The 45327-nt window shown below is 63.1% G+C and carries 47 protein-coding genes and 1 pseudogene; 18 read left to right on the top strand and 30 right to left on the bottom strand.

The annotated features are described in order from the left end of the window. Positions 1-291 precede the first annotated feature (291 nt). Genes ACFE72_RS17995 through ACFE72_RS18005 form a run of 3 tightly spaced genes read left to right on the top strand, consistent with a single transcriptional unit; the run spans position 292 to position 4354 of the window. Positions 292-1650, top strand: a complete 1359-nt coding sequence (locus ACFE72_RS17995; protein ID WP_375414481.1) for a cytochrome c — start codon at positions 292-294, stop codon at positions 1648-1650. After that, complete coding sequence (locus tag ACFE72_RS18000) at positions 1647-2135, top strand: (2Fe-2S)-binding protein (RefSeq protein WP_375414482.1); 489 nt, start codon at positions 1647-1649, stop codon at positions 2133-2135. The genes ACFE72_RS17995 and ACFE72_RS18000 overlap by 4 nt, the downstream gene beginning before the upstream one ends. Further along, positions 2132-4354 (top strand): molybdopterin cofactor-binding domain-containing protein, encoded by a 2223-nt coding sequence (locus tag ACFE72_RS18005; RefSeq protein WP_375414483.1) that lies wholly within the window; start codon positions 2132-2134, stop codon positions 4352-4354. The genes ACFE72_RS18000 and ACFE72_RS18005 overlap by 4 nt, the downstream gene beginning before the upstream one ends. 136 nt (positions 4355-4490) lie before the next feature. On the opposite strand, the gene ACFE72_RS18010 is transcribed toward ACFE72_RS18005, so the two are convergent. Continuing rightward, entirely contained in the window at positions 4491-4916 is a 426-nt protein-coding gene (locus tag ACFE72_RS18010; RefSeq protein WP_375414484.1) for a universal stress protein, read from the bottom strand. Positions 4917-5063: 147 nt separating this feature from the next. Continuing rightward, a complete protein-coding gene (locus tag ACFE72_RS18015) occupies positions 5064-5606 on the bottom strand; it encodes a histidine phosphatase family protein (protein WP_375414485.1) in 543 nt (180 codons plus the stop codon). 94 nt (positions 5607-5700) lie between these two features. On the opposite strand from ACFE72_RS18015, the gene ACFE72_RS18020 reads away from it, so the two are divergent. From ACFE72_RS18020 to ACFE72_RS18045, 6 genes are all read left to right on the top strand, one after another. Further along, the gene (locus tag ACFE72_RS18020) at positions 5701-7158 is read left to right on the top strand and encodes an NAD(P)/FAD-dependent oxidoreductase (protein ID WP_375414486.1); all 1458 of its coding nucleotides are present in this window, start codon (positions 5701-5703) and stop codon (positions 7156-7158) included. A 222-nt stretch (positions 7159-7380) separates the two neighbouring features. Beyond that, positions 7381-7881: a peptide-methionine (R)-S-oxide reductase MsrB gene (gene msrB / locus ACFE72_RS18025; protein WP_375414487.1), complete on the top strand. Its 501-nt coding sequence runs from the start codon at positions 7381-7383 to the stop codon at positions 7879-7881. 405 nt (positions 7882-8286) lie between these two features. Further along, positions 8287-9450, top strand: a complete 1164-nt coding sequence (locus tag ACFE72_RS18030) for a mandelate racemase/muconate lactonizing enzyme family protein (RefSeq protein ID WP_375414488.1) — start codon at positions 8287-8289, stop codon at positions 9448-9450. 304 nt (positions 9451-9754) lie between these two features. After that, complete coding sequence (locus ACFE72_RS18035) at positions 9755-11152, top strand: flagellar hook protein FlgE (protein WP_375414489.1); 1398 nt, start codon at positions 9755-9757, stop codon at positions 11150-11152. Positions 11153-11338: 186 nt separating this feature from the next. Beyond that, positions 11339-13216, top strand: coding sequence for a flagellar hook-associated protein FlgK (gene flgK / locus ACFE72_RS18040; RefSeq protein ID WP_375414490.1), 1878 nt, complete (start codon positions 11339-11341; stop codon positions 13214-13216). 10 nt (positions 13217-13226) lie between these two features. After that, positions 13227-14714: a flagellar biosynthesis protein FlgL gene (locus tag ACFE72_RS18045; RefSeq protein ID WP_375414491.1), complete on the top strand. Its 1488-nt coding sequence runs from the start codon at positions 13227-13229 to the stop codon at positions 14712-14714. A gap of 114 nt (positions 14715-14828) precedes the next feature. Here ACFE72_RS18045 and flbT read toward each other — a convergent pair whose 3' ends face one another. Further along, complete coding sequence (flbT, locus tag ACFE72_RS18050) at positions 14829-15242, bottom strand: flagellar biosynthesis repressor FlbT (protein WP_375414492.1); 414 nt, start codon at positions 15240-15242, stop codon at positions 14829-14831. 317 nt (positions 15243-15559) lie between these two features. Between flbT and ACFE72_RS18055 the strand changes: the two genes are divergently transcribed. The 4 genes from ACFE72_RS18055 to ACFE72_RS18070 all read left to right on the top strand — a co-directional run bounded on the left by ACFE72_RS18055 (position 15560) and on the right by ACFE72_RS18070 (position 19780). Beyond that, positions 15560-16798 (top strand): flagellin, encoded by a 1239-nt coding sequence (locus ACFE72_RS18055; RefSeq protein ID WP_375414493.1) that lies wholly within the window; start codon positions 15560-15562, stop codon positions 16796-16798. Between the two features lie 379 nt (positions 16799-17177). Next, a complete protein-coding gene (locus ACFE72_RS18060) occupies positions 17178-18410 on the top strand; it encodes a flagellin (RefSeq protein WP_375414494.1) in 1233 nt (410 codons plus the stop codon). Between the two features lie 639 nt (positions 18411-19049). After that, positions 19050-19415, top strand: a complete 366-nt coding sequence (gene flaF, locus ACFE72_RS18065; RefSeq protein ID WP_375414495.1) for a flagellar biosynthesis regulator FlaF — start codon at positions 19050-19052, stop codon at positions 19413-19415. Then, positions 19415-19780, top strand: coding sequence for a hypothetical protein (locus ACFE72_RS18070; protein WP_375414496.1), 366 nt, complete (start codon positions 19415-19417; stop codon positions 19778-19780). Before flaF ends, ACFE72_RS18070 begins: the two co-directional genes overlap by 1 nt. A gap of 28 nt (positions 19781-19808) precedes the next feature. Here ACFE72_RS18070 and ACFE72_RS18075 read toward each other — a convergent pair whose 3' ends face one another. After that, the gene (locus tag ACFE72_RS18075; RefSeq protein ID WP_375414497.1) at positions 19809-21338 is read right to left on the bottom strand and encodes an ATP-binding protein; all 1530 of its coding nucleotides are present in this window, start codon (positions 21336-21338) and stop codon (positions 19809-19811) included. A 324-nt stretch (positions 21339-21662) separates the two neighbouring features. Continuing rightward, complete coding sequence (locus tag ACFE72_RS18080) at positions 21663-22016, bottom strand: hypothetical protein (protein ID WP_375414498.1); 354 nt, start codon at positions 22014-22016, stop codon at positions 21663-21665. A gap of 188 nt (positions 22017-22204) precedes the next feature. Between ACFE72_RS18080 and ACFE72_RS18085 the strand changes: the two genes are divergently transcribed. After that, the gene (locus ACFE72_RS18085; RefSeq protein ID WP_375414499.1) at positions 22205-22618 is read left to right on the top strand and encodes a DUF5413 family protein; all 414 of its coding nucleotides are present in this window, start codon (positions 22205-22207) and stop codon (positions 22616-22618) included. A gap of 142 nt (positions 22619-22760) precedes the next feature. Next, positions 22761-24086, top strand: a complete 1326-nt coding sequence (locus tag ACFE72_RS18090; protein WP_375414500.1) for an MFS transporter — start codon at positions 22761-22763, stop codon at positions 24084-24086. A 40-nt stretch (positions 24087-24126) separates the two neighbouring features. Here the strand turns inward: ACFE72_RS18090 and ACFE72_RS18095 are convergent, their stop codons facing one another. The 3 genes from ACFE72_RS18095 to ACFE72_RS18105 are packed head-to-tail and all read right to left on the bottom strand — an operon-like array spanning position 24127 to position 26118. After that, positions 24127-24618: a hypothetical protein gene (locus ACFE72_RS18095; protein ID WP_375414501.1), complete on the bottom strand. Its 492-nt coding sequence runs from the start codon at positions 24616-24618 to the stop codon at positions 24127-24129. Positions 24619-24634: 16 nt separating this feature from the next. After that, entirely contained in the window at positions 24635-24994 is a 360-nt protein-coding gene (gene flgJ, locus ACFE72_RS18100; protein ID WP_375414502.1) for a flagellar assembly peptidoglycan hydrolase FlgJ, read from the bottom strand. Beyond that, on the bottom strand, positions 24994-26118 hold the full coding sequence (locus ACFE72_RS18105; RefSeq protein ID WP_375414503.1) for a flagellar basal body P-ring protein FlgI: 1125 nt from the start codon (positions 26116-26118) through the stop codon (positions 24994-24996). The genes flgJ and ACFE72_RS18105 overlap by 1 nt, the downstream gene beginning before the upstream one ends. 261 nt (positions 26119-26379) lie before the next feature. On the opposite strand from ACFE72_RS18105, the gene ACFE72_RS18110 reads away from it, so the two are divergent. Beyond that, a complete protein-coding gene (locus tag ACFE72_RS18110; protein ID WP_375414504.1) occupies positions 26380-26790 on the top strand; it encodes a flagellar assembly protein FliX in 411 nt (136 codons plus the stop codon). Between the two features lie 211 nt (positions 26791-27001). Continuing rightward, positions 27002-27367 carry an RNA polymerase-binding protein DksA gene (dksA, locus tag ACFE72_RS18115; protein ID WP_375414505.1) on the top strand — a complete coding sequence of 122 codons (366 nt, stop codon included), beginning with the start codon at positions 27002-27004 and terminating at the stop codon, positions 27365-27367. 112 nt (positions 27368-27479) lie between these two features. Here the strand turns inward: dksA and ACFE72_RS18120 are convergent, their stop codons facing one another. Continuing rightward, entirely contained in the window at positions 27480-27785 is a 306-nt protein-coding gene (locus ACFE72_RS18120) for a type II toxin-antitoxin system RelE/ParE family toxin (RefSeq protein ID WP_375414506.1), read from the bottom strand. Continuing rightward, positions 27775-28050, bottom strand: coding sequence for a type II toxin-antitoxin system ParD family antitoxin (locus ACFE72_RS18125; RefSeq protein WP_375414507.1), 276 nt, complete (start codon positions 28048-28050; stop codon positions 27775-27777). Before ACFE72_RS18125 ends, ACFE72_RS18120 begins: the two co-directional genes overlap by 11 nt. An 81-nt stretch (positions 28051-28131) precedes the next feature. On the opposite strand from ACFE72_RS18125, the gene ACFE72_RS18130 reads away from it, so the two are divergent. Next, the gene (locus ACFE72_RS18130) at positions 28132-28917 is read left to right on the top strand and encodes a 2-keto-4-pentenoate hydratase (RefSeq protein WP_375414508.1); all 786 of its coding nucleotides are present in this window, start codon (positions 28132-28134) and stop codon (positions 28915-28917) included. A gap of 246 nt (positions 28918-29163) precedes the next feature. Here ACFE72_RS18130 and ACFE72_RS18135 read toward each other — a convergent pair whose 3' ends face one another. The 20 genes and pseudogenes from ACFE72_RS18135 to ACFE72_RS18230 all read right to left on the bottom strand — a co-directional run. Then, a complete protein-coding gene (locus ACFE72_RS18135; RefSeq protein ID WP_375414509.1) occupies positions 29164-29853 on the bottom strand; it encodes a response regulator in 690 nt (229 codons plus the stop codon). Next, on the bottom strand, positions 29850-32573 hold the full coding sequence (locus ACFE72_RS18140) for a DUF4118 domain-containing protein (protein ID WP_375414510.1): 2724 nt from the start codon (positions 32571-32573) through the stop codon (positions 29850-29852). The genes ACFE72_RS18135 and ACFE72_RS18140 overlap by 4 nt, the downstream gene beginning before the upstream one ends. An 85-nt stretch (positions 32574-32658) precedes the next feature. After that, complete coding sequence (locus ACFE72_RS18145; protein ID WP_375414511.1) at positions 32659-33261, bottom strand: K(+)-transporting ATPase subunit C; 603 nt, start codon at positions 33259-33261, stop codon at positions 32659-32661. A 182-nt stretch (positions 33262-33443) separates the two neighbouring features. Then, positions 33444-35564 carry a potassium-transporting ATPase subunit KdpB gene (kdpB, locus tag ACFE72_RS18150; protein ID WP_375414512.1) on the bottom strand — a complete coding sequence of 707 codons (2121 nt, stop codon included), beginning with the start codon at positions 35562-35564 and terminating at the stop codon, positions 33444-33446. Positions 35565-35589: 25 nt separating this feature from the next. Next, a complete protein-coding gene (gene kdpA, locus ACFE72_RS18155; protein WP_375414513.1) occupies positions 35590-37293 on the bottom strand; it encodes a potassium-transporting ATPase subunit KdpA in 1704 nt (567 codons plus the stop codon). Positions 37294-37335: 42 nt separating this feature from the next. Continuing rightward, positions 37336-37425 carry a K(+)-transporting ATPase subunit F gene (locus ACFE72_RS18160; RefSeq protein ID WP_375414514.1) on the bottom strand — a complete coding sequence of 30 codons (90 nt, stop codon included), beginning with the start codon at positions 37423-37425 and terminating at the stop codon, positions 37336-37338. Between the two features lie 604 nt (positions 37426-38029). After that, a complete protein-coding gene (locus ACFE72_RS18165) occupies positions 38030-39019 on the bottom strand; it encodes a tyrosine-type recombinase/integrase (protein ID WP_375414515.1) in 990 nt (329 codons plus the stop codon). 474 nt (positions 39020-39493) lie between these two features. Then, entirely contained in the window at positions 39494-39778 is a 285-nt protein-coding gene (locus ACFE72_RS18170; RefSeq protein WP_375414516.1) for a hypothetical protein, read from the bottom strand. Positions 39779-40005: 227 nt separating this feature from the next. Further along, on the bottom strand, positions 40006-40239 hold the full coding sequence (locus tag ACFE72_RS18175; RefSeq protein WP_375414517.1) for a hypothetical protein: 234 nt from the start codon (positions 40237-40239) through the stop codon (positions 40006-40008). After that, positions 40232-40549, bottom strand: a complete 318-nt coding sequence (locus ACFE72_RS18180; protein ID WP_375414518.1) for a hypothetical protein — start codon at positions 40547-40549, stop codon at positions 40232-40234. Before ACFE72_RS18180 ends, ACFE72_RS18175 begins: the two co-directional genes overlap by 8 nt. Continuing rightward, positions 40546-40764 (bottom strand): hypothetical protein, encoded by a 219-nt coding sequence (locus ACFE72_RS18185; RefSeq protein ID WP_375414519.1) that lies wholly within the window; start codon positions 40762-40764, stop codon positions 40546-40548. Before ACFE72_RS18185 ends, ACFE72_RS18180 begins: the two co-directional genes overlap by 4 nt. Then, positions 40761-41003, bottom strand: a complete 243-nt coding sequence (locus ACFE72_RS18190; RefSeq protein WP_375414520.1) for a hypothetical protein — start codon at positions 41001-41003, stop codon at positions 40761-40763. The genes ACFE72_RS18185 and ACFE72_RS18190 overlap by 4 nt, the downstream gene beginning before the upstream one ends. Before the next feature lie 12 nt (positions 41004-41015). Further along, positions 41016-41351 carry a hypothetical protein gene (locus tag ACFE72_RS18195; RefSeq protein ID WP_375414521.1) on the bottom strand — a complete coding sequence of 112 codons (336 nt, stop codon included), beginning with the start codon at positions 41349-41351 and terminating at the stop codon, positions 41016-41018. Further along, positions 41332-41673 carry a hypothetical protein gene (locus ACFE72_RS18200; protein ID WP_375414522.1) on the bottom strand — a complete coding sequence of 114 codons (342 nt, stop codon included), beginning with the start codon at positions 41671-41673 and terminating at the stop codon, positions 41332-41334. The genes ACFE72_RS18195 and ACFE72_RS18200 overlap by 20 nt, the downstream gene beginning before the upstream one ends. Beyond that, entirely contained in the window at positions 41670-41855 is a 186-nt protein-coding gene (locus ACFE72_RS18205; RefSeq protein WP_375414523.1) for a hypothetical protein, read from the bottom strand. Before ACFE72_RS18205 ends, ACFE72_RS18200 begins: the two co-directional genes overlap by 4 nt. 459 nt (positions 41856-42314) lie before the next feature. Beyond that, positions 42315-42974 carry a hypothetical protein gene (locus ACFE72_RS18210; RefSeq protein ID WP_375414524.1) on the bottom strand — a complete coding sequence of 220 codons (660 nt, stop codon included), beginning with the start codon at positions 42972-42974 and terminating at the stop codon, positions 42315-42317. A 330-nt stretch (positions 42975-43304) separates the two neighbouring features. Next, entirely contained in the window at positions 43305-43646 is a 342-nt protein-coding gene (locus ACFE72_RS18215) for a hypothetical protein (RefSeq protein ID WP_375414525.1), read from the bottom strand. 178 nt (positions 43647-43824) lie between these two features. Next, entirely contained in the window at positions 43825-44058 is a 234-nt protein-coding gene (locus tag ACFE72_RS18220) for a hypothetical protein (protein WP_375414526.1), read from the bottom strand. After that, on the bottom strand, positions 44055-44786 hold the full coding sequence (locus ACFE72_RS18225; RefSeq protein WP_375414527.1) for a hypothetical protein: 732 nt from the start codon (positions 44784-44786) through the stop codon (positions 44055-44057). Before ACFE72_RS18225 ends, ACFE72_RS18220 begins: the two co-directional genes overlap by 4 nt. Before the next feature lie 202 nt (positions 44787-44988). After that, a pseudogene (locus ACFE72_RS18230) lies at positions 44989-45327 on the bottom strand (hypothetical protein); the annotation flags it as partial.

Consider the following 45327-nt stretch of genomic DNA (forward strand, 5'->3'; position numbering starts at 1 on the left):
GGTTATGCGCATATCCTGTGATAACGCAGGCTGACCCGGCAATCCATCCTTCAAAAGAGTCTTGCGAAGTGATGGATACGCGCGTCAAGCGCGCGTATGACGGGATGTGTGCATACCCGGCGTCTGTGCGGGGATGCGGAGAGAGGTCGTGATTACGCAGGTTGTATTAAAAGCGCCGCCGCGGTGCGGCCGCGGGCAAACGCTCGATATCCATTTAGTGAAACGCCGGATACCGCCATTCATGCTAGTACAAGCCGGTTGAAGGCAACCCAGGGCGATTGACGGAAACGGATGGCGTCTGCGCGGATCATGTGGAGCATCGCAGCCGCGATCGTGGCCGCCGCCGCGGTTGCCGCATTCGCCGTTGCCTGGCGGCCGGCGATTGCGGCGATCGATCCGCCGGCGCCGGGCGCGTTCGATGCGGTGCTGGTCAAGCGCGGCCGTGAACTCGCGGCGATCGGCAATTGCGGCGATTGCCACACCGCGCGCGGAGCAAAGGATTTTGCCGGCGGGTTTCCGGTGCCGACGCCGTTCGGCACCATCTATTCCTCCAATATCACGCCGGATGCGCGGACCGGGATCGGGCGCTGGCCGGAAGCGGCGTTCCGCCGCGCCATGCGGTCGGGGGTCGGCCGCGACGGCCGGCATTTGTACCCGACCTTTCCCTACGATCACTTCATCAACGTGTCGGACGAGGACGACCGCGCGCTCTATGCCTTTCTGATGACGCGGCAGCCGGTGCATGCGCCGGCGCGCGCCAACGCGATAGCGTTTCCGCTCGATCAGCGCGTCCTGATCGCGGGCTGGAAACTGCTGTTCCTGCGCGGCGAAAACTGGCAGCCCGATCCCACGCAGAGCGCGGAATGGAATCGCGGCGCGTATCTGGTGGAGGGACTGGCGCATTGCGGCGCATGCCACACCCCGCGCAATGCGCTCGGCGCGGAGCGAAAACGCGCGCAATTCGCCGGCGGCGATGTCGATAACTGGCACGCCTACGCCATCAACGGCCAGTCGCCGTCGCCGGTGCCATGGGATGCCGACGCCTTGTTCGCCTATTTGCGCGACGGCTGGCATCCCGATCACGGCGTCGCGCGCGGCCCGATGGCGCAGGTGGTGAGCAATCTGTCGGCGGCGCCGCCAGGCGATCTCCGCGCCATCGCGTTCTATATGGCCGGCGTGTTCGGCGCGCCGACGCCGGATCGCAAGCGCCGCGGCGATGAAATTCTCGCCCAGGCGCGCGCGCCGTCGCCGCAGCCGCCGGACGCGACCGCCGGCGCCTCGATCTACGCGGCGGCTTGCGCCGGGTGTCATGACGGCAACCGGCCGCCGCCCTATGGCGGCATCAACCTGCGCCTATCCACCGGGATCAGCAGTCCCGATCCGCGCAACGTGGCCAACACCGTCCTGTCAGGCATAGGACCGGTGGAAGGCGAACGCAGTCCGATCATGCCGGGATTTGCGACCAGCATGGACGACCGGCAGATCGCCGCATTGCTGACTTATCTGCGCGCCCGCTTCAGCGATGGCCCGGCATGGACCGGCGTTGAAAACACCGTCGCCGACGCGCGGCAGGGGCAGGCCCACTTCCTCCAGACCTCGGCGGGGCCATACAACGCACCCGCCGATCCAAGCCAGCGAGACAGGCCATGACGACACTGAAGGTCAACGGTCACGAGCACCGGATCGACGCCGATCCGGATACGCCGCTGCTCTATGTGCTGCGCGAGGACCTTGAGCTCAACGCCGCGAAGTTCGGCTGCGGGCTCGGGCAATGCGGCTCGTGTACGGTGATCGTGGATGGCAAGGCGGTGCTGTCCTGCGTGACGCCGCTGCTGCTGCTGGAAGGCAGGCAGGTGACGACGCTGGAAGGGCTCGGCACCATCGAGGCGCCGGCGCCGATCCAGCGCGCCTTCATGGAAGAGCAGGCGGCGCAATGCGGCTACTGCATCGCCGGAATGATGATGCGGGCGCAGGCGCTGCTGCAGCGGAATTCCAAACCGACCGACCAACAGATCCGCGCCGAGCTCGCGCCGAACCTGTGCCGCTGCGGCAGCCATATGCGCATCCTGCGCGCGGTGCATCGCGCCGCGGCGCTGATGCAGAGCGCGGATGCATCGACCGGGAGCGCGCAATGAAAGGTCCGGTGATTCTCGACCGCCGCCGCGTGCTTGCGGGCGCTGGCGCGCTGGTCGTCAGCTTCCCGCTCGCCAAGGCGGTGGCGCAGGAGCAGAAGGCGCCGGAGCCTGCTCTTCCCGGCAGCCTGAAGCAATCGCCGCTGCTTCATTCCTGGATCCGGATCGACGCCGGCGGCGGGATCACGGTATTCACCGGCAAGGCCGAACTCGGTCAGGGTTTCAAGACGGCATTTCAGCAGATCGCCGCCGAGGAACTCGACGTTGCGTTCGAGTCGTTGAAGGTGGTCACCGCCGACACCAGGCTCACCGCCAACGAAGGCTATACTTCCGGCAGCAACTCGATGAAGGACAGCGGCGCCGCGATCCGCAACGCCGCTGCCCAGGCCCGCGACCTGCTGGTCGCGGAAGCGGCACGGCGTCTCGATCAGCCGATCGAAAATCTCCGCACCGGCAACGGCGAGGTGATTGCATCGGACGGCCGGCGGCTGCGCTACGGCGAGCTCGTCGCAGCCGAACTGCTGCATGTCCAGGCGCAGCCGACCTCGAAACTGAAGGATCCGGCAACATTCAAGATAATGGGCCAATCGGTGCGCCGCGTCGATATCCCGGCGAAAGTCACCGGAGGCGCGGCCTATGTGCAGGATATGCGGCTGCCCGGCATGGTGCACGCCCGCGTCGTGCGCCCGCCGAGCTACGGCGCGCAGTTGACGGCGTGCGACACCGCGGCCGTCGAGAACCTGCCGGGCGTGGTCAAGGTGGTGCGCGACGGCAATTTCCTCGCCGTCGTGGCCGGAAGGGAATTCCAGGCGATCAAGGCCATGAATGCGCTGTCGGCGGTGACGAAGTGGCAGGAAACCGCCGCTCTGCCGAGGCAGGATGATCTGCCCAGCGTCCTGACCGGCCTGCCGTCGCAGGACACCACCATTTTCCGCCAGGGCAACCCGTCGTTCGCCGCGGCGCGCACCATCGAAGCGACCTACACGCGGCCCTATCAGGCGCACGGATCGATCGGGCCGTCCTGTGCGGTGGCGCATTTCGTCGACGGCGCGATGACGGTGTGGACCCACACCCAGGGCGTCTATCCCGATCGCCAGGGCATCGCGGAGATGCTGCGGATGCCGCCGGCGAGCGTGCGCTGCATTCATGTGGAAGGCTCCGGCTGCTACGGCCATAACGGCGCGGACGATGCCGCCGCGGACGCCGCGCTGATCGCCCGCGCGCTGCCTGGAATACCGGTCCGGGTGCACTGGACGCGCGAGCAGGAGCACGGCTGGGAGCCGTTCGGGCCGGCGATGGTGACCAGGCTGAAGGCGTCGCTTGATAGCAGCGGCGCCATTTCCGACTGGAATTTCGAGGTCTGGAGCAACACCCATTCGATGCGGCCGGGCGGCGCGGGATCGATGCTGGCGGCGCAGCACATGGCGCAGCCCTTCGCGCCGCCGGCGCCCAAGCCGCTGCCGCTGCCGGAAGGCGGCGGCGACCGCAACGCGATCCCGATCTACAAATTCCCCAATGCCGAGGTGGTGCACCACTTTATTGCAGCGATGCCGTTGCGGATCTCGGCGATGCGTGCGCTCGGCGCCTACCACAACGTGTTCTCGATCGAGAGTTTCATGGACGAACTCGCGAGTGCGGCGGGCGCCGATCCGGTCGAGTTCAGACTGAAACATCTCGACGATCCCCGCGGGCGCGACATCATCGACAAGGCGGCGCAGGCGTTCGGATGGCGGAAGGATCGGCAAGCGCCGCCGGATCGCGGCTTCGGCTTTGCGTTTGCGCGCTACAAGAACCTTGCGGCGTACTGCGCCATCGCCACCGAAGTGGAAGTGAACCGGCAGACCGGCCGTCCGCGCCTGGTGCGCGCGGTCGCCGCCGTCGACAGCGGCCAGGTGGTTAATCCGGACGGGCTGAGCAACCAGATCGAAGGCGCAATCCTGCAGTCGATGAGCTGGACGCTCTATGAAAGCGTCTCCTTCGACGATACGCGGATCACCAGCACCGACTGGCAGACCTATCCGATCCTGCGCTTCAATGCGGTGCCGGAAAGCGTCGAGGTCCATATCATCAACCGGCCCGGCCAGCCCTTCCTGGGCAGCGGAGAAACCGGGCAGGGCCCGGCCGCAGCATCGATCGCCAACGCCATCGCCGCCGCCACCGGCAAGCGCCTGCGCGACCTGCCGCTGACGCGCAAGCGGATCAGGGGCGCAATGGATGCATGAGGGGGCATGTCTTCCGAGTCGTCCCACCCCGCGCGAGCCATAACCACCGGCGTTCATGTCGCGCACCGCCAATGCAACGTCGCTGCAAAACATCGCGACACGGCATATGGTCCCCGCCTGCGCAGGGACGACGCTGCTAATGCCTTACCACCAGCACCGAGCATTTGGCGTAGCGCACCACGTGGCCCGCGTTGGAGCCGAGGAAGTAGGTGCGCATCGCCGGGCGGTGCGAGGTCATGACGATGAGATCGGCCTTGATGGCGGCGGCCTCTTCGAGGATTTCGTGATAGATGCCGCCCTGGCGCACCACGCTGGAGATCCGCGCTGCTTCGATGCCGGATTCGCGCGCGACGATGACCAGCGCCTCCTCGGATGACTGGCGCTGCTGCACGTCGAAATCCGCCGGTACGTATTCGGCCAGCATCACCGGCGTCATCGGCAGCACGTTCAACAGCCGCACCGAGCCGGCATAGGTCTGCGACAGCGTCGCCGCGGCCGCGATGGCGGGTTTCGCCAGATCGGTGTCGGCCAGATCGATCGGGACGAGAATGGATTTGAACATCTCACGCCTCCGTTGATACAATTATCGTATCACAATTATCGTCATGCGCAGGCCTGGCCCGGCGCATCCATCCTCTTCCCAGGAGTCGTTCGAAAGGATGGATTGCCGGGTCAAAGCCCGGCAATGACGGAAAGGCGGGGCACGATGTCAGCTCCCCGGGGCCGCCTTCAACAGTTTCGGGCTGATGAACAGTTCGAGCTGGCCGCCGCGAAACGAGACGTCGCCCCAGTCTTCAATGGCAAAATCGATGACTACGAGGCCCGAGGTCGGCAGGTTGTCGGCCAGCGCCGTGCGTCCGGCGGGATTGCCGCTGCCGGTGAGGGTGAATGCGAATTCGTGCAGACCGGGATTGTGTCCGATCAGCATCAGCCGCTGCGGATCGTCCGCCGCTGCGGCGTGAACGATCTGCAGCAGCGTCGAGACGTCCGCCCCGTAAAGTTCCGGCACGAACGCGACCTTGGGCGGCGGCGCCGCGCCGTGCATCGCCTCCGCGGCGATGTCCCAGGTCTGGTGCGACCGGACCGCGGGCGACACCAGCACCGAATCGGGAAACGGCGGATGTTTCGCGATCCAGCCGCCGATCTCGGCGGCGTCGCACCGGCCGCGTTGATCGAGGCGGCGGTCCTGATCCTGGCCGGTGGGCGCGTCGTTTTCGGTCTTGGCGTGACGCAGCAGCATCAAACGTCGCATGGCGCGATCTCGATTCGTTTCAGGTCCGATTAATGTACAAGCTTTGATCGCGGGACAAGGTGACAAGCGTTGCGCGGGTCCGTAAGTAAAAGCAATGACGGAACTTTCCACAAGTGCTGGCGATGGACATGACGCCACAGCCTGGTTGGAAGCGGCGCCGGAGCGGGTGCGGCTGACGTTCGATCTCGATGTCGATATCTGCGTGATCGGCGCCGGTCTCGCCGGCCTTACCGTGGCGCGCGAGGCTGCATTGCTCGGCGCCAGCGTTGCCGTGCTCGAGGGCCGCCACGTCGGCTGGAACGCGTCCGGAAACCTCCTTGGCACGGTGATGCCGGGCTACGGGGTGCCGGTCGGTGATCTGATCGCGCGGGTCGGCTTCGAGGATGCCCGCGAATTATGGGCGCTGTCGAAGCAGGGCGCCGATTACGTCCGCGCCGCAGCGACGCTCATTCCCTTCAGCAGGTTCAGCGAAGGCGCGCTGGAAGTCTCCAATGTCGACGCCGGTGACCGGTTGATCGGCCGGCTGCAGATGCTGGCCGAGGATTTCGGAACCGAGGTCGAGGGTTGGCCGGTGGACCGGGTCCGCGACGAACTGAAGACCCGGCGCTATTTCCACGGCGTATATTATTCCAAGGCGTTCCAGATCGATGGCCGGCGATATGCCGGCGGCCTTGCGGCGCTGGCGCGAAAAGCGGGCGCGCGCATCTTCGAGGATACGCCGGTGGTCAGCATCGATTATTCCGGAATCCGCAAGCGCATCGTGACGCCGCAGGCGCGTTTGCGCGCCTCGCATATCGTGCTTGCCGGCAACATCCATCTCGGCGCGGCGCTGCGGCGGCTGTCGGAGACGCTGCTGCCGGTGTGGCGCTATGCGGCGGTGACCGCCCCGCTCGGCGAACGCCTGGGCGAGGCGGTAACGTTCCAGGGATCGGTGACCGACACCGACGGCATCGACCATTTCCGCATTGTCGAGGGCGACCGGCTGATGTGGTCGAGCCCGGAAACCACCTGGGCGGGGCGGCCGCAGCGGTTCGCGCCCGCTATCCAGCGCCGCATCGGCACGATTTTTCCACAACTGGGAAAGGTTGAGATCGCCGAGGTTTTCAGCGGCGCGATCGGCCGGACCGTGCATGGCATGCCGCAGATCGGGCAGTTGCGCCGGGGACTCTGGGTCGCGAGCGGCTTTGGACGACAGGGCCTGAACACCACCGCCATGGCCGGACAACTGATCGCGCGCAGCATTTTGTGGGGCGACCAGCGCTGGCGGCTGTTCTCGCCGTTCGAACTGGTGTGGGCGGGCGGCCGCACCGGGCGCATCGTCGGCCATGCGGTCGGAATCTGGGAGCGCGGAAGCTCCGCAGCCGCCGGCGCGCTGGCGCGCTATCGCGAAGGCGCGCGAGCCAGGGAGCGCATCCGCGAGGCGCGGATGGCCGAAGCCAACCGCCAGGCCGGGACCAGGCCGCCGCGCAAGCGGCCGGCGCCGGTGCCCGGGAAGGGTCGGGCGCAACCGCGGCCGGCGCCTCCGCCGGAGGCCGGTGACGGGGCGCAGTAAACAATCATGCGTCGTCCCCGCGCAGGCGGTGACCATAGCCACCGTCGTTGGCCTCCTAAGGGCTGTTGAGCCAATCTTCGCCGAGGCCAGGGGTGGGTCCCGCCTGCGCGGGGGACAAGGAACCTCGCGACAAAGTGAGAAAAATACCGTCATAGCCATGTAACTTCCGCAATTGCCCGCCGTAGTTACGTCAATGCACCGCATGCATCCACGGAGACCGCCATGATCGACCGCCGCATCCTGCTTGCTTCCGCCGCCAGCCTGTTCGGGCTTGCCGCGTTCCGCTGGCTGCGGATGACGCCCGCCGAGGCCGCCGAAAAATTCGAGATCGAAAAGACCGATGCCGAGTGGCGCGCGCAGCTTACGCCGATGCAGTACGACATCCTGCGCAAGCACGGCACCGAGCGCCCGGGCTCCAGTCCGCTGCTCAAGGAACATCGCAAGGGCACGTTCGCCTGCGCCGGCTGCGACCTGCCGCTGTTTTCCTCCGAGACAAAGTTCGAGAGCGGCACCGGCTGGCCGAGTTTCTGGCAGCCGCTGGAGAACGCCGTCGGCGAAACCAAGGATCGCACCATGGGCATGCTTCGCACCGAAATCCATTGCCGCCGCTGCGGCGGCCATCTCGGCCACGTCTTCGACGACGGACCGAAGCCGACCGGACTGCGCTATTGCATGGACGGCTTTGCGCTGGTGTTCCACCCGGCGGCGCCACAGGCGAGCTAAGGATCCGCATTTTCGCGAATCCTGAACATTGCGATAGCCTTGGCGCCGCCCAGGGCCCGCCATGGAACTTCACTGCCGTAGATTGCTTGCACTCGCAAGCGCCGTCGCCGCGTTTCCGCGGCGCATATCGGCGGACGACTATCCCGCGCGACCGGTCCGCATCGTCGCGGGCTTCGCCGCCGGCGGCGGGGGTCGACATCACGGCGCGTCTGATCGGCCAGTGGCTGACCGATCGGCCGGGCCAGTCCTTCGTGACCGCCGCCGTCCCCAACGCGGTCAACGCATCGCAACAGTCTTTGCAAAGGAGATGGATTGCCGGTCAAGTCCGGCAATGACGGCGGAGATGTGTGCATACAGCAGGGGCCACGCCCGGCAAATGACGAACAAGCCAAAAAGGAAAACACCATGCGTATCGTCGATGTCGTCGAAATCACCAAGCCGATCGCCTCTCCGATCCGCAACGCGTATATCGACTTTTCAAAGATGACGGCCAGCCTCGTCGCGGTTGTGACGGACGTTGAGCGCGACGGCCGCCGGGTCGTCGGCTACGGCTTCAATTCGAACGGCCGCTATGGCCAGGGCGGCCTGATCCGGGAACGCTTCCGCGACCGTATCATCGCGGCCGAGCCTGGAAGCCTGCTGGATGACGCCGGCAGCAATCTCGATCCGCATCGCATCTGGGCGGCGATGATGGCAAACGAAAAGCCGGGCGGGCATGGCGAACGTTCGGTCGCGGTGGGCACGCTCGACATGGCGGTGTGGGACGCGGTCGCCAAGATCGCCGGCAAGCCGCTGTTCCGCCTGCTCGCCGACAACAAGGGCCGCAGCGCCGATCCGCGTGTCTTCGTTTACGCGGCGGGCGGCTACTATTACCCGGGCAAGGACAATTCGGCGCTGAGGGCCGAGATGCGCGGCTATCTCGATCGCGGCTACAACGTCGTCAAGATGAAGATCGGCGGCGCGCCGCTGGAGGAAGACCGCGGACGGATCGAGGCGGTACTGCAGGAGATCGGGTCGCAAGCGCGGCTTGCCGTCGATGCCAACGGACGTTTCGATCTCGAAACCGCCATCGCTTACGCGAAGATGCTGCGCGACTATCCGCTGTTCTGGTGCGAGGAGATCGGCGATCCCCTCGATTACGCGCTGCAGGCCGCCATCTCGGAATTCTATCCGGGGCCGATGGCGACCGGCGAGAACCTGTTCTCGCACCAGGATGCGCGCAACCTCCTGCGCTACGGCGGCATGCGGCCGGATCGCGACTGGCTGCAGTTCGATTGCGCGTTGTCCTACGGGCTGGTCGAATATCTGCGGACGCTCGACGTGCTGGCCCAGCATGGCTGGTCGGCGTCCCGTTGTGTCCCTCACGGCGGTCATCAGATGTCGCTCAACATCGCGGCCGGCCTCGGCCTCGGCGGCAACGAAAGCTACCCCGACCTGTTTCAGCCCTATGGCGGCTTCCCCGATTCCGTTCGCGTCGAAGACGGCCACGTCGTCATGCCGGAGATTCCGGGAATCGGTTTCGAGGGCAAGTCCGATCTGATCAAGGTGATGCGCGAACTGGCGGAGTAGGAAACGCCATATTTTCCGCCGGCGTCCCGCGAAGGCGTAGGGTCTGCACATATCTCGGGCGTCATTGCGGGGCTTGACCGGGATCATCCGCTTCGAAAAATCCAGGGACGACGGTGGGTGTGGGTGCGTCGTTCTCCCGGCAAAACTTACCGTGCTAGGCAAATGTGCGCCGGTCGCCGGGCTCCCGCAATGGTGTGGCGCCGTTGAATCCGCTGTGTTTTTTGCCTTGGCATATCCCCTGCAATGTCTCCTCTGATCGCGGCCATGTCTTGACCGCGCCGGGCATGAATTTGGAGACGACGTTATGGGTATCTTCGATGCGCTCAATACTTCGGTGGGCGGGTTGCAGGCGCAGTCCTTTGCGCTGCAGAACATTTCCGGCAACATCGCCAACGCGCAGACTACCGGCTTCAAGGGCATCAACACCTCGTTCGTCGATCTGGTGCCGGAGGCGACCAATCCGGACCGTCAGATCTCGGGCGGCGTCACCGCTTACGCAAGGCAGACGGTTTCATCGCAGGGCACGGTGTCGGCCTCGACGGTGAGCACCTTCATGGCGATCAACGGCGATGGCTTCTTCTCGGTGCAGAAGTCGAGCGGCACGGTGGACAACACGCCGATTTTCACCGGGGTCACGGACTATACGAGGCGCGGCGATTTTCAGGTCAACGCCAACGGCAATCTGGTCAACGGCGCCGGCTACTTTCTGATGGGCGTCCCGGTCGACTCCAAGACGGGTAACCCGCTCGGCAACGTGCCGCAGGTGCTGCAATTCCAAAACAGCTTCGTGCCGGCGCAGGCGACCACCACGATACAATACGGTCTCAACCTTCCCGCCACGCCGGTCACCGCGGCGGCAAGCACCGCCGCGGCGGGCACCATCACCGCCGCCGGCGGTCTCGACGCCACCGTGTTCAGCGTCAATCCGACGGTGGCGGGCACCGGCACGGTGGTCGGTAACGACGCGACCCTGTTCCAGAACCAGTCGATCAGCGGTGGCGCCGTCACCGCATACGATGCGTCCGGCACGCCGGTGAACCTGCAATTGCGCTGGGCCAAGACCGACAGCGCCGCGCTCGGCGGGTCCCATATCGACAACTGGGAATTGTTCTACCAAAAGGATCCGGCCGCGACCGGCACCCAGGTGGCGTGGGTCAACGCCGGCACGGACTTCAAGTTCGGCAGCAACGGCAAGCTGACCGCGCCGACCTCCCCCTCGATCACGCTTACCGGCGTCGCGGTCGGCGGGCAAACGCTGGGCAACGTGTCGGTCAGCATCGGTGCCAGCGGGCTCACGCAATACGCCACCACCGGCGGCACCGCCACCATCAACGAGATTTCGCAGAACGGTTATCCGGCCGGACAATTGCAATCGGTGGCGATCAGCAATTCGGGCCTGGTGATCGGCACATTCTCGAACGGGCAGAACATCGATCTGGCCGCGGTGACGCTGTCGCACTTCAACGGCACCAACTACCTGAAGGCGCTCGACGGCGGCGCCTATGCGGTGACCGATCAGTCCGGCCAGGCCATCGCGGGCGCCTCCGGCAGTATCAGCGGCTCGTCGCTGGAAGGCTCCAACACCGACATCGCCGACGAGTTCACCAAGCTGATCGTCACCCAGCAGGCCTATTCGGCGAACACCAAGGTCATCACCACCGCCAACAGCATGGTGCAGGACCTGCTGAACGTGCTGCGCTGATGGGTGAGCGGGGGAGGCGATTTTTTTCCGTCATGCTTGACCCGCGCGCCCGTCCGTTTCGCAGCAATCGTCGAAGAGGATGGATTGCCGGGTCAAGCCCGGCAATGACGTGGGGATGGACCCCCCGGCTCTGCAGCGCGCCGCAAGGGCGCTGCGTCCGGGGCACGATACCAGCGGTGACGTGACATGAGTTTGAGTTCAGCCCTCTCCACCGCGATGGCCGGCCTGCGCGCCAACCAGGCTGCGCTCGGAATCGTATCATCCAATGTCGCCAATGCGCAGACGCCGGGCTATGTCAGCCAAAGCGCCAACCAGATCGAACTCGCCGCCGGCGCCGGCAACGGCGCGAGCGTGCGCGTCAACGGCGTCAATCGCCAGCTCGATCAGTACATCCAGACCCAGTTGCGCACGGAAACCGCCGGCGGCGCCTATGCCGACCAGATCGCTGACATCCTGAGCCAGTTGCAAAACGTCTACGGCACCCCGGGCCAGGACGGCACGCTTGAGAACGCCGTCAGCAATTTCACCAGCGCGTTGCAGGCGCTATCGGCAAGCTCCGGTTCCAGCGCTGCGCAAACCCAGGTGCTGGCGGCGGCGCAGTCGCTGGCGCAGCAACTGAACGCGACGACGACGGGCATCCAGACGCTGCGTTCCAATGTCGAGCAGGACATCGGCGTTTCCACCGACCAGGCCAATGTCGCGATGAGCCGGATCGCGCAGCTCAATTCGCGGCTGCAGGGCATGAATGCGACCGATCCGGCCGCGGCCGTCCTGATGGATCAGCGCGACAATGCCATCAACCGGCTGTCGCAGTTGATGGACATCCGCGTCGTCACCGACAATACCAACCAGGCCACGGTTTTGACCACCTCCGGCATTCAACTGGTCGGCGGCGGTCAGGCGTCCGTGCTGGCCTTCAATTCGCAGGGCACGCTGAACGCCAATTCACGGTGGAACAGCAATCCAGCGCTGTCGGGCGCGGGCACCATCACGGTCAGGCTGCCGAACGGCGGCAATTTCGACCTGATCGCCAATAACGCGATCAGCTCCGGCCAGATCGCCGCCGATCTCAAACTACGCGACACCACGCTGGTGCAGGCGCAGGCACAGGTCGACCAGCTGGCCGCGGCGCTCGCAAGTTCGCTGTCCGATATCACCAAACCCGGCGCCGCGGTGGCCGGGCCGCCGGCGGGTTTCGATCTCGATCTGTCCGGCCTGCAGGCGGGCAACAGCATCAACCTGACCTACACCGACGCCGCGACCAATACCAAGCACCAGGTCACGATCGTGCGCGTGGACGATCCGGCGGCGCTGCCGCTGTCGAACACCGCAACGCCGAATCCGAACGATCAGGTGATCGGAATCAATTTCACCGGCGGCATGGCGTCGGTCGTGGCGCAGTTGAACGCGGCGCTCGGCGCGGCCCATCTGCAGTTTTCCAATCCCTCCGGATCGACGTTGCGCGCGGTCGATGACAATACCGCTGCGGCGACCGTCACCGCCGCGTCCGCCACGACCACCGCGTCGTCGCTGGCGAACGGCGTCGCCCAATTGCCGTTGTTCACCGATGCGGGTTCGCTCTATACCGGCAGGATCACGGCCGACGGCTCGCAGATGACAGGGCTCGCCGGACGCATCATGGTCAATCCGGCGCTGTCGGCCGACCCGTCGAAGCTCACCGTGTACAATACCGCGCCGGTAACGCCGTCGGGCGACACCACGCGCGCGGATTTTATCTATTCGCAACTGACCTCGGGCAGCTTCACCTACTCGCCGCAGACCGGGCTCGGCTCCAACGCCACGCCGTTCAAGGGAACCATCAGCACCTTCATGGAGCAATTCCTCAGCCTGCAAAGCAACGCGGCGGCGGCCGCGACGCAACTGAAGCAGGGGCAGGATGTGGTGGTTTCCACGTTGCAGCAGAAATTCAACGCGACGTCCGGCGTCAGTATCGACACCGAGATGGCGAACCTGATCGCGCTGCAGAATTCCTACGCCGCCAATGCGCATGTGATGAGCGTGGTGCAGAGCATGATGACCAGCCTGCTGCAGCTCCAGACCTGAGGCGATCTCGATGGCGATCAACAGTATCGGTTATGGCAGCACCGTGCTCGGACAGTCGGTCCGCAATCTCAACGATCAGCTCACCACGCTGTCGTCACAGCTCACCACCGGCAAGAAGGCGACGACCTATGCCGGCATGGGTGCCAACGAAGGGTTTGCGATCGCCGCGCGCGCGCAATTGTCCAACATCTCCGCGTTCACCGACACGATGACCAAGATCAACACCACGATCAGCGTCGCCAATACCGCGCTGCAGTCCCTGATCGGCATCGGCGGGCAGGTGCAGAACGCCGCCGCCGGGGGCGCGCTGGCGCTTAACGGGGCGGGGCAGACCATTGCGCAGCAGAACGCGGTGTCGCAGCTCGGATCGTTACTGGGAATCCTCAATACCCAATCCGGCGACCGCTACGTGTTCTCCGGCGCCGCGATCGATACGCCGGCGGTGACCGACGCCGATACGCTGCTGAACGGCAGCGGCGCGCAGGTCGGGCTGAAGCAGGTGGTCGCCGAGCGCAATCAGGCCGATCTCGGCGGCGGTCTTGGCCGGCTCGTGCTGTCGGCGCCGGCCACGTCGCCGATTACGCTGCGCGAGGATGTAGCGCCATCGGTGTTCGGATTGAAATTCAACTCGGTTTCCTCGTCGCTGACCGGCGCCACGGTAACAGGACCGACCGGATCGCCGCCGACGCTGTCGATCGCGTTTCCCGCCAATCCGGTCAGCGGCGACCAGATCAGTTTGAAATTCAACCTGCCTGACGGCACCACCGAGACGGTGCAGCTCACCGCATCGAGCGCGGTGCCGACCCCGGCCGGCAGCTTTGCGATCGGCGCCACGCCGGCAGCGACGTCGGCCAATCTCAACGCCGCCCTGGGCAGCGCGGTCGGCACCCTGGCGAATACCGCGCTGGTGGCGGCGTCCGCGGTTGCGGCAAGCAGCAATTTTTTCGCCGATCCGCCGCAGCGCGTGGCGGGAACACCGCTCGCGACCGGAACCGCGCTCACCAACGGCACGACGGCGAATACGATTCGATGGTACACGGGCGACAACGGCGCCGGTTCGGCGCGCGCATCGTCGCTCGCGCGAATTGATCAATCGGTCAGCGTGCAATACGGCGCCCGCGCCAACGAGCCGGCGATCCGCAACCAGTTGCAATCGGTCGCGGTGCTGGCCGCGGTCGCATCGACCGGCCCGAACGCGACCGCGCAGGCCGCCGCTTTAGGCCAGCGCGTCACGCATAATCTTACGGCGCAGCCGGGGCAGCAGACCATCCAGGATATTCAGTCCGACTTTGCGGTCGCGCAGACCACCATGAAAGACGCCACCGCCCGGCAGACCCAGACCCAGGCGATGCTGCAAAACATCGTCGACCAGGCCGAGAGCGTGTCGCCGGAGCAGGTGGCAAGCCAGATCCTCGCGCTGCAAACCGCGCTGCAAGCGTCATACCAGACCACCTCGATGCTGTCGCAATTGAGCCTGACCAAGTTCCTGCCGATATAATGCTCCAATACACGCCGCCGTCATCCCGAGGTGCGAGCGACGCGAGCCTCGAAGGATGGAAAACAAAAAGGCCTCCTCCTGGAGGCCTCTTGCCCGACTTGCGTGGCAGTCGGATTACGCGGATTTTGCAGTTTGCACACTTCTCGCGCTGGCCAGCAGCGTCTCTTCGTGGGCGATCAGCTTTTTCGCTTCCTTCAAGGCGAGGTAGACATCGCCGTTGAGGATGTGGTTGTTGATGTCTTCGATGCAGGGCCATGAACTCGGCGCGGCATGGAGCATGTCGCGCATCAGGCTGAAATAGGTCGGATGATGCGCCTGCGGGTCGGGCGACAGGTACATCAATTGCACCGCAAGGTAGATCAGCTTGGCCGGCGTGTCGGCGGTGGCCGGGGTGAGGATGTCCTTCTCGCGAAGGATCGGGATCTTCTCGCCCTCGATCAGGAGCTTGGTGCGCTGGTCGGTGTTGGTGATGACGCAGGCGCCGATGATGATGCGCTCATGCGGCTTGAGTTCGACTTTCAGCGGCATGCGGGTTTCTCCATTGCAATCGCGCCGGCTGTTCGTTCTCGCCGTCAAGCGCGCATCCTTTCGCACCGTGGTTAACGCCAGGTAAACAGCGGGATGCCCGCCTTGCGCAGTGCGGCAGGAATTTACAACCGCATTTGGCGGGTTTGCTGCGATTTGCGCAAATGGCGCACGATTTTGTGCAACCAGGGCGGGAAGGCGGCCGGCTGTCCTGCGCTTTCCGATTCATGTTTTTTTAGACTCTTGGTTCCAGTGTGCGGCAGTCGTCCGATGGAAAAGATCGGCGTTAAGCGCACCACTCAGGCGCACACCAGAAAGGTATGAAAATGTCCGGTATCGTCCTTACGGCGTCAGTCCGCCAGAACTTGCTCTCGCTGCAGTCCACCGCCGACCTGCTTTCCACCACGCAGAACCGCCTTGCCACCGGCAACAAGGTCAACTCGGCGCTCGACAACCCGACCAACTTCTTCACCGCGCAGGGTCTCAACAACCGCGCCAGCGACATCAACAACCTGCTCGACTCGATCGGCAACGGCGTGCAGGTGCTGCAGGCCGCCAACACCGGCATCACCTCGCTGCAGAAGCTGGTCGATACCGCCAAATCGATCGCCAACCAGGTGCTGCAGGCGCCGACGGGCTATAGCTCCAAGGCCAATGTGACCACCGCCGCCCCGACCGGCGCCGGTGCGCTTGCAGTCGCAGGCACCGCAACCGACCTGACCAACGCCGGCACCAACTCGCTGCAGGGCCAGGCGCTGGCCTTCAAGACCTCGACCGGCACGCTCAGCCTGACTATCAGCAACGTTGCCGGCGCCGGCAAGGTCAACTCGATCGACGCGCTGAACACCGCGCTGAGCGCCGGCGGCGTCGGCTTGACCGCGTCGTTCAATGCGGCGGGTACCGTCACCTTCACCTCGACCAATGACAATGCGGGCCAGGTCATCACCAACACCGGCAGCGCGCCGGCGGCGGCGGGTACGGTCGACATCTCGGGCGGCGCGGCCATCACCGGCCTCTCCGTCACCGCGGCGGTCGCCGATACGGCGTCGCAGGCGATCCGCTCGAGCCTCGTCAAGCAGTACAACGACATCGTCACGCAGATCTCGACGACGTCGCAGGACGCGTCGTTCAACGGCATCAACTTGTTGAACGGCGACAATCTCAAGCTGACCTTCAACGAAACCGGCAAGTCCACCCTGAACGTTCAGGGCGTCACCTTCAACGCCGCAGGCCTCGGCCTTGCCGCACTGACGGCGGGCACCGATTTCCTGGACAACGCGTCCGCGAACGCCGCGCTGACCAAGCTGTCGAACGCCAGCACCACGCTTCGCACCGAGGCGTCGGCATTGGGCTCGAACCTGTCGGTGGTGCAGATCCGCCAGGACTTCAACAAGAACCTGATCAACGTGCTGCAGACCGGTTCGTCCAACCTGACCTTGGCCGACACCAACGAGGAAGCGGCCAACAGCCAGGCGCTGTCCACCCGCCAGTCGATCGCGGTGTCCGCGCTGGCGCTCGCCAACCAGTCGCAGCAGAGCGTGCTCAAGCTGCTGCAGTGATCTGAAGCAGCCAGGTAGCTGCCGGAAACGGCGGGGGAAACCCCGCCGTTTTTGTTTTGCGCGTAAGTAGTCCGGGCCAGCATAGCGACCCCGGGGTATCGTCATGGCCGGGCTTCGTCCCGGCCATCCACGTCTTCCTTGCTTGGTGCTGTCAAGACGTGGATGCCCGGCACAAGGCCGGGCATGACGAATCCAACGGCCATGTCCGATTTTATTGTGCGCCGCATCGGCTCTACCACAGAGTGCAAAGTGAGTATTAGCGCACTTTCTAAGCGGAGGTTAACGGTCGCGTAACTATATTGGGCGATATTGCTCGGGACTTGTTCCAATTAACCATCTCCGTTGACTCGGATTTTGTCCAAACGAGAAAGTCGCGACAATGTCAGGTATCGTTCTTACAGCGGCAGTTCGCCAGAATCTGCTCTCGCTTCAGTCCACCGCGGATCTGCTCGCCACCACGCAGAACCGCCTCTCGACTGGCAAGAAGGTCAACACCGCGCTCGACAATCCAACCAACTTCTTTACCGCGCAGGGGCTGGACAATCGCGCCAGCGACATCAACAACCTGCTCGACTCGATCGGCAACGGCGTGCAGGTGCTGCAGGCCGCCAACACCGGCATCACCTCGCTGCAGAAGCTGGTCGATACCGCCAAATCGATCGCCAACCAGGTGCTGCAGGCGCCGACGGGCTATAGCTCCAAGGCCAATGTGACCACCGCCGCCCCGACCGGCGCCGGTGCGCTTGCAGTCGCAGGCACCGCCACCGACCTGACCAATGCCGGCACCAACTCGCTGCAGGGCCAGGCGCTGACCTTCAAGACCTCGGCCGGCACGCTCAGCCTGACCATCAGCAACGTTGCCGGCGCCGGCAAGGTCAACTCGATCGATGCGCTGAACACCGCCTTGAGCGCCGGCGGCGTCGGGCTCGCCGCCTCGTTCAATGCGGCCGGCACCATCACTTTCACCTCCACCAACGACAACGCCAGCCAGGTCATCACCAACACCGGCACCGCGCCGACGGCGGCGGGTGCGGTCGACATCTCGGGCGGCGCGGCCATCACCGGCCTCTCCGTCACCGCGGCCGTCGCCGATACGGCATCGCAGGCCATCCGCTCCAACCTGGTCAGCCAGTACAACAACATCATCACGCAAATCACGACCACCGCGCAGGACTCGTCGTTCAACGGCATCAACCTGTTGAACGGCGACGACCTCAAGCTGACCTTCAACGAAACCGGCAAGTCCACGCTGAACATCAAGGGCGTAACCTACAACGCGGCGGGCCTCGGCCTTGCCCTGCTGACCTCAGGCACCGATTTCCTGGACAATTCGTCGGCCAACACCACGCTGGCCAAGATATCCAGCGCCAGCACCACGCTTCGCACCGAAGCCTCGACGCTGGGCTCGAACCTGTCGGTGGTGCAGATCCGCCAGGACTTCAACAAGAACCTGATCAACGTGCTGCAGACCGGTTCGTCCAACCTGACCTTGGCCGACACCAACGAGGAAGCGGCCAACAGCCAGGCGCTGTCCACCCGCCAGTCGATCGCGGTGTCCGCGCTGGCGCTCGCCAACCAGTCGCAGCAGAGCGTGCTCAAGCTGCTGCAGTGATCTGAAGCAGCCAGGTAGCTGCCGGAAACGGCGGGGGAAACCCCGCCGTTTTTGTTTTGCGCGTAAGTAGTCCGGGCCAGCATAGCGACCCCGGGGTATCGTCATGGCCGGGCTTCGTCCCGGCCATCCACGTCTTCCTTGCTTGGACCCGTCAAGACGTGGATGCCCGGCACAAGGCCGGGCATGACGGAGTGGTCTACGTCATGCGCGGCAAAGCCAGGCATGACAGCGCGGTCTACGTCATGCCGGCATAAGGCCGGGCAGCGCGTTCAACGTCATGGCCGGGCTTGTCCCGGCCATCCACGTCTTTGCTCCACATCGGAAAGAAGACGTGGATGCCCGGCCCAAGGCCGGGCATGACGGCGAGATGTGCGCATCCAGTAGGTCAAGCCCGGCAATGACGGCCGAGATGTGTGCCTACCGCAGGGGCGCGACCCGGCGCTCCATCAATTCTGAAAGACTTTTTGCGAAGAATGACGGATACGCGGATCAAGCCCGCGCATGACGCGGTGCCGTTTTCGCGCGCGTCATGCGACCGGTCCAGGTCACAATCTGAAATAGCAATTAACCATATTTTAAAAGCAAAACTATATAAACCGTAGCAGTTTCCGCAGCCCGCCGCCTACATCGAGGTCATGAATGTCCAGCGCCGCCCAGACCTACGCCCGCAACTCCCAAGCTACCGCATCGCCCCGGGAAATCGAAGCGCAGGCGCTGTTGAAGGCGGCACGACAGCTTCAGGACGTCGTCGAGAACTGGAGCGGGGCCGGCAGTCATCTCAATTCAGCGATCATGTTCAATCGTAAGTTGTGGTCGATCTTCATGAGCGATGCCATCGACGACGAGAACCCGCTGGCCGCCGACATCCGCCAGAACATCGCCAATATCGGTATCTTCGTGATGAAGCAGACCGTGGAAATCCAGACCGATCCGGCGCCCGAAAAGTTGAAGTCGCTGATCGACATCAACTGCAATCTCGCCGCGGGACTTTGCGGCCGCGCCTGATGGCCGATATTTTCAACATCATCGCGGCGAACTACACCACCGTCGGCGGCATGGTCCCGTCGAAGACACCGTATGTCGCGGTCAATCCTGCCGATTACCAGGGAAGCTGGGAAGGCAAATATTCGACCGGCGAGTCCTTCAGCTTCACGGTTTCGAACGTCAGCGGCTTCCGGGCGAAGGTCCGTTATCAGAGCGGGTCTACCGTCAAATACCAGGACGTTCTGATCAAGGACGCTTCGTTCCGGATCGGGGATTCGAAATTCATGCTGGCCAAGCTCGGCAAGGCGACGATCAAGACGGTCGTGACCAATCCTTATGACGGTACCACCCGGCTCAACACTGCCTACGCGACGCGGGCGAACTGAGCGTTGCGTGGCGCGGGCGCGAGAAACGTTATTCCTGCAGCAGTGGCGGGGACACTTTCGCGAGCGCCTCGCTCAACTCCTGAATTTCGTAGGGCTTCTTGAGAATCTGGAAGCCCAACGACGTCCTGCGCAGCGTATCGCTATACCCCGTCGCCAGCAGGATCGGCAGGCGGGGGTATTTTTCGCGAATGGTCTGCGCCAAGGTCAGCCCGTCCATTTTACCCGGCATGACAATGTCGCTGAAAACCAGATCGATCTCATCCCCGTCGATCTCGGCCAAAGCCGCTTCCGCGTTGGAAACCCACCGGACTCCGTAGCCCAGTTGCTCGAGCAGCCCGGTGCTCGCCATCGCTACGTCCGGATTATCCTCGACCAGCAGCACGGTGCCGCTGCCGGACGAGGCGGGGCGGGGAGTCTGATCCGACACAATTCCGGTCGTGTCGCGCGGTAGCGAGATGGTGACTGTCGTTCCCTTGCCCAGTTCGCTGGAAAGGTTGACCCGGCCACCGGCCTGATAGGCAAAGCCATGGACCTGGGAAAGCCCCAGACCGGTGCCTTTGCCAACCGCTTTGGTCGTAAAGAACGGGTCAAACACCTTCTCCACAATGTCGGGAGGGATGCCCGCGCCGGTATCCGAAACGTGTACCGCCACAAAGTCTCCCTTGTTCACTTCGTCGTCCAGCTTGACGTTTTCGGCGCTGATGTTGATGGCGCCGCCGTCGGGCATGGCGTCTCTTGCGTTGATGGTAAGGTTGATCAGGGCAGTCTCCAGTTCGGAGACGTCGACTTTGATCGGCCACACGCCGTCGGCCACAGCGGTCGTGAGTTGAACGGTGCCGCCAACGCCCACATCGAGAACCTCACGAATGGCGTCAAGGCGGTCGCCGAGGTGAACGGTCTGTGGATTGACGTTCTGTCGCCGTGCAAATGTCAGGAGCTGGTTGGTCAGGGCAGCTCCGCGCCTTGCGGCCGATTCGATCGCCTGAACGGCGCGCTGCGATTTCTCATCGTCGGCATATTTCCTTAAAACCTGGACGCTGCCGCCGATGACCATGAGAAGGTTGTTGAAGTCATGGGCCACCCCGCCGGTCAACTGCCCCAAGGCATCGAGCTTTTGCGATTCCGCGAGCTGCTTCTGCATGCGTTCCAGCTTGAGCGCAGCATCACGCCGCTCGGTAATGTCCCGCGTGATCTTGGCAAAACCGATCAGCCTGTCGTCTTCCTTGATGGCGTCGATGACGACGCTTGCCCAAAAGAAGGTGCCGTCCTTTCGGACGCGCCAGCCTTCCTCTTCGTAACGGCCGTGCTCCTCGGCCGTCCGGAGGGCACGCGCCGGCTTGCCGTTGGCCTGGTCGCTGGGGGTGTAAAACCGCGAGAAGTGCTGTCCGATAATCTCCTGCGGCGAATAACCCTTAATCCGCTGCCCGCCGACGTTCCAGCTCGTTACAATACCGCCGGGGTCGAGCATATAGAGCGCGTAATCTGCAACTCCCTCGACCAGAAGCCGAAAACTTCGCTCGCTCTCAAAAAGATCCTGCGCCTGCCTGCCTCGTGTCATCGGGTATCCAAACAGAAACCAACGTCTTTACGACGCAACGGTTCCGTAAAAAACAAAACGCCCCAGAAGGGCGCGTCAACCTGACTATTGCGATTTTAAATCCATATGCAAGCGGCCGTTGCGGGAAAGCGACAGCATCCGCTCCGTCACCGGCGATGCGGTAGTATCGCCACGTGAGGCGAGCGCCGGGCCTCCGGGCGCGATGCGGCGCATAGACGCTTTGCAAACCGGTTGCGCCGCAGCCACACCCTCATTGCGTTGAGACAGGGCTCCGCTACGCGCCGCAAAAGCGCTGCGCTACGTCCGACCGGAGGAACGGTATTTTCAAATCCTGCGGTCGATCCGAAGCGCCTGTGCGGCTTGCCGGGTTTCTTCCAGCGCGCGCGCATAGGCGCGCCGGCGCAGAACGCCTTGATCGGGGAATTGCCCGACCACGAGACTGGTCCGGTTGTCGACCACCTGATAGACGACGGAGGCGGCTTCGCGATCGAGGAAGACGTGGTTCGAGGTCGTGCCGCCCTGCGGATCGTTGCGCGGGCGTGCGGAGTCATCCATCGCCGCAACGCTTTGACGCACGGGCAATTCCGTCGCGACCGCATCGTCGGCGGCAGGCGAGACCGGCGCCAATGGCGTTGCAGCCGGCGCCCCTGCCGGCTTGATGCTGAAATCCGAACTCATGGCGGCCTCCAAGCCTTCCGAGTCAAACCCCAACCCCGTCGTGTCGGCAACACTAAATATGCGTCTTCACCACGGCGTTAGAAAACGCGATCAATATCGCACTGACGCGGCGGCTGACTTTTGATGAAAAATGTCGGTATCGTGCCGGCCTGGTTGTGAGACAACGGCGTGAGGACGGGGATTGCGGCATGAAGCGGTATTTGATCTTTGCTATTCTGGGACCCTTGCTGGGAGGATTCCTGCTTCTGATCGCGACCACCGTGATGTCCGGATACTGGAATGAAACCGACCTCAAGGAGGTGCAGAAGATCTTCGTGGTGCTGTTTTCCACGCTGCAATACACCTATTTGTTCGGCATCCTGCCGGCCATGGCGATCGCCGCGGTGGACGACATTCTCTGCCATGTCAAACGAATCAACCCGACCGTCCGGATGCTGATGGTCGGCGCGATCGCGTTCGCCGCGGCCGAATTGCTGTATGGCTCGCGCGGCGCCGATAGCGGCGCGCTGCAGTTCATTCTCTACGGAATGGTGGGCCTGGTGCCGGCAATGCTCTCGTCGCGGCTGGCGCAGGACCATGCGCCGGCCAAGGGGCCGGGGTGACGCGACGGCCGACGCGGGGAACCGTCCCATGCGTTTTGGCCTGGTATCGATAATACCATTGGCGTTTCCGGACCCATCGCAGTTACCCTGAAGCCCGCCGAGGTTTCACGGGCGCAATGATGCACCAATGGGAGCGAACGCCATGAACGAGATCGAAAAGCGCGTCATCGGCAAGGTGATGCGGCGCCTGATTCCGTTTTTGATCCTGTGCTACTTCGTCGCCTATCTTGATCGCGTCAATGTCGGATTTGCCAAGCTGCACATGAACCAGGCGCTCGGCTTCAGCGAGGCGGCGTTCGGACTCGGCGCCGGGCTGTTCTTCATCGCCTACTTCCTGTTCGAGGTGCCGTCCAACCTGTTTCTCGAGCGGGTGGGCGCGCGGGTCTGGATCGCCCGCATCATGATCAGCTGGGGCATCGTCTCGGCGGCGTTCGCCTTCATCCCGCAGATTTCCGGCGCCACCGGACTGTCCAATGAATCGGTATTTTACACGCTGCGCCTGGTGCTCGGTGCCTGCGAGGCCGGATTCTTTCCCGGCATCATCTTCTATCTGACCCTGTGGTTTCCTGCCGTGTACCGCGCCCGCGTCATCAGCCTGTTCATGCTGGCGATCCCGATCTCCTCCATCATCGGGTCGCCGATCTCGGGGCTGTTGCTGAACCTGCGCGGCTTCGGGCTGGACGGCTGGCAATGGCTGTTCATCCTGGAAGCGTTGCCCTCGCTGCTGGCCGGATGCGCCGTGCTGCTCTACCTGACCGATTTTCCGCGCCAGGCGCACTGGCTGAAGGCGGATGAAATCGCCTGGCTGGAGACGGTGCAGGCCGCCGAGAAACGCAACAAGGAAAAGATCGAGCATCTGTCGCTGTTGCAGGCGCTCACCGACGTCAGGATCCTGATGTGCGCGCTGGTGTATTTCTGCCTGAACGCGGCGAGCTACGGCGTCGCTTTTTTCCTTCCCACCATTATCAAGGGCTTTGGCGTCAGCGATACGCAAACCGGACTGTTGGCGGCATTGCCCTTCATCTTCGGCGGCGTCGGCATGGTGCTGCTCGGCCGCCATTCCGACCGCACCATGGAGCGCAAGGGCCACGTCGCGGTGGCGCTGCTGATGGCGGCAATCGGGATCGGCATATCCGGCCTGGTTTCGAGTCCCGTCCTGATCATGGCGCTGCTGTGCTTTGCGCAGATCGGCGTTTCCGCGGTGCCGCCGATGTTCTGGCCGCTACCCGCAAGCTTCCTGACCGGCGCGTCAGCCGCCGCCGGGATTGCGGCGATCAATTCGCTCGGCAACCTGTCCGGTTTCGCCGGTCCCTATGCGATGGGCTATCTGAAGGATCTGACCGGCACCTTCACCACCGGACTGCTGCTGCTCGCAGGATGCGCCGTGGTCGGCGCAGCCGCGGTCATGAGCCTGCGGATCGATGTCAGGCGCGAGCAGGCGGCAGGGGAGGTGGCGCTGGCGCGTTAGCCTGCCGGCGCGAGGACGCCGCACGCGGTTGGAACGGGGCCTACAGCGAGCGGCTCAGCGCCAGCGGCGAAATATTGCGCGGGCTTGCCGCCGCGCGTTGTCCGGCCGCGGTGTAGGTGTTGGGCACGTTGCGGCGCTGCATCTCGATATTGACGCCGCGGACGATGCCTTCGGACACCGCATGCGCGGTGGCAAGCACGGTCAGGTTCACCTGCAGCATGGCGCGGAAGGTGTCGTGGTGGCGATGCAGCGCGGCAAGCAGTTCAGGGGTGGCGTGGGCGAGGTAGCTCTGGCTGCTCTTGAGATGCGCGATGGTGCCGACATAGCGGCGGGATAATTCAGATTTCTTCGCCTCCAGCGCCATCGCCTCGCGCACCTTGCCGGCGCGGACCAGTTCGGTTTCGCGTTCGATCACCGCCAGCAGGGCGCTCATCACATCCATCAATGCTTCGGCAAGGTTGCGGGCATCGGCGGGCGTTGCCGCCAGCGGCACGGCGGCGGGTTGAGGCTGGCGGTGCGGGGCAGGGCTCATGGCGTCGTTCTCCAGTTCAGCCGGCGCGATCAGCCTGCTGCAGAATAAGCGTGCGATAGACGTCGTTGGAGATGCCAACGCCGCCGGCCTTGGCAAAGGATTTTGAATATTCTTCCGTGAGCATCGAGCGCCACACCCCGGTGCCCGGCGTGTCGCCGAACGGACCTTCGCCCTTGATGCCGGAGGTCATCTGCGAGAACATCGAATTCAAAAACACGGATTCAAAATCCTGCGCCGAGGCTTTTGCCTTCAACTGCGCCTGCGGCGGCACTTTCTTCAGCGCGTCGGCGAGCTGATAGTCCGGACGGCCGTTGAGCATCGGCATCATGGCCTTGGAAGGCATGCTGCCGTGGGGGTTGGCCAGGCTGGTCTGCATCACATCACCTCGATGTCGGCTTGGATCGCGCCGGCGGCCTTGATCGCCTGCAGGATGCCGATCAAATCGCGCGGGCCGATGCCCAGGCCGTTGAGGCCATCGACCAGTTGCTGCAGCGAGACGCCGTCCTTCACCAGTGCAAACTTCTTGCCGTCTTCGGTAACGCCGATGCTGGTGCGCGGCGTCACGACCGTCCTGCCGCGTGCAAGCGGTTGCGGCTGGCTGACCTGCGGGCTTTCCGAGATCGAGACGGTGAGATTGCCCTGCGCCACCGCGACGGTGGCGACGCGGACGTCGCGGCCCATCACGATAATGCCGGAACGCTCGTCGATGATGATCTTGGCGGCGAGGTCCGGTTCGACCTGCAACTGCTCGATCTCGGTCAGCATCGCGACCACGTTGCTCTTGAATTCGGCGGGAATCGCCAGCTGTACGGTCGAGGGATCGATCGGCTCCGCGGTCTTGACGCCGAGAAAATCGTTGACCGCGGCGGCAATGCGCTTGGCGGTGGTGAAATCCGGATTGCGCAACGCCAGCCGCACATTGGGCAGCCGGTTCAGCGCAAATTCGATTTCACGCTCGATGATGGCGCCGTTGGCGATGCGGCCGACGGTCGGCACCCCCTTGGTGATGCTGGCGGCCGCGCCTTCGGCCTGGAAGCCGCCGATCGCGACCGAACCCTGCGCCACCGCATAGACGTTGCCGTCGGCGCCGAGCAGGGGGGTAACGAGCAGCGTGCCGCCCTGCAGGTTCTTGGCGTCGCCGAGCGCCGACACCGTGACATCCATCCTTGTGCCCTGGGTGCCGAAGGCGGGCAGGTTTCCGGTGACCATGACGGCGGCAACATTGCCGGTGCGGATGGTGGCGCCGCGGATGTTGACGCCCATGCGCTCCAGCATCGCCTGCAGCGACTGCTTGGTGAAGGGAATGTTGTTCAGGGTGTCGCCGGAGCCGTTGAGGCCGACCACCAGGCCATAGCCGATCAACTGGTTCTGGCGCACGCCTTCGATATTGGCGAGGTCCTTGATCCGCGAGGTGGCGTTCGCGGACGTCGCGCACAGCGCCAGCGCGGCAAGCACCGCGCAGACCGTCTGAAATGCTCTTGCCGCACGCGAAACTGGCATCCTCTACTCCCCGCGAGGTTCTCGAAGTAGCCTTCACGCTCCCACATGAAGTCGCTTCGCCATTAACCATGCGAGTGTTGTGCCATGGCCGCCGTTCCGGCTAACCACCTGATCGGGTTTTGTATTCTGAAAGGACGCAGGCGGCGGCCGGAGCCCGGCAGGGCGTCGAAGTTGCCGCCGTCGGCAATTTCTGCCGGGCCGTTTACCCCGTCTTAACCATAAAAGCGCGAAGCTCCCGGACAGGCCTATTGAGGGACCGCGATGCGAATCTACGGACCGAACGGCACCACTCTCGGCGCGCCGACTGGCAACACCAGGCGTGCCGGCGCGAGCGGGTTTGCGCTGCCCGACGCCATTGCAACGCCGGAAACCCGCGCCGCCGCGACCCCCAAAGCGGCGGGAAATATCGACGCGCTGCTGGCGATGCAGGGCATCGAGGATCCGCTGGAGCGCCGCAAGCGCTCGGTGCAACGCGGCCGCGGCGCGCTGGATGTGCTCGACGACCTCAAGATCGGGCTGTTGTCGGGCAATTTCGACGCCTCCACGGTGAACCGGCTGCGCGATGCCGCAGCGTCCCTCAAATCCACCTCCGGTGATCCCGGTCTCGATGCGGTCCTGTCCGAGATCGAGCTTCGCGTCGAGGTGGAACTGGCCAAGGCCGGGCAGTTCTGAGCGCGCCCGCGGCCGCTCTACGTCAGCGGCCGGTTCCCGTGCGGAAACCATGTGATTTAGGCAACTTACCGGCTTTGCGCGATATTGTCTGTCCGCGGAGGCCGCTATATAAGGCGCGCGCGGACGAAGCGTTTTCGTCCCGCCTTGCACGACCGGATGGGCTGCCTTGGAAAAGTTGAAAAATTATCGACCCTCCGAAAAAGAGCCTTTCATGAACGACCGCCAGCGCGATTATTTTCGCACCAAGCTGCTGGCCTGGAAGGACGAAATCCTGCGCGAATCGCGCATCACCCTGCAGACGCTGCAGGAAGAAAACGTCAATCACCCCGATCTCGCCGACCGCGCCTCGTCCGAAACCGACCGTGCGATCGAACTGCGCGCCCGCGACCGCCAGCGCAAGCTGATCTCCAAGATCGACGCCGCGCTGCAGCGCATCGAGGACAACACCTACGGCTATTGCGAGGAAACCGGCGAGCCGATCTCGCTGAAGCGGCTCGAAGCCCGCCCGATCGCCACGCTCTCTGTGGAAGCGCAGGAACGCCACGAGAAGCGCGAGAAGGTGTATCGGGACGAATAGGGGATCGGCGCTTTGGCAGCCGGCCTTTTTTATAAGCGGGTAAAACGAAGCGTGCCCACCAGGCCAAATCAGACTTCGCTCATCATGGTGGGCACGCTTCGTTTTACCTACCCTACGGATCGCTGAAATCGCTTTCGAAATCCCGTCCGCCATAGGCAATGGTTACGATTTCTACGCGGGTTTTGAGCACGTGGTAAGCGATGGTCACCCGACGCTCAAAAGCAATCGTGCGCAATCCCGGTGCTAAATCGTCGCGTTTGGTGCCGCGGTTCGGAAATGTTGCAAGCGCCATGCAGGCGCTCTCGATGCGGTCGATATAGTCGCCGGCGATGCCGAGACCTGAAGTTTCCGCGATATAGCGATAGAGCCTCCGGAGATCGGTCTCGGCTTGCGGCCGAAAGACGAGCTTAAGCGTCACGCTTTGCCGCTTTCACTGCTTTGGCGTGGACCAGACCCAGACGCCTGAACACGTCGGATGCCGGAACGCTTTTACGCGGATCGGCAAGCGAAGCAGCTACCTTGGTGCGAAGATGGTCTTCAATCGCCGCTTCTTCCCGATCGAGCGCGCGCAGCGCCGAACGCAGTATTTCGCTGGCATTATCGTAGTCACCGGAATGCAAGCGTTTTTCCAGGCTGGCTTGCATGGGCCCCAGGGTAACGGTAATCGGCTTGCTTGTGCGCATGATGTTGCCTTATCTAATCTTTCGCTACGCCCTAAATGTATGACAATGTCATACATTGTCAAGATGTGGAAAAGCTGGCAGATGGACAAAACCCTCGAAGCCGCCAAGGCCGTCGCTTCCGCCCGCCGCGATCTTGCGCCGTTGCGCCCACTCGATCCGGACATCGCGCCGCGCGATGAAGACGAAGGCTATCGCATCCAGGAGGCGGTGCACGCCGTGCTGGCGGCGGGCGTCGGGCCGCTGGTCGGCTACAAGATCGGCTGCACCAGCGCGGTGATGCAGGATTATCTCGGCATTCCGCATCCGTGCGGCGGCGGCGTGTTTGCCAGGGGCGTCCATGCGAGCGGCGTCAACTTGCGTCACCGCGAGTACATTCGCGTCGGCGTCGAATGCGAAATCGCGGTGCGGCTGGCGCGCGATCTCAGCGCTACGGGGACTGCATTCACTGCCGACACCGTGGCGGGCGCGATCGATGCTTATCATCCGGCGATCGAGATCGTCGACGATCGCTACGCCGACTGGCGCACGATCGGCGCGCCGACCTTGGTGGCCGACGATTTCTTTGCCGCCGGTTGCGTGCTCGGCAAGCCGGTGCCGCGCGCAGCGGCGCCGGATCTGCTTGACGTGGTCGGTGTCGCCGTCATCAACGGCGTCGAAGTGGGACGCGGCACCGGCGCCGACGTGCTCGGCCATCCCCACGCCGCGCTGGCGTGGCTTGCCAACCACCTCGCCGCGAGTCGCAAGAGCCTGCGCGCCGGGCAGATCGTGCTCACGGGAAGCCTGGTGCAGACGATATGGCTGAGCGCCGGCGACAAAGTCGTGATGGAGATGTCGGGACTGGGCAGCGTGGCGGCGGGGTTTGCGTAGCCGGACCCGTCATGCGCGGGGCTGATCCCGTGCATCATCACGCGTCGCAAGAGGCTTTCGATGTGATGGATGGCCGGGTCGAGCCCTGCTCGATTCACACATCCCGTCATACGCGGGCTTGACCCGCGTATCCATCCATCTTCGGAAGAGTCGTTTCGAAGCGGATGATGCCGGGAGTCAAGCCCGGCAATGATGGCCGAGATGTGTGCATAGGGTAGGGTCAAGCCCGGCAATGACGCGTATCAATCAATCCGGCGCTCTTAACCGGTAGCCGATGCCGGTCTCCGTCAGCACGAGGTGCGGGCGCTCGGGATCGGTCTCGATCTTCTGCCGGAGCTGGCGGACGTACACGCGCAGGTACTGCGCGTCGGTCAGTTCGTTCCAGAGCTCCTTGAGCAGGAAGCGGTGGGTCAGCACCTTGCCGGCGTGCTGCACCAGCACGCGCAGCAGGTCGTATTCCTTTGGCGACAGTTTTACCTCGCGCTCGCCGACCTTGACGATGCGGCGCACCAGGTCGACGGTCAGATCGCCGCTGTGGAACAGCGGACGCTCGCCATGCACCTGCAACTGATGCCGAAGCGCGGCGCGCATGCGGGCCAGCAGCTCGTCCATGCCGAACGGTTTTGTCAGGTAGTCGTCGGCGCCGAGATCGAGCGCCTGCACCTTGCCGGCTTCGTCGCCGCGGCTGGACAGCACCACGATCGGCACGCTGTCGTTGCGCGCGCGGATCGCCCGCAGCAGCTCGTGGCCCTGGATATCGGGCAGGCCGAGGTCGAGAATGATCAGCGCCGGGTTCTCCGACAATTGCGCAAGCGCGCTTCTGCCGTTGGAGGCTTCCAGCACATCGTAGCCCTGCGTGCTCAATCCCATCCGCAGCAATTTGCGGATCGGCGGTTCGTCATCGATGACCAGAACCTTGACCGAGGCGGCGTTCATGCGGCGGTGTCCAGCGCTGCGCCGGCCGCGGGGATCGGCAGCCGGATCGTCAGCACCGCGCCGCTGCAATCGGTGCGGTTGGCCGCCGCGATCGTGCCGTGCATGGCTTCGACAAAACCGCGGGAAATCGCCAGCCCGAGTCCGGTGCCGGCCCGTACGTGATCGCCCTTCTGCACGCGGTAGAATTTGTCGAACACGCTCTCCAGTTCCGCAGACGGAATGCCTGCGCCTTCATCCATGACCTGCAGCGCGACCCAGTCCTGGTCGCGCCAGGCATGAAGCGAGATCGTGGTTTCGGCCCGCGCGTATTTCGCCGCGTTGTCGAGCAGGTTGAACAGCACCTGCTCGAACAATACGGCATCGAGTTCCAGCATCGGCAGAGCGGCTTCCAGCTCCAGCCTGACCTTGTGATGCGCGAGGATCTTGCCGGCCCGCCGCAATGCGCTGCCGACGATCTCGCTTAGATCGTGGCGTGCCGCATTGGGCACGATGGCGCCGGATTCCAGCTTGGTCATGTCGAGCAGGTTGGCGATGAAGCGGTTGAGGCGTTCGGATTCGTCGATGATGGTGGCGAGCAGATCGGCGTTTTCCCGATCCGACAGCCGGTGCGAGAAGTCCCGCATCGTGCTGGCGGAGCCGAGCACCGAGGCCAGCGGCGTCTTGAGGTCGTGCGAGATCGAGGTCAACAGCGCCGCGCGCAGGCGATCGGATTCCATGGTACGCTTGACCCGGTCCATGCCCTCGACCAGCAGCACCCGTTCGATCGCGAGCGCGCTTTGGTCCACCAGCGCGTCGAGCAGGCGGCGCTGGTCCGGCGTCAGCAGCGGCCCGCTGCGATCGTCATCGATGCCGATCACGCCGATGGCGCCGCGGCCGGTCCGCATCGGCAGGAACAGGCGCTTTGCGCCCGGAAGCGTATCCGAGCCGCGCCCTGCCGGGCGATCGTTGGCCCAGGCCCAGTTTGCTGCCGCAAGGTCAGCCTCGTCCAGTCGATCTTCCGGCGGGTAGCCGGCCTTCACCGCGATGACGCCGTCCTCGGGAAGCAACAGCACCACCCGGACCTGGAGCATCAAGGCGGCCTGATAGGCGGTCGCCCACAGCACGTCGTCCAGCGTCGCCGTGCCCGCGAGCTTGCGGCTGAAGGCGTAGAGCGATTCGGTGGTCCGCACCCGGCCGATCGCGGACATCGCCTGGCTGCGCACGCGCGCGGCGAGGTTGGAGACCAGGATCGCGATCAACATGAAGAAGAAGAACGCCGCGACATTGGTCGGATCGGTGATCGAAAACGTATGGATCGGCGGCAGGAAGAAGAAATTGTAGCACAGCGACGCGGCGACGCTGGCGAGCAGCGACGGCCACAGTCCAAAGCGGACGGCGACGCCCACCACTGCGGTGAGGAACACCAGATCGACGTTTTCGATGCCGAACACCGGCTGGATCAGTCCGGCGGCGCCGAGTGCGACCGTGACAATCGCCAGCGCCACCAGATACGGGCGCGGATCGAACGGCTCGTAGCGATCCACCGCCTGTGCCGGTTTTTTCGAAACAGTCTCTCCGGCCGGCTCGTCGCCTGCGATCACATGCACGCTGATATTGCCTGATCGCCGTACCAGATCGTGCACCACCGAACCGCGCATGATCTCGAACCAGCGCGACCGCGTCGATTTTCCGATCACAATCTGCGTAACGTTATGGGCATGCGCAAAGCCGATCACGTCATCGGCAATGCGGCGTCCGGTAGCGGGAAGGGTCAGCGCCTCGCCGCCGAGCGATTCGGCCAATCGTAAAGTGTCGGCGAGGCGGTCGCGCTCGGCCGCGGACAGTTGCAGGCTGCGCCGCGTCTCGATGCTGACCGCGGTCCATGGCGCATGCAGCCGGTCCGCCAGCCGCCGCGTGGCGCGCACGAGGCCTGCCGCGCGGGGGTCCTCGCTGACGCAGACCAGGATGCGTTCGCCGGCCGCCCACGGACCGGCAATCGCATTGGCCTGCATGTGGGTGAGCAGTTGCGCGTCGACCCGCTCGGCGGTACGGCGCAAGGCAAGCTCGCGCAACGCGGTGAGATTGCCCGGCGAGAAATAATGATCCAGCGCGCGCTCCGCCTGTTTCGGGACATAGACCTTGCCCTCTTTAAGCCGCTGGATCAGATCGTCCGGCGTAAGGTCGATCAATTCGATGCCGTCGGCGCGGTCGAACACTGAATCCGGTACGGTCTCGCGCACCCGCACATGGGTGATTTGCGCAACGACGTCGTTGAGGCTTTCGATGTGCTGAATGTTGACCGCGGTGTAGACGTCGATGCCGTGCGTCAGCAGTTCCTCGACGTCGAGATGGCGTTTGGGATGCCGGCTGCCCGGCGCATTGGTGTGGGCGAGCTCATCGACCAGCGCGAGCTGCGGGCGGCGCGCGATCAGCGCGTCGAGATCCATTTCCTCGAGCGCCTGATCCTTGTAGTCGAGCTGCTTGCGCGGCAGGATTTCAAGGCCTTCGAGCAGTGCTTCGGTTTCGGCGCGGCCGTGGGTTTCGACCACGCCGACCACGACGTCGACGCCGGCCTTGCGGCGCGCGTGCGCGCTTTGCAGCATTTCCCAAGTCTTGCCGACGCCGGGAGCGGCGCCGAGGAAAATCTTGAGACGGCCGGTCCCGCGCTGCTCGCGCCGCGCGGTCTCGAGCAGCGCGTCCGGCAAAGGCCGTTGATCGGGATCGCGGCGTTGATTTGCCATAACGGCAATATAGTCCTCACGCTTGGGCGCGCCTAGCTCGGCCAGCCTTCTCCCCGCAAGCGGGGAAAGGTCAGGAAGCCGCGCCTTATTTGGTTGCTTGATCCAGCGCCAGATTCAACGCCAGCACCTTGACCCTCGGCTCGCCGAGCACCCCCGCAAGACGACTCTCGACCCGTGCATCGACGAGCCTGCTGACCGTCTCTTCCGGCAGATTGCGAGCCCTGGCGACGCGCGGCACCTGGAAGCGTGCGGCCTCGGGGGAGATATCCGGGTCCAGGCCGCTGGCTGGAGTGGTCACCAGATCGATCGGAACGGGTGCTGACGGATTCTCCGCCTTCAACCTGTCGACGTCCTCCCTGATGCGGTCGATCAGCGCCTTGCTGGTCGGACCGAGATTGGAGCCGCCGGAATTGGCGGCGTTGTAAGGTGCGGACACTGTCTTGCTCGAATCGGCAGGGTCAGGCGCCGTCGTCGCCGAGGGGCGGCCGTGGAAATACCTGTCGCTGGTGAACTGCTGTCCGATAAGCGCGGAGCCCAGCACCCTGCCGTCCTTCTCCATCAAACTGCCCTGCGCCTGTTTCGGGAAAATCACGCCGGCAATGGCGGTCATCGCCAGCGGGTAGGCAAGGCCGGTGATCAGCGTGAGCGCAACGAAGACGATGATGGCGGGGCGGATTTCTTTCAGCATGGTGCTCTCCTTTTCGTGTCCCGGCGCGATGCAGCACGCCGTTTTTCACGGCGTGATGCTTCGCAGAACCGGGACCCCCGGTTAAGTAAGCAAGCGGGGCCCCGGCTCTGCAGCGCACCGCTCCGCGAAGAGCTGCGCGCTGCGCTGCGTCCGGGGCACAACGTAACGGTTCGCGTCAAGATTTAAGCCAGATGCAGGGCGCTGACCACGAGGTCGATCGCCTTGATGCCGATGAATGGAATGACGATGCCGCCGCCGCCGTAGATCAACAGGTTTCGCCGCAGCAGGGCGCCGGCGCCGATGGCGCGGTAGGCGACGCCTTTGAGCGCCAGCGGTATCAATGCGATGATGACGATTGCGTTGAAGATGATCGCCGACAGGATGGCGCTCCGCGGACTCGACAGGTTCATGACGTTCAGCGCCTGCAGTTGCGGATAGAAGGCGAGGAAGATCGCCGGGATGATCGCGAAATACTTCGCCACGTCGTTGGCGATCGAGAACGTGGTCAGCGCGCCGCGGGTCATCAGGAGTTGCTTGCCGATCTCGACCACCTCGATCAGCTTGGTCGGGTTGGAATCCAGGTCCACCATGTTGCCGGCTTCCCGCGCGGCCTGCGTGCCGGTGTTCATGGCCACTCCGACGTCGGCCTGCGCCAGCGCCGGGGCGTCATTGGTGCCGTCGCCGCACATCGCCACCAGCTTGCCCTTGGCCTGTTCGTCGCGGATGAGCTGCAGCTTGTCCTCCGGTGTCGCCTGCGCCAGAAAATCATCGACGCCGGCTTCCGCGGCGATCGCGGCCGCCGTCATCGGATTGTCGCCGGTGATCATCACGGTGCGGATGCCCATGCGGCGCAGCTCGGCAAAGCGCTCGCGAATGCCGCCTTTGACGATGTCCTTGAGCTGCACGACGCCAAGCAAACGCCCATCCTTGGCGACCGCAAGCGGGGTGCCGCCGGCTTTTGCGATTTCGTCGGAGATCGCCTGGATCTCGCGCGCGGTGTCGGAATAGAGCGCCGGCTGCAACGCGCGGACGGTGTTCCCCGACGCCGCCGCGCGGGTGCCTCCACTGTCGCCGACATAATTCAGAAGCGCATCGACCGCGCCCTTGCGCACCGACGATGCGCTGGCGTCGACGCCGCTCATCCGGGTTTGCGCCGTAAAGGGAATGAAGGTCGCGGCAAGCTCCGCCATGTCGCGGCCGCGGATGCCGTATTTTTCCTTTGCCAGCACGACGATAGAGCGCCCCTCGGGCGTTTCGTCGGCCAACGAGGCAAGCTGCGCCGCATCCGCCAGTTCCTGTTCGGTCACGCCATGCACCGGGCGGAACGCCGTGGCCTGCCGGTTGCCCAGCGTGATGGTTCCGGTCTTGTCGAGCAGCAGGGTGTCGACATCGCCCGCGGCCTCCACCGCGCGGCCCGACATCGCCAGCACGTTGAAGCGCACCAGCCGGTCCATGCCGGCGATGCCGATCGCCGACAACAGCGCGCCGATGGTAGTCGGTATCAGCGTCACGAACAGGGCAACCAGCACCACGACCGAAATCGAGCCGCCGGCGTACGCCGTGTAGCTGGGAATGGTGACGGTTGCGAACACGAAGATGATGGTGAGACCCGCCAACAGAATGTTGAGGGCAATTTCATTCGGCGTCTTCTGGCGCTCGGCGCCTTCCACGAGCTTGATCATGCGGTCGATGAATGTCGATCCCTGCGCCGCGGTGATTTTGACGCGGATCCAGTCCGACAGCACGTGGGTGCCGCCGGTGACCGCCGAACGGTCGCCGCCGGATTCGCGAATCACCGGCGCCGACTCGCCGGTTATCGCGGCTTCGTTGACCGAGGCGACGCCCTCGATCACTTCGCCGTCGGAGGGAATGTTGTCGCCGGCCTCGACCAGCACGAGGTCGCCGACCTTGAGGCTGGTGCCGGAGACAAGCCGATAGGTATTGTCGGAGCCGGTCAGCAGCTTGGCCTCGCTCTCAGTGCGCGTCTTCCTGAGCGACTCGGCCTGCGCCTTGCCGCGGCCCTCGGCGACGGCTTCCGCGAAGTTGGCGAACAGTACGGTGAACCACAGCCACAGGATGATCTGGAAGGTAAAGCCGAGATTCTCTCCGCCTGTCGCAAGGTCGCGCAGGAAGATCGCGGTGGTCAGCGCAGCGACGGCTTCGACCACGAACATCACCGGGCTCTTGATCATCACCCGCGGATCGAGCTTGGCAAAGGCCGAGCCGACGGCGGGAATCATGATCTTCGGATCGAGCATCGCCGATACTGGCATCCACTTGTTCAATTTTTGCACGACTTCCATGGATAGTGCTCCGGAATGGGTTCGATCAGAACAGGATGTTGGCGTTGCCGGCGAGATGCTCGACGATCGGCCCCAGCGCGAGCGCCGGAAAGAAGGTAAGGCCGCCGATGATCAGGATCATGCCGACGACCAAGCCGACGAACAGGCCGCCGGTGGTCGGAAAGGTCCCCGACGAGGCCGGTATCGACTTCTTGCCGGCCAGTGACCCTGCCATCGCCATCGCCGGCACGATCATGAAGAAACGGCCGACGAACATCGCGCTCGCCAGGGTCAGGTTGTAGAAGAGGGTATTGCCGGTAAGGCCCGCGAAGGCGGAGCCGTTGTTGCCGGTCGCGGAGGTATAGGCATAGAGCACCTCGGTGAACCCATGCGGCCCGGCGTTCGCCATCGAGGCCGCCGCCGGCGGAAACACCACGGCCACCGCGGTCCAGCCGAGATACATCAGCGGCAGCACCAGGATGGCCAGCATCGCCATCTTGACCTCGCGCGCCTCGATCTTCTTGCCGACATATTCCGGCGTGCGGCCGACCATCAGGCCGGCTACGAAAATCGCCAGCACCACGAACAGCAGCATGCCATAGAGGCCGGCGCCGACGCCGCCGACGATGATTTCACCGAGCTGCATGTTGATCAGCGGAATCATGCCGCCGAGCGCCGTGAAGGAATCATGCATGGCGTTGACCGCGCCGCAGGAGGCGGCGGTGGTCACGACCGCGAACAGCGACGAGGCGACGATGCCGAAACGGACTTCCTTGCCTTCCATGTTGCCGCCGCTGAGTCCCAGCGCCTGGAGCGCGGTCGTGCCGCCCGCTTCCGCCCAGTAGGTCACGGCCACACCTGCAATGAACAGCACGCCCATCACGGCCAGGATCGCCCAGCCTTGCTTCTGGTTGCCTACCATGCGGCCGAACACGTTGGTCAGCGCCGCGCCGAGCACGAAGACCGAGAGCATCTGAACGAAATTCGACAGCGCGGTCGGGTTTTCGAATGGATGCGCCGCGTTGGCGTTGAAGAAGCCGCCGCCATTGGTGCCGAGCATCTTGATCGCGACCTGGGAGGCTACGGGGCCGACCGCGATGGTCTGCCTGGCGCCTTCCAGCGTCGCCGCATCGACGTAGGCGCCGAGGGTCTGCGGAATGCCCTGCCAGACCAGGAACAGCGTATAGATCACGCAGATCGGCAGCAGCAGATAGAGCGTACAGCGCGTGACGTCGACCCAGAAATTGCCGATGGTGCGCATCGACGACCGCGAGAAGCCGCGGATAAGCGCGACGGCAAGCGCGATGCCGGTCGCCGCGGAGAGAAAATTCTGATGGGTCAGGCCGAGCATCTGCACGAGGTAAGACATCGTGCTCTCGCCGCCGTAATTCTGCCAGTTGGTGTTGGTGACGAAGCTGACTGCCGTATTGAACGACAGATCTTCGGCAACCGCGGACTGTCCGGCGGGATTGAACGGCAGCACCGCTTGCAGCCGCATCACGGCATAGAGAAGGAGAAAACCGCCGACATGGAACGACAGCATCGCCACCGTATAGGTCAGCCAATGCTGCTCGCGCTTTTCGTCGACGCCGCCGATCCGGTACAGGCCGGCCTCGACAGGCCGCAGCAGCGGCGACAAAAACGTGCGCTCGCCGTTGAAGATGCGGGTCATATACCAGCCGAGCGGCTTGACCAGCGCGGCGACGAGCGCGCAATAGAGCAGAACTTGAATCCAACCGATGAGGGTCATCGTCATGTGCCTTTATATTTATATTTGCGCGAGACCACGCGGTCAGAACCGCTCGGGCCGCAGCAGCGCGTAGGTCAGGTAAAGCAGCAGGCCCAAGGAGACGAAGCCGGCGAGCGAATAATCGAACATCATGGCTGGCCTCCTACAGGCGTTCGCAGGCGTAGGCGTATGCCAGTGTCAGCGCGAAGAAGCTGAAGCCGAGTGCCAGCATGATGACGTCAAGCATGGGATGCTCCTGTCTGCAGCATGTTGCGCGACGCGCGCTGAAGCGCCCTCGCGTCCTTGTCGGATGCTGAGTTGCCACCCGGCGCATATGTTTTCGAGAGCAGGACAGCGGCGAACTTATAGGAATCCCATAAAGACGCGGGGTGGCGGTTTCTTGGTCGTCCCCGCCTTCGCGGGACCGCACAAATGCCTGAGCGTCGTGGCCAGGCTTGACCCCGGCCATTTATCTTTCAAAGGATTGTTGCGAAGAAGATGGATGTGCGGGTCCAGCCCCCGCGCATGACGCGAGATTTGTTTTTAAGACGGCCCTTGCAGCACATACCGCGTGCGAAACAGGATGGATTGCCGGGTCAAGCCTCACCGTATGTACACATCTCGGCCGTCATTGCCGGGTCAAGCCCTACTGGATTCACACATCTCGTCATACGCGGGCTTGACCCGCGTATCCATCCCCTTCGAAACGACTCTTGAAACGACTGCGGCCTTCGCCAGAGAAAATGACTGGCGTTAGTTACGCCTTGTTTCCAGTGCTTTCCTTAAGCGACGGGGCCAATTGTGCCAGCGGCGTGCCAGTAATTCGGTCAGTGATGGTGATGTCCTCGATCGCGTGGCCGTAGGTTTCAAAGACGTGCCTGGGCGTTTTCCAGCCGCCGCGCTTGGCGACCGTGACCGGATCGAATCCCGCCCGGAGCATGGCTGTTGCAAAGCCGTGCCGACAGCAGTGGGGCGATAGAACCTCAACCCCAGCCCGGACGCAGGCTGTGCGCCAAACCCTCACCAGCAGGCTCCTGTGGCGGTAGCGGAACGGCATCGTGTCGCGGGACAGCATCGCCAGCCTTACCATCAGGACGGGCGGGATATGGGCCACGCGCTCGGCGCCCACCTTCGTCTGTCGGATCAGGACCTTCTGCTCGCGCATTTCGATGTCCTCCCATCGGACGGCCAAGGCTTCCGATATGCGCGCTCCGGTCAGAAACATGAACATGGCGAGCGCGCCTAGGTGCGGCTTGTTCTTCGCGGCGAACCTCTCGATCCACTCCCAGGTCGCGGGCGTCTTGATCTTTGTATCGACCTTGAACCGCTTAACGCGGATCGGCGGGCACATATCGGATTCGGCGCAATAGTTGATGATGGCCTGCGTAGGCACGATGAACTGCCGGTTTCGTGACGCGTTGGCGGCGCCGGGATAGACCTCGATTGCGGCCTGCCGGATCGCCCCGCCGGTAATGTCCCTCACAAGCGTATCTTTCCAATAGTCCTCGACACGCGCCAGGAACCGCTCTGACTTCCCCGACTGCCGGTAGAATGCCGCGGCGTCGGCAAACGTCAGGACTGCTTCGGGGCCATGCAGATCACGTTTGAAGGCGCGGGATTCTTCGCGGGCTGCGATTTGCTGTGCGATTTCTTTGCTCGCAGTGCCAGTAGTCCCGCGTAGCCTTTGTCCGACAACCGTCCCGCGGTAGTGGTAGACTTCGCCCCTCTTGTAGATCTTGAGCGGCATCGGAATGACTCCATGATGGCGAGAACATCTTCTTTGGTGAGGGCCATACGATTGCCCATAATCAGACAGGTGCCAAGCGCCCGCGCACGTTCGCGCACAGCCCGCTCGGCAATCCCGAGCTGCTGGGCAATCTCATCCGGCTTGTAAAGTTCGGGCAGGCTCATGTTCGCAATCCTACTCCATCCACCACGCACGCCAAGAGGTCGATTCCGCAGACAGCGTTCATTCGCCGCGAACGCGCAGAAATTATTTTCATTTGTCCACACCACGGTCTGCCGAGGTGAGCGGGGTAGCCGCCACGTTCCATGCCTCAATTACTTCGCTCTGGCTGTCGGCATTGACGCCGACGAAATGCTCGATAGGCGACTGTCCATAACAGCCGGCGTAATATGGCGCCGGACCGTACCCCGCCGGCCACGGCTCGCAGTGATCGATATTAGGCAGCCGATTGCATACCGGGCATCGTTTCATGTCTCACCCCCTCGCTGGGCCGGAGCGACGGTTGAGGTGGTGCCGCACATACGGTCGTGCGGCGTGGTAGACGATCTGCTTCTCAGGCCCGCAGTGTTCGGTGTGAGCATATGCCGTGGGGAAATCTACAATCCATGCCTCTGCCATCTTGACGGTATAGCCGTGGCCCTCGTCTCGCCACCAGGCCTGGTGCTCGGCAGACCAGATGCGGACCTGCTGCGCGCTCCACCAGTCGCGCGCCTTCCAATTGGCGCCGCGTTGCTTGATTCCGGTCAATGTGACTTTCATCTGCTGTTTCCGTCTGCCGGGGGAGTGGTCCGGTCTGTCGAGGGAACGGTTGGGGCGGCGTTTTCGCGACCCCTTGCTTTCAGCCACTCGACGCAGTTCAACTCCTTTCGATATGCCGTCAGAGCATCTTCTAACGCCCGCTGAGCTTGTCCGACCTCATACGAGCGCAGTAGCAACCGCGCCTCTGCTTGGGAAAGCGGGTTAGTATAGATCGGTTTGCTCATGTGCTATTTCCGTCTGCCGAGTTTAGAAAGTTGAACCGCCTGCCGCTCGCATTGGCCTTTCCACATGTCGCGATTTCGTCCAATGCGGACGCTCTCCTGCTGGGAGATTTTTAACGCGCTGGCTAGACTTGCTATGTCCTGCAAAGCCATTTTCAGGACGTTCTCAGCTTGCGCTTGACTGCCGCTTGCGACGGATTTGGCATCAACCCTTGCCCAGCTTTCTGTATCCTTATTCATAGAGACTCCCGCGTCCTGTCCCACAGGAAGCGTTACCCTGCGATAGGGCGGCGCGTGCTCGCTGCCCGGCCTGCCGCAACTTATTCCACGCGCGGCCGGTGTTTATGTGCCCGTCGCCGTCGAGGTCGTGGCACATGCGATAGATGGTTTCGGCTGATTGCAGATCGTCCAGCGCCCTCACCAGCGCATCGCGCTCGTTCATGAGCTTTTCCATGTCGAGCAAGGCGTTGTCGCGCTGAACCTTGATCCGCTGGACATCATTGCGCGATGCGGACTTTTCTAGCCGTTCGATCTCGGTGTCGTCGCTCATGGCTGTTTCCTATCGGGGCGGGGAGGGGGTTCAACAGGACGGCGGCGGCCCTTGATCGCCGCACGCGCCTCTTGCTGAATATTCTCGTAGGCCATCTCAATCTCTTCCTCAAATGAGCAGCCGTATTGACCAGTCCGGCGTCGCAACTGGTCCGCCGTCTGATACTCGCGCGCGATCTTTTTCAGAGCGTCGAAGTATCGTTGCTCGTTATTCATCCTTCGACCTTCTGCGCTACCGGCGGGGCCAGTTCCCGAATGCGCTTGTCGAGTATCCAAACTAAATCCTCGCCCATGCAGATGCTCGGGCGGGGCAGTAGGCCCAGCACGACAACGAGATTGTCGTAGGCATCGGCTTTCGGCTTGAGGCGATCGATTGTTGCTCGCATTCCGAGAATCTCTTGCTTGCAACGGTTCATCATTTCAATAGCTTCTTGGTTGCTGATCTCTGGCGACATTTGGGGTTCTCCTTAGTTGTTAAGTTTCAGGCCGAAAATCTCGCGCATTTCCGACGGCAGTCGTTTCGCGGCGTCCTGCCCGGATGGACTGCGAGCCCATTCGTCGCTTTCCTCTTTGGTCGCGTCGAACTCACCGCCCGCTACGCGGGCAGCAAATTTGGTGAAGCCGGCCGCCAGCAATTCGGAATAGAGTTGCGTGATCGGGCAGACATAGGTGTCCGCGTAATCGTCGAACTCGCCGGTTTCGGCGCTCTTTGCAAAAGCCTCATACTTGGCAGCGTTCGGAGGTTGGGCCCGCTCGGCAACCTTCCGCAGTTCGCTTGCCAGCCTATCTCGTGTGCGGGACATCAGCATTCTCCTGGGGCAAAGGTTTCTGTCTGGGCTTCTTTGGTTTCTCGGATAGCGCCGCTTCAAGCACCTTCCTCATGTGATAAAAGCTACTGCCGTAATCCCTCCAAAAACTCGGGGCGGCCTTACGAGCGCGCTTTATCATTTCGTCATCCACGATCACTTGCGCTGACTCGCAAATTGCCAATTGCGCTTCTGCTGTTTCAGCGCGATGCTTCCAAGCGTTCGCATCTACAATGGTCATTGCCTGATCCCTCGGTTGGGCTTCTTCAAGATAAGAGTCGGGAAGGCTGGGATCGGGCTGCATCGGTTGATCGGTCATTGCGCAATTCTTTCAAGCCACATTCCAGCACCGAAGCTGAATAGGATCAGGGACCAGATCACTCCACAGAATCCCAAAATCAACATCATAGATTTTGGCGGCCTTGCCTCGCGTCCGACATAAGCGATGACCGAAAGTGAAGTACTCAGCAGTAGCCCGGCGATCATGAATACTTTGGTCATTACCAATCCTCGGTTGGTTAGTTTCTGACGGGGAGGGCGCCACTCCGGCTTTCTGATCTGCGCCCCGTTGTAGTAATTGGCCGATGAACTTAATCTCGGCATGACGATCATTATCGATCCCCCGCGTTTGCATGGGACGTGCGAAACCGTCTCGCGTTCGAGCAGCCGCATAGATCGGCTTTGAAGCAATCCCGCGGCTTCACATGCCCATCAACCGGATAAGGGCAGAAGAAATAATAATAGATCGCGCAATAAATTTTTGAATTGGTGAGGAGATGAAGGTGTAGGCTCATGACGCCTCGCGCTCGCTGCTGGATTGTGGAGGTTGGCGAGAAAGCCATCTTTCTCCATAAACGTGAACGACCCTTGTGCCACACTGCTGTAGAACCACACCACGTTTGCCTTCACGGGTGACATAGCGGCCAACGATGGTGCCGACGAAACCATCATGTTCGATCGTTACCATCTCGTCGCGTCGGTAGGGGTGGGTGGGATCATGGTAATAGCTTCACGATCGGCCTTAACGGGAGGGGCGGCGACCAAATCGCGCATTGCAAATTCGTTGGGCGCTACTCCGGCTAGTTGACGTTCGGCCGCCTCGGCTCGTCGTTGCCAATTGTTTGCAGCCTCAATCCATTCCTTCGATGGATCGTCGATGCTATGCGCACTGATTGTTATACTCGCTCGGAGCCATGGTAAATAAACGCGTTCTCGTTTCATCACATCATTCTCGATGGTGTATTGCTTGCCCGCCCCATCGGGTGGCAGTACGGGTGCGGCGCGAACGAGAGAAAAACCAAAGCTCCTTAGCCGAGCGAAAACCGCACGGGCTGTATAGAGATCATCCCTTGCAAATAACTGATCAATTGCCGGAGGCGTCAAAACGTCCGGCAACTCGATCGCATTTAGATGCGCCTCCCGCACCCCATCTGCCGGCTTGGCGGCAAGGCGGCTAAGCGCCGCAACATCTTCAAGCGCCTCTCGTATTTTCGAGAACGTGTCATCCTCGGCTTCGCTAGGCGTGACATCTTCCGGCGTCTCGCCTTTGATGCAGTCGCGAGCTTGCTCTAGCGCGAGATCAATGCGTGCCAACATACAGGCGATGACTTGGGATGCCATCTCACTCTCCCTTTGCATTGGATGCGAGAAGGGCGCGGCCGGCAACTAGAGCGAGGGCTGGCCTATTTGCTATAGTAAAGTATGTTGGAAAGCCGTCTCGATACATTGTTGCACCGGAATTACGCCCTTGATCGACGCGCCCGTACCATCCTTTCGGCACCAGCGTCATCGCGGCATCGAGTGAGGCGGTGTAAGCAGGCTCGGTCCAGAACAAACGAACTGTCCCGACAGCAGACGCGATCAGTGCATCCGTCTCTCTGCACGGCTTCGTTAGTCTCTCGACACGAGACGCCAGTTCTTCAAACGTGGGGGCTTGACCCGTTTTCTGTGTCATGTCCGACGTTCCACTTGTCCATTCATCCGTTTACGAAACCCAGACCGTCTTGATCCCGGCATCGGGCGGCCTTCCGCCTTCAATCCAAAACTGGCCTTCAGGACGGCATCAGCTTTCGCCATCCGCGGAATATCCTGCTCACGGGTTTTCTTGCTGGAGCACGGGACGGCACACCACACGCCGCAATTCTCAAGCGTCGGTTCGCCACCTAACCCGTCAGGATCAAGATGCTCATATTCGATATTGCCGGAACGCAGAATATTGCCGCAGTTCTCGCATTGGGGAATGCCGGGCTGAGAGCCGTTTTTACAGCAGCGCGCGAAGGCCGCCTTGCGCACAGACTGTGGAAACTCTCTTCGCTGTTGACCGCGAAGGTTCACAACGGCACTCGCCCATCTTCGGTGGGATCGTCGCCGGCCGCGATAGATTGATTTTCGGTGCCCCTAATCCAATATCCGAACCCGGCGCACAGAACAGACCAGACGGCGAGCGCACAGATGATCGCTTGGGTATCCATCAGCTTGCCCTCGACATTTCGGCCGCAATGTAGTGCTGGCCCGCGGCGTAGATTGCGCCGTCGATATTCGCCATAACCTCGCGCCAGCGTTCGGGGAACAGATCGCGCAGGAAATTGAAGCAGTTCTCGGGATCTGACGGGTCCAATCTTGCGCCATATATTTCCAAGCCGAATTCTTCGGCTAAGGCCTGGGATTTTTCCGGAAGACGAACGAGAGGGGCGATGTTTTTCATGCGAAAATCCTTGCGTTCCGATAGTCGGAAGATCGACGTCGAGCATTCCGAATGCGCGAATTGATGCTGAAGCAGACGCCGCAGAGCCGGTCCCATCGGGCGCGCTCCTCCGCCGTAAACGATGGATCGGTTTCATCCAGCGGCAGCGGGTACGTCGAGAAGATCGCCGGAGCGTAATCGTCGCCCTTTCGGATCGGTCGTGTCATCCAGTCCGGAACAAGCGTCAATACAAACCGATCGTCGCTCTCGGGCTGGATTATTGAATTGCGCGGCCCTAGGAACTGCGGCTCGCTCATTGGTGTTCTGCCGACGCGAACCGTTGGTTTCACATCGCGGCTGTCGCGCTGGCGGAATACCAACGTGCAAACGTATCCAGCGGACTTGTAGGAGCGGTAGTCAAAATCGGTGCGCGGGTCTTCGCGCTTGACCGGCTGCAGCGCCTTGCGCTTCGTGAATTCCGCGCAGACGCGGAGTCGCTCAATGCGCGAAGCCTCGGCTTCCGATGGCGCACCGATCGCAGCACGGCCCTCTTCCGTGATGTGGGGGTTGGTAAGACCGGCGAAGCGGATCAATCCTAGACGTTCGCCTTCGCGGAGATATTTCCATTTCTTCTGGATTTGGCCGGGCAGGCAGACCAGTCCGTGACGACGCGTAGCGCCAACGCGCAGCAATTCGACCAACTCCGGCGAGATGCCGTCGACTGGCGCGTGTCCGAGGGCTGCGGTCATGCTGCACCGGCCATCGGCACAAACGTAAACATTCGGGCGGCATCTTTGCCGTTGCATGTCCGAATATGGGGCGATGCGCGTCCGCCTTGTGCGGCGACGTACTCTATTGCATCTTCAAATGAGGCGCGTGAGAGAATGTGCGCACCGATGACGGTTTCGCCGAGCGTTCTGGGATAGTCGAAGATAAGTTGGAAGCGGGGCACTAATCGGCCTCCACTTCATACGGAACGCCGTCGGCGCCCAACGAGTACCAAATGCCTGCCTTGATGCCGTTCTCACCGACGATGCCAGCCCAAGCTTTTGTGATTTTCCAGTTGTCATCGCGATGAACCAGACACAGCACGTTGCCTTCGAGCGGCGAAAGAGCTTTTCCATCCTTCCCGCTGGCGAGGGCGACGCTATCGACGCCCGATGCCGTGGCAGCGCCTCTGTCGCCCGATGCCGTGGCAGCGCCGCTGTAGCCCGATGCCGTGGCAGCGCCGCTGACGCCCGATGCCGTGGCAGCGCCGCTGTCGCCCGATGCCGTGGCAGCGCCGCTGTA

It is taken from the genome of uncultured Bradyrhizobium sp. (assembly GCF_964252615.1).
In the GTDB taxonomy this organism is placed as follows: Bacteria; Pseudomonadota; Alphaproteobacteria; order Rhizobiales; family Xanthobacteraceae; genus Bradyrhizobium.

What these genes read in the sequence shown, in the direction of transcription:
- ACFE72_RS18000 (WP_375414482.1), top strand. Translation starts at nt 1,647, where the DNA reads ATGACGACACTGAAGGTCAACGGTCACGAGCACCGGATCGACGCCGAT.
- ACFE72_RS18170 (WP_375414516.1), bottom strand. Translation starts at nt 39,778, where the DNA reads ATGAAAGTCACATTGACCGGAATCAAGCAACGCGGCGCCAATTGGAAG.
- ACFE72_RS18005 (WP_375414483.1), top strand. Translation starts at nt 2,132, where the DNA reads ATGAAAGGTCCGGTGATTCTCGACCGCCGCCGCGTGCTTGCGGGCGCT.
- ACFE72_RS18085 (WP_375414499.1), top strand. Translation starts at nt 22,205, where the DNA reads ATGAAGCGGTATTTGATCTTTGCTATTCTGGGACCCTTGCTGGGAGGA.
- ACFE72_RS18030 (WP_375414488.1), top strand. Translation starts at nt 8,287, where the DNA reads ATGCGTATCGTCGATGTCGTCGAAATCACCAAGCCGATCGCCTCTCCG.
- ACFE72_RS18075 (WP_375414497.1), bottom strand. Translation starts at nt 21,338, where the DNA reads ATGACACGAGGCAGGCAGGCGCAGGATCTTTTTGAGAGCGAGCGAAGT.
- flgK (WP_375414490.1), top strand. Translation starts at nt 11,339, where the DNA reads ATGAGTTTGAGTTCAGCCCTCTCCACCGCGATGGCCGGCCTGCGCGCC.
- ACFE72_RS18140 (WP_375414510.1), bottom strand. Translation starts at nt 32,573, where the DNA reads ATGGCAAATCAACGCCGCGATCCCGATCAACGGCCTTTGCCGGACGCG.
- ACFE72_RS18070 (WP_375414496.1), top strand. Translation starts at nt 19,415, where the DNA reads ATGGCCGATATTTTCAACATCATCGCGGCGAACTACACCACCGTCGGC.
- ACFE72_RS18180 (WP_375414518.1), bottom strand. Translation starts at nt 40,549, where the DNA reads ATGAGCGACGACACCGAGATCGAACGGCTAGAAAAGTCCGCATCGCGC.
- msrB (WP_375414487.1), top strand. Translation starts at nt 7,381, where the DNA reads ATGATCGACCGCCGCATCCTGCTTGCTTCCGCCGCCAGCCTGTTCGGG.
- flbT (WP_375414492.1), bottom strand. Translation starts at nt 15,242, where the DNA reads ATGCCGCTGAAAGTCGAACTCAAGCCGCATGAGCGCATCATCATCGGC.
- ACFE72_RS18055 (WP_375414493.1), top strand. Translation starts at nt 15,560, where the DNA reads ATGAAAATGTCCGGTATCGTCCTTACGGCGTCAGTCCGCCAGAACTTG.
- dksA (WP_375414505.1), top strand. Translation starts at nt 27,002, where the DNA reads ATGAACGACCGCCAGCGCGATTATTTTCGCACCAAGCTGCTGGCCTGG.
- ACFE72_RS18080 (WP_375414498.1), bottom strand. Translation starts at nt 22,016, where the DNA reads ATGAGTTCGGATTTCAGCATCAAGCCGGCAGGGGCGCCGGCTGCAACG.
- ACFE72_RS18095 (WP_375414501.1), bottom strand. Translation starts at nt 24,618, where the DNA reads ATGAGCCCTGCCCCGCACCGCCAGCCTCAACCCGCCGCCGTGCCGCTG.
- ACFE72_RS18045 (WP_375414491.1), top strand. Translation starts at nt 13,227, where the DNA reads ATGGCGATCAACAGTATCGGTTATGGCAGCACCGTGCTCGGACAGTCG.
- ACFE72_RS18225 (WP_375414527.1), bottom strand. Translation starts at nt 44,786, where the DNA reads ATGACCGCAGCCCTCGGACACGCGCCAGTCGACGGCATCTCGCCGGAG.
- ACFE72_RS18160 (WP_375414514.1), bottom strand. Translation starts at nt 37,425, where the DNA reads ATGATGTTCGATTATTCGCTCGCCGGCTTCGTCTCCTTGGGCCTGCTG.
- ACFE72_RS18090 (WP_375414500.1), top strand. Translation starts at nt 22,761, where the DNA reads ATGAACGAGATCGAAAAGCGCGTCATCGGCAAGGTGATGCGGCGCCTG.
- ACFE72_RS18200 (WP_375414522.1), bottom strand. Translation starts at nt 41,673, where the DNA reads ATGACCGATCAACCGATGCAGCCCGATCCCAGCCTTCCCGACTCTTAT.
- ACFE72_RS18220 (WP_375414526.1), bottom strand. Translation starts at nt 44,058, where the DNA reads ATGAAAAACATCGCCCCTCTCGTTCGTCTTCCGGAAAAATCCCAGGCC.
- ACFE72_RS18210 (WP_375414524.1), bottom strand. Translation starts at nt 42,974, where the DNA reads ATGGCATCCCAAGTCATCGCCTGTATGTTGGCACGCATTGATCTCGCG.
- ACFE72_RS18125 (WP_375414507.1), bottom strand. Translation starts at nt 28,050, where the DNA reads ATGCGCACAAGCAAGCCGATTACCGTTACCCTGGGGCCCATGCAAGCC.
- kdpB (WP_375414512.1), bottom strand. Translation starts at nt 35,564, where the DNA reads ATGGAAGTCGTGCAAAAATTGAACAAGTGGATGCCAGTATCGGCGATG.
- ACFE72_RS18110 (WP_375414504.1), top strand. Translation starts at nt 26,380, where the DNA reads ATGCGAATCTACGGACCGAACGGCACCACTCTCGGCGCGCCGACTGGC.
- ACFE72_RS18060 (WP_375414494.1), top strand. Translation starts at nt 17,178, where the DNA reads ATGTCAGGTATCGTTCTTACAGCGGCAGTTCGCCAGAATCTGCTCTCG.
- ACFE72_RS18190 (WP_375414520.1), bottom strand. Translation starts at nt 41,003, where the DNA reads ATGTCGCCAGAGATCAGCAACCAAGAAGCTATTGAAATGATGAACCGT.
- flaF (WP_375414495.1), top strand. Translation starts at nt 19,050, where the DNA reads ATGTCCAGCGCCGCCCAGACCTACGCCCGCAACTCCCAAGCTACCGCA.
- ACFE72_RS18175 (WP_375414517.1), bottom strand. Translation starts at nt 40,239, where the DNA reads ATGAATAAGGATACAGAAAGCTGGGCAAGGGTTGATGCCAAATCCGTC.
- ACFE72_RS18185 (WP_375414519.1), bottom strand. Translation starts at nt 40,764, where the DNA reads ATGAATAACGAGCAACGATACTTCGACGCTCTGAAAAAGATCGCGCGC.
- ACFE72_RS18165 (WP_375414515.1), bottom strand. Translation starts at nt 39,019, where the DNA reads ATGCCGCTCAAGATCTACAAGAGGGGCGAAGTCTACCACTACCGCGGG.
- ACFE72_RS18135 (WP_375414509.1), bottom strand. Translation starts at nt 29,853, where the DNA reads ATGAACGCCGCCTCGGTCAAGGTTCTGGTCATCGATGACGAACCGCCG.
- ACFE72_RS17995 (WP_375414481.1), top strand. Translation starts at nt 292, where the DNA reads ATGGCGTCTGCGCGGATCATGTGGAGCATCGCAGCCGCGATCGTGGCC.
- ACFE72_RS18145 (WP_375414511.1), bottom strand. Translation starts at nt 33,261, where the DNA reads ATGCTGAAAGAAATCCGCCCCGCCATCATCGTCTTCGTTGCGCTCACG.
- ACFE72_RS18010 (WP_375414484.1), bottom strand. Translation starts at nt 4,916, where the DNA reads ATGTTCAAATCCATTCTCGTCCCGATCGATCTGGCCGACACCGATCTG.
- ACFE72_RS18035 (WP_375414489.1), top strand. Translation starts at nt 9,755, where the DNA reads ATGGGTATCTTCGATGCGCTCAATACTTCGGTGGGCGGGTTGCAGGCG.
- kdpA (WP_375414513.1), bottom strand. Translation starts at nt 37,293, where the DNA reads ATGACCCTCATCGGTTGGATTCAAGTTCTGCTCTATTGCGCGCTCGTC.
- ACFE72_RS18105 (WP_375414503.1), bottom strand. Translation starts at nt 26,118, where the DNA reads ATGCCAGTTTCGCGTGCGGCAAGAGCATTTCAGACGGTCTGCGCGGTG.
- ACFE72_RS18130 (WP_375414508.1), top strand. Translation starts at nt 28,132, where the DNA reads ATGGACAAAACCCTCGAAGCCGCCAAGGCCGTCGCTTCCGCCCGCCGC.
- ACFE72_RS18195 (WP_375414521.1), bottom strand. Translation starts at nt 41,351, where the DNA reads ATGTCCCGCACACGAGATAGGCTGGCAAGCGAACTGCGGAAGGTTGCC.
- ACFE72_RS18015 (WP_375414485.1), bottom strand. Translation starts at nt 5,606, where the DNA reads ATGCGACGTTTGATGCTGCTGCGTCACGCCAAGACCGAAAACGACGCG.
- ACFE72_RS18205 (WP_375414523.1), bottom strand. Translation starts at nt 41,855, where the DNA reads ATGACCAAAGTATTCATGATCGCCGGGCTACTGCTGAGTACTTCACTT.
- ACFE72_RS18020 (WP_375414486.1), top strand. Translation starts at nt 5,701, where the DNA reads ATGACGGAACTTTCCACAAGTGCTGGCGATGGACATGACGCCACAGCC.
- flgJ (WP_375414502.1), bottom strand. Translation starts at nt 24,994, where the DNA reads ATGCAGACCAGCCTGGCCAACCCCCACGGCAGCATGCCTTCCAAGGCC.